Origin of the sequence: Idiomarina sp. UBA3176 (assembly GCF_002364295.1) — a bacterium.
In the GTDB taxonomy this organism is placed as follows: Bacteria; Pseudomonadota; Gammaproteobacteria; order Enterobacterales; family Alteromonadaceae; genus Idiomarina; species Idiomarina loihiensis.
In genome coordinates, this window is record NZ_DEXU01000014.1 from 114,840 (window position 1) to 172,071 (window position 57,232).

59 protein-coding genes and 1 tRNA gene (2 of these 60 only partly in view) are annotated in these 57,232 nt (G+C 47.5%); 27 read left to right on the plus strand and 33 right to left on the minus strand.

All coding sequences use genetic code 11. From position 1 onward, the window contains the following. The 5 genes from B2U97_RS05405 to B2U97_RS05425 all read left to right on the plus strand — a co-directional run. Positions 1-351, plus strand: partial view of an acyloxyacyl hydrolase gene (locus B2U97_RS05405; protein WP_286823385.1) — the 3' portion only. Its footprint begins 258 nt before the window's first position; 351 of the gene's 609 nt are visible here — the last part of the coding sequence; the start codon falls outside the window, past its left edge; its stop codon occupies positions 349-351. Positions 352-475: 124 nt separating this feature from the next. Beyond that, a complete protein-coding gene (locus B2U97_RS05410) occupies positions 476-877 on the plus strand; it encodes a MerR family transcriptional regulator (protein ID WP_286823386.1) in 402 nt (133 codons plus the stop codon). 70 nt (positions 878-947) lie between these two features. Further along, complete coding sequence (locus B2U97_RS05415) at positions 948-3,392, plus strand: heavy metal translocating P-type ATPase (protein WP_286823387.1); 2,445 nt, start codon at positions 948-950, stop codon at positions 3,390-3,392. Between the two features lie 171 nt (positions 3,393-3,563). After that, positions 3,564-4,388, plus strand: coding sequence for a formate/nitrite transporter family protein (locus B2U97_RS05420; RefSeq protein ID WP_286823388.1), 825 nt, complete (start codon positions 3,564-3,566; stop codon positions 4,386-4,388). A 337-nt stretch (positions 4,389-4,725) separates the two neighbouring features. After that, entirely contained in the window at positions 4,726-5,382 is a 657-nt protein-coding gene (locus tag B2U97_RS05425; RefSeq protein ID WP_286823389.1) for a DUF3047 domain-containing protein, read from the plus strand. Here the strand turns inward: B2U97_RS05425 and merR are convergent. Beyond that, a complete protein-coding gene (gene merR, locus B2U97_RS05430; protein WP_286823390.1) occupies positions 5,345-5,758 on the minus strand; it encodes an Hg(II)-responsive transcriptional regulator in 414 nt (137 codons plus the stop codon). The genes B2U97_RS05425 and merR overlap by 38 nt on opposite strands. Before the next feature lie 88 nt (positions 5,759-5,846). Here merR and B2U97_RS05435 point away from each other — a divergent pair, with 88 nt between their 5' ends. Next, a complete protein-coding gene (locus tag B2U97_RS05435) occupies positions 5,847-6,134 on the plus strand; it encodes a mercuric transporter MerT family protein (protein WP_286823391.1) in 288 nt (95 codons plus the stop codon). 18 nt (positions 6,135-6,152) lie between these two features. After that, positions 6,153-7,553, plus strand: coding sequence for a mercury(II) reductase (merA, locus tag B2U97_RS05440; RefSeq protein WP_286823392.1), 1,401 nt, complete (start codon positions 6,153-6,155; stop codon positions 7,551-7,553). Positions 7,554-7,566: 13 nt separating this feature from the next. Here merA and B2U97_RS05445 read toward each other — a convergent pair whose 3' ends face one another. From B2U97_RS05445 to B2U97_RS05460, 4 genes are all read right to left on the minus strand, one after another. Next, positions 7,567-8,241, minus strand: coding sequence for a haloacid dehalogenase type II (locus B2U97_RS05445; RefSeq protein ID WP_286823393.1), 675 nt, complete (start codon positions 8,239-8,241; stop codon positions 7,567-7,569). Between the two features lie 272 nt (positions 8,242-8,513). After that, entirely contained in the window at positions 8,514-8,759 is a 246-nt protein-coding gene (locus B2U97_RS05450) for a hypothetical protein (protein ID WP_286830321.1), read from the minus strand. Positions 8,760-9,077: 318 nt separating this feature from the next. Further along, on the minus strand, positions 9,078-10,091 hold the full coding sequence (locus B2U97_RS05455; protein ID WP_286823394.1) for a nucleotidyl transferase AbiEii/AbiGii toxin family protein: 1,014 nt from the start codon (positions 10,089-10,091) through the stop codon (positions 9,078-9,080). A gap of 44 nt (positions 10,092-10,135) precedes the next feature. Then, on the minus strand, positions 10,136-10,756 hold the full coding sequence (locus B2U97_RS05460; protein ID WP_286823395.1) for a DUF6088 family protein: 621 nt from the start codon (positions 10,754-10,756) through the stop codon (positions 10,136-10,138). A 346-nt stretch (positions 10,757-11,102) separates the two neighbouring features. Between B2U97_RS05460 and B2U97_RS05465 the strand changes: the two genes are divergently transcribed. The 4 genes from B2U97_RS05465 to B2U97_RS05480 all read left to right on the plus strand — a co-directional run bounded on the left by B2U97_RS05465 (position 11,103) and on the right by B2U97_RS05480 (position 17,339). Then, positions 11,103-11,645: a hypothetical protein gene (locus B2U97_RS05465; protein WP_286823396.1), complete on the plus strand. Its 543-nt coding sequence runs from the start codon at positions 11,103-11,105 to the stop codon at positions 11,643-11,645. Further along, positions 11,638-13,050: a hypothetical protein gene (locus B2U97_RS05470; protein ID WP_286823397.1), complete on the plus strand. Its 1,413-nt coding sequence runs from the start codon at positions 11,638-11,640 to the stop codon at positions 13,048-13,050. Before B2U97_RS05465 ends, B2U97_RS05470 begins: the two co-directional genes overlap by 8 nt. Positions 13,051-13,052: 2 nt before the next feature. Then, positions 13,053-16,157 carry a hypothetical protein gene (locus B2U97_RS05475; RefSeq protein WP_286823398.1) on the plus strand — a complete coding sequence of 1,035 codons (3,105 nt, stop codon included), beginning with the start codon at positions 13,053-13,055 and terminating at the stop codon, positions 16,155-16,157. 207 nt (positions 16,158-16,364) lie between these two features. Next, positions 16,365-17,339 (plus strand): hypothetical protein, encoded by a 975-nt coding sequence (locus tag B2U97_RS05480; protein WP_286823399.1) that lies wholly within the window; start codon positions 16,365-16,367, stop codon positions 17,337-17,339. Between the two features lie 151 nt (positions 17,340-17,490). Here B2U97_RS05480 and B2U97_RS05485 read toward each other — a convergent pair whose 3' ends face one another. From B2U97_RS05485 to B2U97_RS05520, 8 genes are all read right to left on the minus strand, one after another. Further along, complete coding sequence (locus B2U97_RS05485; protein ID WP_286823400.1) at positions 17,491-17,895, minus strand: hypothetical protein; 405 nt, start codon at positions 17,893-17,895, stop codon at positions 17,491-17,493. Beyond that, positions 17,847-18,773 carry a hypothetical protein gene (locus B2U97_RS05490; protein WP_286823401.1) on the minus strand — a complete coding sequence of 309 codons (927 nt, stop codon included), beginning with the start codon at positions 18,771-18,773 and terminating at the stop codon, positions 17,847-17,849. The genes B2U97_RS05485 and B2U97_RS05490 overlap by 49 nt, the downstream gene beginning before the upstream one ends. Positions 18,774-18,898: 125 nt before the next feature. Then, complete coding sequence (locus B2U97_RS05495; RefSeq protein WP_286823402.1) at positions 18,899-19,441, minus strand: hypothetical protein; 543 nt, start codon at positions 19,439-19,441, stop codon at positions 18,899-18,901. A gap of 436 nt (positions 19,442-19,877) precedes the next feature. After that, positions 19,878-20,381, minus strand: a complete 504-nt coding sequence (locus B2U97_RS05500) for a hypothetical protein (protein ID WP_286823403.1) — start codon at positions 20,379-20,381, stop codon at positions 19,878-19,880. A 69-nt stretch (positions 20,382-20,450) separates the two neighbouring features. Continuing rightward, entirely contained in the window at positions 20,451-20,978 is a 528-nt protein-coding gene (locus tag B2U97_RS05505; protein ID WP_286823404.1) for a DNA-binding protein, read from the minus strand. A 56-nt stretch (positions 20,979-21,034) separates the two neighbouring features. Next, positions 21,035-21,949, minus strand: coding sequence for a hypothetical protein (locus B2U97_RS05510; protein WP_286823405.1), 915 nt, complete (start codon positions 21,947-21,949; stop codon positions 21,035-21,037). Between the two features lie 55 nt (positions 21,950-22,004). Then, the gene (locus B2U97_RS05515) at positions 22,005-23,183 is read right to left on the minus strand and encodes a tyrosine-type recombinase/integrase (RefSeq protein WP_286823406.1); all 1,179 of its coding nucleotides are present in this window, start codon (positions 23,181-23,183) and stop codon (positions 22,005-22,007) included. Then, positions 23,176-23,415, minus strand: a complete 240-nt coding sequence (locus B2U97_RS05520) for a hypothetical protein (RefSeq protein WP_286823413.1) — start codon at positions 23,413-23,415, stop codon at positions 23,176-23,178. The genes B2U97_RS05515 and B2U97_RS05520 overlap by 8 nt, the downstream gene beginning before the upstream one ends. A 145-nt stretch (positions 23,416-23,560) precedes the next feature. On the opposite strand from B2U97_RS05520, the gene B2U97_RS05525 reads away from it, so the two are divergent. From B2U97_RS05525 to B2U97_RS05545, 5 genes are all read left to right on the plus strand, one after another. Beyond that, positions 23,561-23,764 carry a helix-turn-helix domain-containing protein gene (locus B2U97_RS05525; protein WP_286823407.1) on the plus strand — a complete coding sequence of 68 codons (204 nt, stop codon included), beginning with the start codon at positions 23,561-23,563 and terminating at the stop codon, positions 23,762-23,764. Between the two features lie 228 nt (positions 23,765-23,992). Beyond that, entirely contained in the window at positions 23,993-24,580 is a 588-nt protein-coding gene (locus B2U97_RS05530; RefSeq protein WP_286823408.1) for a ComF family protein, read from the plus strand. After that, positions 24,570-25,520 carry a DNA-processing protein DprA gene (dprA, locus tag B2U97_RS05535; RefSeq protein ID WP_286823409.1) on the plus strand — a complete coding sequence of 317 codons (951 nt, stop codon included), beginning with the start codon at positions 24,570-24,572 and terminating at the stop codon, positions 25,518-25,520. The genes B2U97_RS05530 and dprA (B2U97_RS05535) overlap by 11 nt, the downstream gene beginning before the upstream one ends. A 15-nt stretch (positions 25,521-25,535) precedes the next feature. Further along, positions 25,536-25,961, plus strand: coding sequence for a bifunctional diaminohydroxyphosphoribosylaminopyrimidine deaminase/5-amino-6-(5-phosphoribosylamino)uracil reductase RibD (locus B2U97_RS05540; RefSeq protein ID WP_286830323.1), 426 nt, complete (start codon positions 25,536-25,538; stop codon positions 25,959-25,961). 161 nt (positions 25,962-26,122) lie between these two features. Next, on the plus strand, positions 26,123-26,746 hold the full coding sequence (locus B2U97_RS05545) for a hypothetical protein (RefSeq protein WP_286823875.1): 624 nt from the start codon (positions 26,123-26,125) through the stop codon (positions 26,744-26,746). A 252-nt stretch (positions 26,747-26,998) separates the two neighbouring features. Here B2U97_RS05545 and B2U97_RS05550 read toward each other — a convergent pair. Then, a tRNA-Arg gene (locus tag B2U97_RS05550) sits at positions 26,999-27,075 on the minus strand. Between the two features lie 175 nt (positions 27,076-27,250). Then, on the minus strand, positions 27,251-28,195 hold the full coding sequence (locus B2U97_RS05555) for a helix-turn-helix transcriptional regulator (protein ID WP_034819316.1): 945 nt from the start codon (positions 28,193-28,195) through the stop codon (positions 27,251-27,253). A 126-nt stretch (positions 28,196-28,321) separates the two neighbouring features. Between B2U97_RS05555 and B2U97_RS05560 the strand changes: the two genes are divergently transcribed. Continuing rightward, positions 28,322-28,960, plus strand: a complete 639-nt coding sequence (locus tag B2U97_RS05560; protein WP_034819318.1) for a glutathione S-transferase family protein — start codon at positions 28,322-28,324, stop codon at positions 28,958-28,960. Positions 28,961-29,005: 45 nt separating this feature from the next. Here the strand turns inward: B2U97_RS05560 and B2U97_RS05565 are convergent, their stop codons facing one another. The 5 genes from B2U97_RS05565 to alr form a co-directional block, all read right to left on the minus strand. Further along, positions 29,006-30,565: a serine hydrolase gene (locus tag B2U97_RS05565; protein ID WP_286823874.1), complete on the minus strand. Its 1,560-nt coding sequence runs from the start codon at positions 30,563-30,565 to the stop codon at positions 29,006-29,008. A gap of 27 nt (positions 30,566-30,592) precedes the next feature. Next, the gene (locus tag B2U97_RS05570; RefSeq protein ID WP_286823873.1) at positions 30,593-31,951 is read right to left on the minus strand and encodes an amidohydrolase family protein; all 1,359 of its coding nucleotides are present in this window, start codon (positions 31,949-31,951) and stop codon (positions 30,593-30,595) included. A gap of 149 nt (positions 31,952-32,100) precedes the next feature. Next, positions 32,101-33,102: a cytochrome d ubiquinol oxidase subunit II gene (gene cydB, locus B2U97_RS05575; protein WP_011233306.1), complete on the minus strand. Its 1,002-nt coding sequence runs from the start codon at positions 33,100-33,102 to the stop codon at positions 32,101-32,103. A 3-nt stretch (positions 33,103-33,105) separates the two neighbouring features. Beyond that, on the minus strand, positions 33,106-34,494 hold the full coding sequence (locus B2U97_RS05580) for a cytochrome ubiquinol oxidase subunit I (protein WP_273025464.1): 1,389 nt from the start codon (positions 34,492-34,494) through the stop codon (positions 33,106-33,108). A gap of 132 nt (positions 34,495-34,626) precedes the next feature. Then, positions 34,627-35,718, minus strand: coding sequence for an alanine racemase (gene alr, locus B2U97_RS05585; protein ID WP_034819326.1), 1,092 nt, complete (start codon positions 35,716-35,718; stop codon positions 34,627-34,629). A gap of 139 nt (positions 35,719-35,857) precedes the next feature. On the opposite strand from alr, the gene B2U97_RS05590 reads away from it, so the two are divergent. Genes B2U97_RS05590 through B2U97_RS05600 form a run of 3 tightly spaced genes read left to right on the plus strand, consistent with a single transcriptional unit; the run spans position 35,858 to position 39,365 of the window. Further along, positions 35,858-37,897, plus strand: coding sequence for a S9 family peptidase (locus B2U97_RS05590; protein WP_286823869.1), 2,040 nt, complete (start codon positions 35,858-35,860; stop codon positions 37,895-37,897). Continuing rightward, positions 37,894-38,715, plus strand: coding sequence for a prephenate dehydratase (locus B2U97_RS05595; RefSeq protein ID WP_286823868.1), 822 nt, complete (start codon positions 37,894-37,896; stop codon positions 38,713-38,715). Before B2U97_RS05590 ends, B2U97_RS05595 begins: the two co-directional genes overlap by 4 nt. Next, positions 38,715-39,365 (plus strand): alpha/beta hydrolase, encoded by a 651-nt coding sequence (locus B2U97_RS05600; protein WP_286823867.1) that lies wholly within the window; start codon positions 38,715-38,717, stop codon positions 39,363-39,365. The genes B2U97_RS05595 and B2U97_RS05600 overlap by 1 nt, the downstream gene beginning before the upstream one ends. Before the next feature lie 36 nt (positions 39,366-39,401). On the opposite strand, the gene B2U97_RS05605 is transcribed toward B2U97_RS05600, so the two are convergent. Continuing rightward, positions 39,402-40,490, minus strand: a complete 1,089-nt coding sequence (locus tag B2U97_RS05605; RefSeq protein WP_286823866.1) for an ATP-grasp domain-containing protein — start codon at positions 40,488-40,490, stop codon at positions 39,402-39,404. After that, positions 40,487-40,978, minus strand: a complete 492-nt coding sequence (gene purE / locus B2U97_RS05610; RefSeq protein WP_011233299.1) for a 5-(carboxyamino)imidazole ribonucleotide mutase — start codon at positions 40,976-40,978, stop codon at positions 40,487-40,489. Before purE ends, B2U97_RS05605 begins: the two co-directional genes overlap by 4 nt. 199 nt (positions 40,979-41,177) lie before the next feature. Between purE and B2U97_RS05615 the strand changes: the two genes are divergently transcribed. From B2U97_RS05615 to B2U97_RS05625, 3 genes are all read left to right on the plus strand, one after another. Next, positions 41,178-41,723, plus strand: a complete 546-nt coding sequence (locus B2U97_RS05615; protein ID WP_034819335.1) for a hydrolase — start codon at positions 41,178-41,180, stop codon at positions 41,721-41,723. Positions 41,724-41,906: 183 nt separating this feature from the next. Beyond that, positions 41,907-42,113 (plus strand): cold-shock protein, encoded by a 207-nt coding sequence (locus B2U97_RS05620; protein ID WP_011233297.1) that lies wholly within the window; start codon positions 41,907-41,909, stop codon positions 42,111-42,113. Positions 42,114-42,281: 168 nt separating this feature from the next. Further along, positions 42,282-43,853, plus strand: coding sequence for a methyl-accepting chemotaxis protein (locus B2U97_RS05625; protein ID WP_286823865.1), 1,572 nt, complete (start codon positions 42,282-42,284; stop codon positions 43,851-43,853). Here B2U97_RS05625 and cysE read toward each other — a convergent pair. The 4 genes from cysE to B2U97_RS05645 form a co-directional block, all read right to left on the minus strand. After that, positions 43,850-44,677, minus strand: a complete 828-nt coding sequence (gene cysE / locus B2U97_RS05630; RefSeq protein ID WP_286830329.1) for a serine O-acetyltransferase — start codon at positions 44,675-44,677, stop codon at positions 43,850-43,852. The genes B2U97_RS05625 and cysE overlap by 4 nt on opposite strands. A gap of 9 nt (positions 44,678-44,686) precedes the next feature. Then, a complete protein-coding gene (locus B2U97_RS05635; RefSeq protein WP_286823864.1) occupies positions 44,687-45,145 on the minus strand; it encodes a DUF2489 domain-containing protein in 459 nt (152 codons plus the stop codon). After that, on the minus strand, positions 45,145-45,558 hold the full coding sequence (locus B2U97_RS05640) for a GTPase-activating protein (RefSeq protein WP_034819346.1): 414 nt from the start codon (positions 45,556-45,558) through the stop codon (positions 45,145-45,147). The genes B2U97_RS05635 and B2U97_RS05640 overlap by 1 nt, the downstream gene beginning before the upstream one ends. A 611-nt stretch (positions 45,559-46,169) precedes the next feature. Next, complete coding sequence (locus tag B2U97_RS05645) at positions 46,170-46,796, minus strand: c-type cytochrome (RefSeq protein WP_286823863.1); 627 nt, start codon at positions 46,794-46,796, stop codon at positions 46,170-46,172. Positions 46,797-46,991: 195 nt separating this feature from the next. On the opposite strand from B2U97_RS05645, the gene yihA reads away from it, so the two are divergent. Next, complete coding sequence (gene yihA / locus B2U97_RS05650; protein ID WP_011233291.1) at positions 46,992-47,612, plus strand: ribosome biogenesis GTP-binding protein YihA/YsxC; 621 nt, start codon at positions 46,992-46,994, stop codon at positions 47,610-47,612. Beyond that, positions 47,599-48,510, plus strand: a complete 912-nt coding sequence (locus B2U97_RS05655; RefSeq protein ID WP_286823862.1) for a DMT family transporter — start codon at positions 47,599-47,601, stop codon at positions 48,508-48,510. Before yihA ends, B2U97_RS05655 begins: the two co-directional genes overlap by 14 nt. 127 nt (positions 48,511-48,637) lie before the next feature. Here B2U97_RS05655 and polA read toward each other — a convergent pair whose 3' ends face one another. The 7 genes from polA to dprA (B2U97_RS05690) all read right to left on the minus strand — a co-directional run bounded on the left by polA (position 48,638) and on the right by dprA (B2U97_RS05690) (position 56,160). After that, positions 48,638-51,403 (minus strand): DNA polymerase I, encoded by a 2,766-nt coding sequence (polA, locus tag B2U97_RS05660; RefSeq protein ID WP_286823861.1) that lies wholly within the window; start codon positions 51,401-51,403, stop codon positions 48,638-48,640. Positions 51,404-51,802: 399 nt separating this feature from the next. Further along, positions 51,803-52,642, minus strand: a complete 840-nt coding sequence (gene aroE, locus B2U97_RS05665; RefSeq protein WP_286823859.1) for a shikimate dehydrogenase — start codon at positions 52,640-52,642, stop codon at positions 51,803-51,805. Then, a complete protein-coding gene (gene hemF, locus B2U97_RS05670; protein WP_286823857.1) occupies positions 52,639-53,553 on the minus strand; it encodes an oxygen-dependent coproporphyrinogen oxidase in 915 nt (304 codons plus the stop codon). Before hemF ends, aroE begins: the two co-directional genes overlap by 4 nt. Then, positions 53,546-54,106, minus strand: a complete 561-nt coding sequence (locus B2U97_RS05675) for an L-threonylcarbamoyladenylate synthase (RefSeq protein WP_286823855.1) — start codon at positions 54,104-54,106, stop codon at positions 53,546-53,548. The genes hemF and B2U97_RS05675 overlap by 8 nt, the downstream gene beginning before the upstream one ends. 27 nt (positions 54,107-54,133) lie before the next feature. Beyond that, positions 54,134-54,646 (minus strand): DNA topoisomerase family protein, encoded by a 513-nt coding sequence (locus B2U97_RS05680; RefSeq protein ID WP_011233285.1) that lies wholly within the window; start codon positions 54,644-54,646, stop codon positions 54,134-54,136. Then, positions 54,646-55,119, minus strand: a complete 474-nt coding sequence (locus B2U97_RS05685; RefSeq protein WP_011233284.1) for a DUF494 family protein — start codon at positions 55,117-55,119, stop codon at positions 54,646-54,648. The genes B2U97_RS05680 and B2U97_RS05685 overlap by 1 nt, the downstream gene beginning before the upstream one ends. A gap of 3 nt (positions 55,120-55,122) precedes the next feature. Next, entirely contained in the window at positions 55,123-56,160 is a 1,038-nt protein-coding gene (gene dprA / locus B2U97_RS05690) for a DNA-processing protein DprA (RefSeq protein ID WP_227016336.1), read from the minus strand. Positions 56,161-56,222: 62 nt separating this feature from the next. Here dprA (B2U97_RS05690) and def point away from each other — a divergent pair, with 62 nt between their 5' ends. Both def and fmt read left to right on the plus strand, forming a co-directional pair. Further along, positions 56,223-56,747, plus strand: a complete 525-nt coding sequence (gene def / locus B2U97_RS05695) for a peptide deformylase (RefSeq protein WP_153849346.1) — start codon at positions 56,223-56,225, stop codon at positions 56,745-56,747. Beyond that, a protein-coding gene (gene fmt / locus B2U97_RS05700; RefSeq protein WP_286823847.1) for a methionyl-tRNA formyltransferase crosses the window boundary here: on the plus strand, positions 56,747-57,232 show its 5' portion. Its footprint extends 465 nt past the window's final position; 486 of the gene's 951 nt are visible here — the first part of the coding sequence; the start codon lies at positions 56,747-56,749; its stop codon lies beyond the right edge, outside the window. Before def ends, fmt begins: the two co-directional genes overlap by 1 nt.

The window sequence follows — 57,232 nt, forward strand, 5'->3', positions numbered from 1 at the left end:
GCTTTCCAAGTCAATAATGGCGCTAATTTTCTCTACGGAGATCTTAAACGCGACATTTATTTATCGGAAAATATAATATTGACACCGAGCTTTGGATTTGGCGTCTTAAATGAATCTACTGATTTTCGGTTGGGTCAATCATTAGAGTTTCGATCGGGCATTGAAGTATCTTATATAGCTGGCAATAATTGCCGTATTGGCTTAGCTTTATTTCATATGTCAAACGGGGATTGGCAAATAACAATCCCGGCTCGGAAAATCTTGTTTTATCTTTCACTATACCTATTTAGGCCATACTGTTTCTTGGCCGTTGAGAACCCCCTAAGTCCAGGGAGGCTGCTCAACATATAAATTCTATAGCTAGTCAATATAAGCTTCTTTTAAGTTAACTAGTAAAGCGAAAAACTTGACCTTAAAGTTCACTTTAAGGTTATAGTTAGGTTCAGTTATCGACCACTTGGTTTGAGGTGCATGAATGAAAACCTTCAATATCGGCGAACTTTCCGAGAAAAGCGGTGTGGCCAGTCATGCCATCCGCTTTTACGAGCGGGAAAATCTCATGCCTGAACCTGCCCGGACCCAGGCTAACTATCGCCGTTACCCCGAGGATGCGATCACTAGGTTGCAGTTCATTGTCCACGCCAAGGAGTGGGGCTTTACCCTGGATGAGATCCGGGAGCTCCTGATGCTGCAGGATGCCAATGGTGACCGTGCCGAAGTCAGGCGTATTGCCGGCAAGCAACTGGCAAAGATCCGGCACCAGATCCGCAGCCTGTCCAATATTGAGGCTGTTCTGGCAGAAACCCAGGAGAAATGTTCTGGTGAAGGATCAGTGGACGGCTGCCCAATTGTCGAAGCTATCGCCCACAAAGGCTAGGGCTGCCTCTCGTTTGTGGGATGGATTGATTAAAAAGGCACGGGATGGGCCGTGCCAGGGAGTAATTGTTATGCAGACAATAGAGATTGGCATTGACGGAATGTCCTGCGCATCATGCGTCGGCAGGATTGAAAAGGCGCTTAAAGGGCAGCAGGGCGTTCGGTCAGCCCAGGTGAATCTTGCGACTGGAAAGGCCAGCGTGGAATTCGATCAGCCAGCCACGTCAGTCCTGCTGGTGGACTCGATTACAGATGCAGGCTATCAGCCGCGGGCAAAATCAGCCGACATTCCGGTCAGCGGCATGACCTGCGGATCCTGCGTCTCCCGTATTGAACGGTCATTGAACAAGATGCCCGGCATGATCAAGGCCAGTGTCAATCTGACCACCCAGAAAGCGTTTGTGGAGTTCCTCTCTGACACCCTGTCAGTGCCGCGAATTCATCAGGCTATCCGGGACGCGGGGTATGAACCTCAGGAGTCGGACGTCAGGGGCGAAACCGAAGAACAGGACAAGGAGGGTATCGACCTTCGCCGGAAAGTGATCTTCGCCGCGGCGCTGACCATTCCGGTGGTTCTGATTGCCATGGGTAAGATGGTTCCTGCTCTTGAGGCGTTTTACACCAGCGCCTTGTCCCACCGTGGCTGGATGACTATCGAATGGCTCCTGACCACGCCGGTGCTGTTCTATGCCGGGTCGCGGTTCTTCCGCTCCGGCTATGTTGAATTGCGTCATGCCAACCCCGGTATGAACAGCCTGGTGATGATTGGTTCCAGCGCTGCCTATTTCTACTCGGTTGCGGCACTGCTGGTTCCCGGATTCTTTCCCGCCGGCACCGCCGAAAGTTATTTCGAGGCATCTGCGGTCATCGTGACGCTCATTTTGCTGGGACGGTATTTCGAGCACATTGCCAAGGGCCGCACGTCTGAGGCGATCAAGAAACTTCTTCAGCTGCAGGCCAAAACCGCCCGTGTCATTCGGAACGGGGAAGCTGTCGAGGTACCCATCGAGGCGGTGGTGCCTGGCGACCGTATCCGGGTTCGGCCGGGCGAGCGGGTTCCTGTTGATGGCGTGGTGGAAGAAGGCGAGTCCTACGTGGATGAATCCATGATTAGCGGCGAGCCGGTGCCGGTTGTCAAACAGAAAGAGGCCGAACTGGTAGGCGGGACCATCAATAAGAATGGTTCACTGACGTTCCGGGCTACCCGCGTGGGCGCGGATACCGTTCTGTCACAGATCATCAAGATGGTGGAGTCGGCACAGGCCGATAAACCTCCGATCCAGGAACTGGCCGACAAGATTGCCGGAGTCTTCGTGCCGGTTGTGATCTTGCTTGCAATCCTGACATTCATTACGTGGTTCAGCTTCGGCCCTGCGCCGGCATTGTCCTTTGCCTTCGTCACCACGGTCAGCGTATTGCTGATTGCCTGCCCCTGCGCGATGGGGCTGGCGACGCCGACAGCCATTATGGTTGGAACCGGCAAAGGCGCGGAACTGGGTGTGCTGTTCCGCAAGGGCGCGGCCTTGGAGACACTGGCTCAAATGGGTACCATCGTTCTCGATAAAACCGGCACCCTGACACGGGGCCGGCCCGAGCTGACGGACTTCATCCTGGTGGAAGGCCGCGAGGATGAGGTCCTGGCCTGGGTCGCGGCGGTGGAGACCGAGAGCGAGCATCCCATTGGGAAAGCCATCGTCAAGGGTGCCAGGGAGCGAGGTCTCACGTTGCCTTCAGTCAGTGAATTCCAGGCCGAGCCGGGCTACGGCATCCAGGCACTGGTGGCCGGACACCGGATCAATGTGGGTGCGGACCGTTATATGCGTCGTCTCGGTATCGACCTGGCCGGTGTCGCCGACGATGCGAAGTCTCTCGCTGAAAAAGCCAAATCCCCGCTGTATGTAGCTGTCAATGGTCGCCTCGCGGCATTGGTTGCCGTGTCCGACCCGCTTAAGGATGGTTCGATGGAAGCGATTTCCGCGCTCACAGCTTCAGGGTTAAGCGTGGCCATGCTCACCGGTGATAATCGCGCCACCGCCGGAGCTATAGCGCGGCAGGCGGGTATTGAACGGGTGCTTGCCGAGGTATTGCCGGACCAGAAAGCGGCTGAAGTCAAGCGCTTACAGGAAGAGGGCGCACGGGTTGCGTTCGTGGGGGACGGCATCAATGACGCACCGGCTCTGGCTCAGGCGGATGTGGGTATAGCCATCGGCACCGGTACCGACATTGCTATCGAGGCCGGGGACGTGGTTCTGATGCGCGGCGATCTGCGTGGCATCGTGGATGCTACAGCGCTTTCCCGGCGCACCCGCACAACGATCCTGGGCAATTTTGTCTGGGCCTATGGCTACAACCTGTCACTTATTCCGGTAGCGGCAGGTGTCCTTTTCCCGTTTACCGGCTACCTGCTCAATCCCATGCTGGCAGCGGGTGCCATGAGCCTTTCCAGTGTCTTCGTGGTAACCAACTCCCTTCGGCTAGGACAGTTCAAACCAGGTAACGAGGGGAATTCCCGTTGACTTCATTGGCTTTAGTCTATTGGAGCATACTGAAGATCCGAGTATTGCCCATCACTGGAGACACTACGCACAATATTGAAGTAATTAGGCAAGGATAGCCTTCAGCCGACAAAGAATGGAACTTACTCGACGTTCATGGAAGTACACATTCACTTATCGAGGTCAAATTCTATGCAAAGTCCGTCTCAACCTCCTTCGCAATTCATTGCATCACGTAATGTCGCACAAGAAATCTGCAGAGAGACGTGTGAAAACATTCATACACTATCAGCTCTACGTATCCTGGCTCTAGCGATACTGGGAGGGGGATTTATTTCTTTGGGCGCCCTATTCTCCATCCTTCTTTCGACAGGAATAGAAACGGAAGGCATACAGCTGGTGTTGCAAGGACTCGGCTTTTCAGTCGGCTTTTTTCTGGTCATTCTCACCGGGGCAGTGCTTTTTACCGAAGCCAATGTCATTCTGCCCATGAGCGCGCTAAACTGTTCAGGAATCGACCTGATTCGCCGAGGGGGGAAGTTCTGGATACTGTCTTGGTTCGGTAACTTGTTTGGAACCCTACTTTTCGGTTTCATTCTTTATGTTGCTCAACACTACTCCGCAGACCACTACCAGCTGTTAAGTGAAGTGGTGGCCAAAAAAATGCACTACCAGCAGGTAGGCGGTGTTGAGGGCTGGCTTACTCTAGTCGTATCGGGTATGCTCGGTAATTGGATGGTAGGAATGGCTGCGTTTCTTGCTGTTATGGGACGCACTATCATTGACAAGTTTATCCCCATCGCCCTGATGGTCAGCCTATTTGTGGCTGGAAATTTCCAGCACAGCCCTGCCAACATGGCTTACTTTTCGATGATTATGCCGACCGGCGAGGGGCCTGGCTGGGTAGACGCTATTCTATGGAACATCATACCGGCAGGCATTGGAAATATTTTGGGGGGTAGTTTATTAGTCGCCTTACCATTGTGGTATGGACTCCGCGGACAACCCTGCAATTAGCAGACAATTCGACATATAGGTTTTCAATTTCTATTGATAGGCAACCAGTAAGAACATCATCAAAAATAGCCGGAAAAAGACCATTAGAACTGATGCCCAATGACAGCACTTTAAAACTATTTTCCTTTGCTGAAAAGGTTATCTAATAACTATGAAATTGGGAATACTATTTGAGACAACAACCTTATAGTCGGATTAGATGTGTGTGCTATCAACAATATCCTTCGCTACGAATTCGTTCAAAAACACCCATGCCCCGTTGGAGGAGCCATCGTTTTTCTCGCTCGTACCAGATTATATCGTATATACACATTCTCTCAATAAGGTAATTAATTCAATGTCATTTCACCAGTTTACCTGTACTTCGATAGCTTTAGTAACTATACCACTCAATGCACAGACGTTTTTTCCAACAGATATCGTTGACTGGCAATCAAAAGAGTTTAGTGGTAACTCCTCTTACTCCGTCGTGTCATCAAGTCGTCAACAAGCCCCTTATCTCGTTGGCTCCTGCAGTGCTGGCAACGCATCAGGGCTTTTCCTTGAAGACGAGATGCCTATAACTCCGACCACCAAATTACGTTGGCGTTGGCGTATTCCTGCAACACTCCCGACTAACCCAAATGAAAAAACCAAAGCAGGCGATGATTTTAGTGCGCGAGTTTACGTTATCGTGAAACGCGGCTTTTTCAATTTATCATCACGTGCCATTAATTATGTCTGGAGTAGCCAAGACGCTATTGGCGAGCATTGGCCCAATCCATTCACGAAAAATGCACACATGGTCGTTGTCTCGGATAATACCACGCCAATTGGCCAGTGGCAGGCAATAAGCCGCAATATTCAGCGGGACTTTCGTCGATATCACGGTATAGATATTACTGAAATAGACAGCTTAGCTATCATGGTAGACTGCGATAATCATGGCGCTTCGCGAGAGTTTCATTTAGCAAATATTAGTCTTGGTTGGCCTGCTGATGAAGGCGTTCAATAAGTGGGCAGTACAACTTATCTTGCTGCTGTTGACATTGCTCAACAAGATCCGCGAGAGCGCTTTCCATTAGGGCGAGCTGCTGTTGTTTTTCTCGTACAGCAGTCAACTTCCGCTCGGCTAAAGCACTGATATCCTCACAATGTCCACCATCCTCCAGGCTGAGTAGTTCGCCAATTTCGTTTAGATTAAAGCCCAGCTCCTGTGCTTTACGAATAAATCGTAAGCGTTCGACATCACCATCGCTGTAAGTGCGAAGACCACCCAGGGGTCGTTCCGGAAGCGTTATCAGGCCTCGCTTCTGGTAATAACGCACCGTTTCAACGCCTACGCCCGCAGAGCCTGCCAGCCGGCTTATGGTTAATTTTACTTTTTTCATTGAAAACGTTGACTCCGTAGTTAACTACGGACTTAACCTTAGCTTACCGAAAAGAAAAATTATAGTCACGTTTTTAAGGAGAACGCATATGCCAACTAACCCAAAAGGCAATAGCTCACTCATAACCGGTGTTGTTGCAGCCATTCTGGCCTCAGCCTGTTGCCTAATCCCGTTTATTCTACTGTCAATTGGGCTATCCGGTGCGTGGTTAAGCAGTCTTTCTGCTCTGGACCCGTTTCGTCCACTATTTATTGGTATTGCGCTCATTGCCCTTTACTTTGCATACCGAAATATGGCCAAAAAGGCGCCTTTTTGGGTGATCGCATGCCTCGTTGCTCTATTTATTATCTTTCCACACATTTTGCCTTATCTATAACGCACAAGGATATACCTTATGAGTTCAAAACAGCGGATCGCAATTATAGGCAGTGGCGGCGCATCAATGGCAGCGGCTATTAAGGCTGCTGAACGGGGGGCACGAGTGACGCTTATCGAGCGTGGCACAATAGGCGGCACCTGCGTCAACATAGGCTGCGTGCCTTCCAAGATCATGATACGAGCTGCACAAATTGCTCATCTTCGTCGAAACAGTCCTTTTGATAATGCTATAACTGCCCATTCACCGACAATCAACCGCAGGCAGCTGTTAACACAACAGCAACAAAGGGTTGACGCGCTGCGTGAATCAAAATACACCGATATTCTGCGCGACAATCCAGACATTCAAACAATAAATGGAGAAGCACACTTCTCATCCAATCGACAATTACGTGTCACTCTTGATAACGGAGAAGAACAACGAGTCGATTTTGAACAGGCTTTTATAGGTACCGGTGCACGACCATCAATCCCACCGTTGCCAGGATTAGAGAATACGCCTTACTTAACTTCGACCACAGCCCTGGCGCTGCAAAAAACACCTGATCGCCTGACAGTGATCGGTGGCGGGTATGTTGCGTTAGAGCTCGCCCAGGCGTTCGCGCGACTGGGCAGCAAAGTCACCATTGTCGCAAGAAGTAAACTCTTGTCACAAACAGACCCGGAGATTGGCGAGACCTTAAAAGATGTCTTAACAAATGAAGGAATTAGAGTATTACAAAACACTCAGATCGATAAGGTTAGCTATTACAATCACCAATTTCTCGTTGAAACCAATGCCGGCGCATTACTTTCTGAACAACTACTAGTAGCTACGGGTCGTATCGCTAATACGGAAGACTTGGATCTTGACAAAATCGGTGTAACAACCAAAGACGGAGCTATTGTCGTTGATGACCGGCTACAGACATCATTAAAAGGGATCTATGCCGGAGGGGACTGCACACACTTGCCTGAATTCGTCTATGTTGCTGCGGCTTCTGGAACGCGCGCAGCTATTAACATGACCGGAGGGGATACAAACCTGGATTTAAGCAAAATGCCTTCAGTCATGTTTACAGAGCCACAAGTTGCATCGGTTGGTTTAACAGAGCAAGACGCAAAGCTGAAAAGTCGGCAGGTCAGCGTTCGGTCTTTGGACCTTAAACATGTTCCTCGCGCCTTGGTCAATTTTGATACTCACGGATTTGTTAAAATGGTTGCCGACGCAAACTCAGGCGAATTGCTTGGCGTTCAGGCCGCTTCAGAGAATGCCGGTGAACTTATCCAAGCAGCCGTTTTTGCAATGAGAGCCCGGTTAACAGTTCAAGAAATAGGCAACGAGCTCTTTCCTTATTTGACAATGGTCGAAGCAATTAAGCTGTGCGCCCAAACCTTTGATAAAGACGTGGGTCAGCTATCGTGCTGCGCAGGCTAAACTGCTAGCTTGATTAATTTATTAGCTGATCGGCCAGTACGCGTAGGTCAGCAACACGATTGTCTACCGGCAACCCGAGAGGGTAAGTACACTTACCCGATCGCTCAACAAATGTCGTCTGCATACCTACTGCTTTAGCGCCATTGACATCCCAACCATGGGCTGCGACCATCATGCCCTGCTCTGCGGTTATCCCCATTTCCTTGAGCGCCCAATGATAGACGGCCGGATAAGGCTTATAGGTACGAATGGATTCAACACTCAACACGTTATCGAAGTAATCAATGATACCGGCATTGTTCAGTTGTTTGTTCAGCCCAGTAAGCGAAGAGTTCGACAGGGCCACTAAACGGATATCGGTACTTTTAAGCTGCCCTAACGCCTGACTTACCTCAGGGTGAGGAGGAGCCGACGACATCGCATTGCCAATAGACGCTTTCGCATTCTCCAAATCAACCTCAACTCCATGATTCTGACCCACCATGACCAAAGCGGCAGCACCAATATCACTAAACGGGTGAAACTGCCCGCTCGCGCAATCTACCAACGAATGATGCAACAATGTAGAAAACCAAATAGGCACTAAAGATTCATCGCCGTTGAGTTTATCTGCGATTGTCGATTTTACTGACGACATGTCCAGCATCGTTTCATTCACATCGAAATAAATGACTTTAGGCGCTTTCATAATGCATTTGCATTCCATATCACTGTGTAGCTACAACCTATCATAAGTGACTTGGATACTCTCAATTTATTTGATGGCACTGAAAGTCGATTTAAAAACGGCTACCGAATGTCTAGTGAACTAGTGGCGATTCAGTTTGATTCTTAGTGAGTCAATGCGACCGGTCAGGTTAATTGTCGCTTAATAGCCACTCTTCCACATATCGATTTCCTCTGCCTTACAGCCATTAAAGGCTGATGAGATTAACAGGAACGCTGCTCCGCTTTTTTAAGTCAGTAGGTCGCATATAATGAACTTACGCAAACACCACAAACCACCCGACCTTTTTCCGCACATGCTAGGCGCGCCGCCTTTTCGTCCTTGCATGCAAACACGTTCCCTGAACTATCCGCTCTATTCATCCCCTTACAAATAGATTCCCGCTGGGACGTACATCCTTCATCTGTAAATTCACCTTTAAACAGATGGCATTCATCTGTTTCGCTCATCTTCTTCAAAATATATGCGCTTTGGGCCATGTCGATTCACCTCCACTATTAAATTTAATATTTGTGCACTCATCTCTCGGCTGAACTAATGATATCCAACTTTGACTTTTTATTATGTAATTGACATTAAATGACTTAAATACACAACATAATAGTAAGGTGAGCTGTTTTGCATAGGAAGATATGCCGACGACAACTCCGTTAACCGCGAATGACAGGTTAGCTCGAAGCCTGAGTACCACTTTTATTCAGAGATGGGGGGTAAATACAGTCTGAGTCGTAGAATAAGGCAATAGGTGGTTAATAAGACACCAAATATTCAGTGAGATTTTAATTCTTAGCAATGCTCTAACATCGCTCTCTCAGGAAGGTATTGATTAGCCTCTGCTGTTCGTTCAACCGCTCAATAATGTCAGTAAAGCTATCAGGTGTACTGAAGAACATTCCACCGCTTACGGACTGGTCGTAATCTTTTTTGATGTCCTTAAGCAAACCGTCGGGCGGAATTAACACCAATTCACCGGAAAGGATATCTTCAAAAGAAACACCTCGGGTCGCCCACCGGGCGGACTTCATTGCGACAACGTTCTCCAATGCTTCGGCGCTTTGGTATGTGCCTTCCTCGAGGTTTCTCAAAATGCAGTCTACATCGTACCAATGCCTGGACAGCCGCACCGTATCAGGCGCGTTCTCTTGTGTGCAGAATTGATGAAGTGCGGTTAGCTTTTCCCAAATAATGTAATCGGGGTGGTAAGCCTCCACTGCGGCTTTCGGTAAGGCGTGTGACTTTGAAACCTCATCTATTTCTGACAGGTAAGTCGTTACCGGTTTAGAAACCGTCGGCCGGCCCCGGTTACGGCCGCCAAATTCGAGCAGTACATGCTCTAACTGATAAGAGCCATCCTGGAATGCCACATGTGGGAAGTGAACGTCGATTTTCTCGCCACCAGAGCCTTCTTCTATTTCGGCGCTCAGGCCCTTAATACCATAACCTGAAAGTCTGCCATTCAATTTCTGAACGAAGTCATTGGCCCAGGCTTCTAAACGCTTACCCTGAGCACGCCTAAACTTATCTTGTTGGCTACGGCTTTTGGTCGTTTGCGCCCAAGCAGCAGCTTCATCATCTGATTCTGCTAAGTCAGCCCAATGAATCGATAAATCAATATCCTCAGAGAATCGCTCTATGGTGCTATAACACTTACTAAGAGCCGTTCCACCTTTGAACGCCACGTCATGGCCATCTAATAAATTTTCTTCGTAAAGCAACCGCAGAATTTCGGTTACCCAAATATCCTTCTCTAAAAAATTAGCGCCCAAACCTCTTTCAGAGTTCTGGGCAGCATAGTCTAGGATTGATTTCAACTCAGCTCGCTTAGCGTCGGTTTTATAATAATTAAATATGTCCATTACACTGTCGCGTTCTCAACTTGCATGAGCTTATGACGCCACTGAGAGCTCAATGTGGAATGCTTGAGATTCTTGAAGACACGCTTTTTCTCAATTACCGTCAACGATAATCGCTTAAATACCTTACGGAATTGCTCTGGCTTAAAATGCTCTGGCTCCATCACCGAAAGGCTTCGAAAAATCAGTCCTTCAGGTTGGTTCAGCCACTTAAGCTTGCTGGACGCGACGTGTTTCACCTGAACGACCGAATTTCCCACCTTGAATTCACGTGAAGGGCCATTCGTCCAATACATGGTCCGGGCTGGAGCCTGAGTCTGCAGTCCCAGCCGGTAAGCCGCTTCAAAGCCATGCAAAACAAGCTTATATCCATGAGTCTTAGCCCAGGCCTTAGCTACTGCCTCTGGGCTCGTCAAGATTTTAGCTCCTGGCAGGCTGCTTATCGATTTAGGGCGAACATAAAATCCTTTTGACACACGCACAATTTCGCCTGACTTCGCCAGTCGGCTAAAAGCTTTTTGAACGGTACTTTCCGTACCCAGCTCATAAAACCCCTCTATGGAAAAAGGTACCCCTTTTCTCATATGAGCAATCCGAGCTTCAACTTGTGCGGCGATAGACATAATAAAACCTGACACTTTAAATTAATGTACTTTCATTATAGAACAACAAATTCAAGCTGTACAGAATGAATTATGTCAGGTTTATTCTATACAGATAGCTACAAAAATGATTTATACCAATAGATAACGTTATAACATGCAGTGTCGTCGTTTGCATTCGGGGATGCCCCAACCACACCCTCACTCCGGTTTTCAAAAATTCATGAAAATAGAGAAAAAAACCTGCCAATTCTTTTAATGCACTGATAATTCATGGGTTTGCCGCGGAAGAGTGAGTGAACGAGATATCATAGTTGTAACGCCTAGTGCGATGAGCACCAGGCAGAATGCAGATGAGGTACACACTATGGACGGTCAATACAGCAGACTAATACAAATTTCATTAACGGATCTTTTCATCCATCCACGGGCAATTGTCGCATGTCAATTTGAGCGCGACTTGATTCTTCAGTGCGACGTCACAGCAGTGAAACCTGATCCCCAGTCATCGGTGCAGAATGAGCACCCGGTGGTGGTGAGCGCAGGTATGGATTATTTGGTTGTATCGGGTTGGGCAGAGCTCTTCGATGCCCATCGCGAAAATCGAAAACGGATTTTTGTTGTCTGTGTTTCTTTTATCGACGATGGCGAAGTAGAGTATCTGGCTCTTCGATATGTTTATAAGCGTTTTACGAATCAACTTGATGACAGTACCTATGGAGCCCAATTAGCCGCATTTCTTCAAATGTGCTTCAACTCGGTCCTCGATAGGATTTCAACCGTCAAGCAAAAAACACCCATCGGCACCGCAAAGGAAATCTCGTCGATTAATACAAAGCGAATTCATCGTCAAATCGAAAATCGTATGGAAAAACTGCGTCTGATTATAGAGGGGCAGTCACATGAATAAGGGAAAAGAAACACCAAGCAATGGTCTTAAAAAGAGCTACAGGGCGAAGCATGCATTGCGGAACAAAAAACGCCTGCAGGCTTCTCCTCACCGCTTAACAGACGCAACATACGAAAAAATTTGTGACTTTTGTCTCTCTGATCTTAGCAATTCGACCAAAGCACTAATCATGATAATGATCATTACCGGACGTCAACTTGAGCATATCCTGAGCGAATCGGTTTCATATGAAGTGCTTGCCTCTGGCGTCGGCAAATTGGGATCGACATGGCGATTCACGTCGCCTTCATCGTCAATATTTACCACTCTTGGAAAACTTGAAGTGTCCGGTGACCCATTCATTACGATCCCACCAGTTTTAGCAAAGTTGCTCTCATATATACGAGCAGCTAGGCTCGAGCTTTCAGACTGGGAAAGTTTAATAAAAGACTTGTTATCAGGTTTCAGAGGGCCTACCGGACAGCTGGTCACCATGAATTCTCTTCAACGCGTAATAGATTTCGAGTACCGAGCAATTGGGATGCCGCGACTGTACCGAGACTTCATCGCAAACCGCAAAAAGCGCGAAAACATGCAAAGCTATTATGTGGCATTTCGAGAGTCAGATCTGCGTCAGCACTACCTGAATTTCATGGGTATATTCCTGCCCGAAGTCGAATTAGCAGCGTGCGCAGCGGAACACTTTTCTGATGACTTGGTATTTGGCTCCCATCGAGCTCTTGATAAGCCCGGCGTTCAAGCGTTGTTTCAAGTGATTATCGGGGCCTTGCAGCGAGCGATTGACGGTGGTGACTCCATCAGAGTTCATAACTATTACCAGACATATGTTGTCACGTATTTGCAACTGGCGACTATGCACCGACCAATGAAAAACGTATTCCGCACCATCAAGCACTTTCACAATGATTTTTCACAAGTTGAAATTGAGGACAAATCGGAGAACTCCACCCGATTAGTCCCCCTTTGCGAATCTGGACGTCAAGTCCTTGCGCAGTACATCAACTATCTGAAAGCTTGTCGAAACCGACTTAGGTTTATTAATCACGCAAAGTACCAAGCAGTGTGCGACATGCTATCCGGCACTTCGAATCTATTTCGAATTCAGACCGACTCCGGGTTTTTAGATGATTTTTCGCAATCAGAGTGGGGCCTAGATGATCCTGTTTTTCACAAAATTAATTGGCATCGATGCACTACGGCGACTTGGATTTTCCAAGCTGGGGCTGATAGTGATGCTCTCGAGGCATACATGGGGCATCGGCAAGAACTCGATAGCCCCACTAGTCTCTACTCAACTGCTACTTATGAGCAATTGCTTGAAATCTCGACGCACGTTGACAAGTTCTTCAAAAGATTTGAAGTTCCTCAAGTGCGGCTGCCAAACATTTATCACCGGAGCTACTAGACATGGAAAAGTTAAAAAGACTTATTGAACATTACGGAAATAATACTCACCTGGAAGTAACTGAAAATGCAGAGCATTACGCGATAGCTGTTGAAGAGTTGTGGCGAAAAGAGTACTCCCAAAGCGGCGCTGGAGCAGTTAATAAGGCGCAGCTTCTCTCCACTGTTTTGTCGAGCATGAGAGAGTTAGACCATCTCAATGAGACTTGCCGAAAAGCATTGCTTGATGCGCTCCGACAGCGCTTGTTTAAGAATAAAGAATACAAGCCTAAACGTTCTAAACCAATTGTAGATAGCAAGGTCGTTGCAGCGAAATCTCTAATTGATAACGCGCTGGCAAAAGCTGACACTCTACTTCTTAACGAAAAGGGCTTAACTGCAAATAAGCACCTGTTTCTGGCTCTTATTTATGCTGCTATGGAGTCTGGCCTCTGTTTCGCTGAGGGGCTAGAGGCTCTTTATCAACGACTCATTGCTTCAGACGAGGTACTGGTGAAGATCGGTGACTTCTGGATTATCGAGCTTCACTACATACGTTCAAATCATGAGACTAATACTCGCGAAAACGGTAGGGCGTGGACAATCCGACCTTTCCACCCTGGCCCTCTAACACTGCTTGCCATTGAAGGTTTTATGAAATGCAAGCCGATGGTGTGTATCGAAAGTTCAGCGATGACGCTATTTAAAGCAGGCTTGGCTGAATTAACTGGCAATCAAGAGTTAACGAAAATTAAGAATTCCCGGCTGTTAAGAGCATGCGGAATGCTAATACGAGAGCAACCCGGTAGTTCGATGGGCAGCTTCTTAATGCATTATGCAACGGGCGATGTGAGCAGTGCCTCGACCTCTCGCGAAAGTCTACTGTGCTTGAACACCCAAAAGTTTCAAAAAAAACCTCTTCGGATTAAAAAAGACTCGACTGCGATTGTTTACGCGCCAGCGAAGCGGAAGACTCTAAAAAAGAAAGAAATCCCTGCTCACGATAGCGAATTTAATCGAGGGTTAAGAGAGCTGTTTAAGTCTGTACACCGCCGAAATGGTTCCAAAGCGGCGTATGCAAACGAGGTGGTTGACGCACTTGATGAGTTTTCTAAAAACAGACGGAATGATTTTTCAGAGCGAGCACAGCTGCTCTTCGATTGGCTACGACATAATTTCCAAACTCATAACCTGTCCAAATTTTCATCCGGAGCCCGATACCTGAGCTCAGTCGCAACAATTTGGCTAGATGTGTGTGAACGCATTGCAGTCTGTGCGTTGGAACAAGATGAAATCAACGATTTATACGATGTTCTGATTGAACGAGGCAAATTATCGGATAAACAATATCCCGAGCTCGTAGAGAGCTTCATGCGCTTTTTGCATGAACAAAAAGACATCGATCTTCCTATCCAACTCGTCCCTGAAGACGAAATCAAAAAGCCACACGTCCGCTCCAACCTGGCGGCGCCAAGGCACTTAGATCAGCTTCTCGTTGATATTAACGACGTGTATTCAGAATCGACATTTCATATCAGAGAGTCAATTCTCGTGATGCTGATTTTAATGATGCGCCACGGGCTCAGACCTGCCGAGGTTTGCAATATTCAGATGAAAGACATCTCTCTGCTTGGTAAGGGCCACGTGTTCATACGAGAAAACCGCCATTTCAAAGAGAAATCTTCGTCAGCGCGTCGACAATTAGAGTTAGATACCCTCCTACAGGATCGCGAGATTAATCTTGTGAGAAAGTTTATCAAAAGACGAATGACCGAAGAAAAAATGCAAGTTCAGGCTGATGGCAGAGTCACCGTGGAGAACAAGACAGGACTGCTATTCACCAAAGTCGTTGGGTACAATGTCTTTTTTGACATGCGCGAACTAAGTGGTCATGTCACAAGGCTCCTGACGAGCTATTCAGGTGTTCGGACGGTAATGTACCAGCTACGTCATGCAGCTCAAACGTCACTGGCTCTAGTCGCACTAGGTAGCGACCGAATTATTAAAAAATTCACTCCATATTCCCCAGAAAAGGCTCGGCAAATAAAAGCCTACTTACAACCGAGTGACTCCTTCAACACGCTCTACAAGGTATCTTCCGTGGCCGGCCACCTCGACTCATCAATCACTCTATCGACCTATTGCCACATGACCGATTTGCTCTTGTACGAAGCAATCGTCCGTAAGTCTAAATTGAATGATCTGAGCCTTGTAAAAGCACTCTCTCGCGTCCAGCATGCCAAGCTGCAAAAGCTGTCAACTGCATCTAGCTGTGACCTACTCAACACTCAAGAGCTGGCGGAACTAGCCGATCGTGTTTTGGAGAGCGAACGGGGCTCATGGGCAAAAGTTTTACCGACCAAAAACCTCAAAGAGAGAAATCCCGTCATGAGTCGCATATTTAACGTTGCGCCTGAATTTACCGCTGACAGCGTCAGTTTCATTCTTAAATCATTTGATAATGGTTTGGGGATTAATGAAATCTCTAAAATGTACAATGTTGAAAGCCGGATGGTTTCATGTGTGATTAATACTGCCGAAAGACTGAAACATCTATTTCTTACAAAAAGACGTCGTTTTCGCTTATATGAGGCAGATAGTAAAAAGCTCTCAGTTGCTGACCCTGTGGGTTTTGGAGAAATCTCTGAAGCAATTCGAATCCTTCAAAAGTTAATGCCAAGGTCAATGGAAAAACTTCCTAAAGAACTCCGAAAAATTATTTATAGATATCTCCGTTCTGCTATGTATGAGCCTTCATATATACCCATTCATAGTCCCCAAGAAGTCCAAGCGATTCTGGAGCATACCAAAACCGCAGTCCCAAGCTCGCGCTGGCTGCTGTCCATTGAGGCAGATCACGCCATTGAAGATAGGGTGTTAAACGACTACTGGGGCGGTGTTTCTGAGGATGTCGGCGAATTTCGTATTAACCGTAAGCAGGGGGGAATGAGGCAAAACCCCGAGGGATTAGGCTACCTGTTCTTTCTCCGCAACGATCTAACCGACGCGATGTTACAAAATATGCAGAAAAAGAAATACGGTCAGCACTCATCAAGAGCATTAATTAAAGCGTTTCATGAGCTAGCCGTTTACTCAGGAGCGCTGAGACAATATTCAACCCAAGTGTGAAAATATATGAGTGATCGTAGGTAAATGCTTTTTAGTAAAAGCCTCGATCATCATTTCCTGTAGTTGCTAAGAAACTAGATATCTAGAACTGCGTAACTCGTTAAAAATAAAACTCAAACTACTTGAATTTTTAATTTTCTTTAACCAAATTGTGCCAGCGTTCGCATACGTCACGGATGTCGTCAAATTATCAACAAGGAATTAATTATGAAAAACGATGCTGACTGGAAAAAACACTTACTTGCTTCGGATGCTACTCTTGAATTCTTGGTTTCAAGAACACTCGTAGAAGCTGGATTTTCAACAAACTCAAGCATGTTCTCTTCTGGAATGAAAGGTGATGACCGGCCCATCTCCATAAATGCCGTTGGATTCACGCCTTTCGGAGATCCTGATTCGATTACGTCTGATGTGTCGCTACATATTGATTGTCAGATGCGAGAGAGCACCGCCAGCTGGCTCTTTTTCCCTGATACTAACCAACCTGACTTATCTGAATACACACTTGGCACAACCATTCGAGCAATTGATGAGTTTTCCATGAATTCATTGGCGTCCGACCATACTTATGAGTTTGAAGAGCGGCTACCTTGTGCTGGTCATGGTATAGAATTTGGATGCAATAGGGGCTCCGATTCGATAAGACTCATAGATAAGTTTTTACGACGATCGCAGTTTTCACTACCGCATTTATTCACGCATAGTATCAATGAAGTCGCCTATGCTGCAGCTATTACGTCAGTCCCATTTTTTATCTGCCCCTTAATTGTAACTAATGCTCCACTATATGTTGCGAACTCAGAAATTTCTCTCGACTCATTACAGAGATCAAAGCAGCTTGAGGACATTGCTGAACAAGTTCCCTATCTCGTGACATACAGAAGTATTGAGCGCGTATTTGAAGAGCACTGCAGCCGGGAGTTTGGTGAAAATCTTCGGTTTGATATGGAGTATTTACAGCAACTGCAATCCCGCAAGGTTGCGTTCGGCCAAGCTCAACTCGCACCTAGCGACATCATTAACGGGCTTATCGAGGGTGAGAGATATCTACTAGATAAATACTTTTCGCAGTTCATTGTCTGTAATTTCGAGCACCTACCATCGCTGTTGAATTACATCAAAAATCTTGTTTCAAACACGGTTGACGATAACCACCCATCAGAAATCATGGCCTTGCATTGAGACCTGGGCGCCTATAATTGACGAGCTGGCGAGGCGAATATTCACATTTCAAAACTCTAATATTCGCCCTCAGATCATTTCTGTACACTGAACCGCCACGAGTTCACAAAACAGGTGGCATAAAAATTGAAATCTCATTGAAAATTCGATGTTATTTCAGGGGAAAGGTCACACGCTCAACCAAGAGTTGTGCTTTTTTGATATCTTCGGGCGAAAATTGAGCTTTGGCCACAAAGTTGGATATGTTGTTTTTGACCCCAACTTTACCGATGACCTTAAGTTTATACTCAAAGCGATTTTCATCTGCATCTAACCTCAAAATCATGACATTTTTTGGATTCAACGAATTTTCATTTTGAACCAGTATTTGCAAAGCAGAAACTACCCGTTCAGCACTAGATCGTGACATCCGCCGCCCCAGAATGACCGCCGTAATCCCTCCGACAATCGCGATTCTGTTCTCTTTAGTATTCTTGAAACGCTGATAGCCATCCAAACCTTCAAGTATTAATCTAGCTTCCTGCTCGTATCGCCAGCTAGAAGATTTATACAACATGAACTTTCGTAGTCTTTTGGCGCTTGCTTTGCACTAAATTCAGCCGGGTAGTCGTAGTGATCCTCTGCTTCAGAAAAGAATAATTTATGACTAAACCAGTGAATAAGATTTATTTGGGGCCTGCTTTTCCGATAGGAAACGTTTTGCAACTTTAGTTCACCTCGTTTACTAGCCCCTATTTCATTAAATTCAAAACTATTACCATTAATCTCTTTACTAACTTTTTGAACCGTCACAAATGTATCAATAGGGAGCTGAACTTGAATTTCACTGTCTTTAGATTCATGAACTATGACTAAACCTTTATCGGCCTCTGCATAATGTCCCCACATAGTCGGATTAAAAGGCGATTTAGAAAAGGATAGTGTCGAATAGGTTCTATTAATGTCGACAAGTAATAGCTCAACTAGGTAATCGTCTAATTTCGGTACCAAAACGCCGAGGAGAGGGTCGTCATTCAGTTTTAAGTTCTCCATGGCACTTCGGACTAGTTCTTTGAAGCTTTGAAATTGGAGTGGCCTCTTAGAAGATAGCTTCGATACTTCCCGGGCAACAAGATTGAATATCTTACCTGACTCAAAAATTTCATGACTATTAGGTCTTATAATTTCCTCAGAGCATCGACAAAACACCCAATAAGAAAAGCGTAAGTATGCCTCTTTATCACCTTGTAAAATGAGCTTTGGATAGCCTTCGTTTCCGTCATTTAGTTCAGATGGAGTGGAAAATAAATATTCTCCTCGCTTCAAATTCCCTAGCGTTAGCTCATTAATTGACTGATACCGATAGAAAAGTGCGCTTGTAGGCTGCTCAACCTTCACGTTGTCTTTGTTGACTGCGACTTCATTAATTGAACCTCCACTGCTATCGGTAGACATACTATCTCCTTTTAACACTGCAATTGGCAGCATCATGATAAGTCATGCTACTTTTGCTTTGGGTGCAAGTGCTTTAGTTTACCTTACTGCTATACTCACTCTAGATGCGTAATCCGTATTTGAAATTAAAAACATGGCTCCCGCATCTCCTCTGGGTAAGGCAGCATACCGTTAATAGTAATTAATAAATCTAGATATTTCTCCACGCACTTTTCAAATTCTAGCGGGTTACCGATGGGACGATCTTTGAAAGCATGTATGGCATTCCTTCTCACCTGAACCAAATCGATGTATGGAAACCAATCATTGTCTAGTAACTCTTTTTTGCGATAGAACTGTTTGAGTTTTTCTAATGCTAATGAATCCGGACTGACGACCTCGCCTTTAAACTTAAAGTTTTCACCATCTTTTACATAGTCTAGGTAATACGCAGCTAGAAAGAGTTTCAATGTGCCTTCGATTAAAGCCCCTAAATTTGCCCAAGCCATGATCAACTGCCCGTGTTCAACTTCTTGAAAGCTCCAAAGCTTCAGAGTCTTAGAGAGCTCAACCTGCCAATCAAGACGAGACTTGGACATAAGATCTGCAGCTTCTTTGGGTGCCCAACCGTGACTGCTCCCCCAAAAAGAGGCCAGCTGTTTGTTCCCAGAAATAATTCTATCTATCATGCATTCATTCAAGTCCGCATCCCCTATTGCCGCATACCTATTAATACTTTATAGAGTTGTCTGGTCAAACTAGGGCATCGGAGCTCCAAATTCTGACGCATTGACTATGACAATTTCTTTACATAAGCGCAAATTGTCCTAGGCTGAATATGCCACTATTGGCAAGTCTAATTAAGGAAAATAATATGGCTGTGCGACACACACCACCAGACTCTGGAGAGAGCGTTGTTCATAAAGGTCAAAAAGGTGGTACAACAGGGTGCGGTGAAAATACGAACGACCATCCTTCACACTGGAGCAACACTACTGCACCGGTTACTTGCAAACGCAATGGATGTAAGAATTAACTAATAAGGGGCTAATAGCAGTACTGGCCCCGTTTAACTGAACTAATGCCGAATCACTGAATTTCAGCTGTGCAGAATCTTCCCTCCGACTATTGAACACCCCCTCCAATCCTAGGTTGCAGCATTTTGAAATGCTCAATAATATCCGACGAAATCGAGTGCGACTCTGCATACCGTTTAATGAACTCGTTCATCATAAACCGGTAACGAACAAATTCGTTACTGCATTCGAACTCGCGAAACGCACCATTTACTCGGTCATCATGACGTAAATTCAACCGGATTTCAGTTGCACTCAGAGCATAATAAAAAGCCAAATACTCTGATTTTAAAGGCCATTCCTCAAGGTTTTCGGGCAGCAGTGAATACGCGAGGCGATACTGAGAAAAAACACACCCGACATCGGAAAAGAACTGCAATAGCCCCTGAACATCGCCACGTGGCCACCCCAGGTTGTATCCTCGAAACGTTTGCGGTTGGTAATGGAAGAGTTCGCCGTTGGTTTTATCGAGTTCAACTTGTATCTGATTTTCAGCAGCTTCCAAAAGGCTCGAAGGTGCAAGCATGAAAAAACTCATATATTCCGGTTTCATAGTGGGTCCTTTTTAATTTCGTGGTGTGGAATTGATCGGACAGATGAAGCATTGACTGGTATTAGAACTTCAGCTAGTTATTGCTTCCAGCTTGCCTCGCATTTCCGCGTTTTCGATTAACAATTTTGCGTTTTGCTGTGCAAGACCATCGAGCTCGATCTGTAACTCATCAAGTTCAGCTTCCAACTTCTGGACACACTCATCTGCAGAGCGTTCACTTTCCTTATAATGCTCTAGTGCCTGTTCATGAGTCGTTTCAAGGCTTTTAAGGCGTCGCTCGAAGAGCTTCTGAGCATCAATGTAGCCAGCAATCGCCATATGCTCCATTGCGTGAGTGACTTTACCGATTAAGGTCTGGACGTTTTCGGCATAAACATTAGGAAGCGAATCAAACGTTAAGTTCTCTCGGTTGCAGTCATAAAGTGGGTCATCTCGATTATCACAGTAAGCCTGCCAAATACTCTTAATGCGAGCTAGCCCGCCACGGTCGCCCAGCTGAACGCGAATAGCGCCCGGATTCGGGCGCTTTCCTCGTTTTTCCAGCTCTAAGCCGGCGTCGATAATTTCCTGCTCCGTGACTTCTGGGTGACGAGCCATCGCAGTCTCCTTTTTCGAAATTAATTTAATTAATGAAATTAAAGTTTCGTGAGTACTTAGACAAAAGCCGGTGTATCAATCTCGGCCTCAGCAAGAAATGCCATCGATTGCTGACTGACCTTACTACTCTTAACTGAGCGAGCTAGAACGTCGTAGAGCAAGGCTTCGTTTTGACCGCATGTGTGCTCGCGAAAAATGCCAGACGTCCAGATATAACGCAGTTGATTAGCCAACAATGGTGAGTGGCTTTCAAGGTTATGTAACGCATCAGCACATACCTCGAGTGTCAGCAACTCAGGCTCGACCAGAGTACCCAGGGCGGTTTTCGTAGCACCAGCACTCAGCGTTCGTGTTTTACCGACACCGTGCAACAGCGCAGCGACAACCGCGACATCACGCTCAATATCCGTAAGCGCATGAACACCTGACACATTCCACGCAACCTCAACAGCATGCTCAATCAGGCCTCCGACATATGCGTGATGAGACCTGATGGTTGCCGGGCATTGCAGGAATGAGATCCCGATTTTTGGCTGGAGCAACACATCATCGATAAAGCGCCGCATTAACGTTGATTGGATGCGAGCATATAGCACCAGAAAGGCTTGAAACACCGCGGGTCGAGGGCATTGAGAGATTGGGAGAGCCGACAAGCTATTACCCAGACGCTTGCTGGCTGCAGCGCAAGTTAAATTCTTACATACCCGAACAGTTCCAACGCGAGTTGGTAGCGCTGCAACTTCAACATGGATCATGGTGTGCTCAAGAATAACCTCATCTGCAATTTGGTCATGTCGTGCAATAACTGTAAGGTCGCCAGAGCTATCAGAAAGCGTCAGTTCAAACACTTCATTGTCTCGCTCAGGCGAAACCGCCTTTAAAGCCGAAAGATAATAACGTCCGATAAAACGTCGATAAATGGCAGCATCAATCAAAAGCGGCTGTACAGTTTCACGAGTTGTTGTATTCATAGTCATTCTCCAAGAAATATTAAATCGTTAACGGGATAAGAGCGAAGCGCTGCGCTTACTCACCACCTGCCTTAAAGTCGTTGAAATTAGATTTGAGCAGCCGCTCGAAAGCTGAGCCGTCCTGGCGGGTCACGTTAGGTACATAGCGGGAGTACACCCGAAACAACATTTCTGTTGTTGTGTGGCCCATTTGACGGGCAATCCATTCAGGGCTCTCCCCTGCTGCCAGCCAGAGCGTGGCCGCCGTGTGGCGGGTTTGATAAGGACGGCGTTTACGTAACCCCAAATGCCGTAACAGCGGGTACCAGACGCGTTTAGTGACGTTGTTATGCGACAGCGGCGAGCCATTGCGTGTACAAAAGACAAACTTCATATCTCCTGTTGCCTGCTGCTGTCGCTTAAGCGCATCGAACACCAGCTGACTCATTTCAATCGCCCGGAACGAGCCATCAGTTTTGGTGCTCTGTATTTCACCGTTAACGATCGTGCTTCTGACCATGATTTGCCGACGTTCAAAGTCCACTGCATCCCACTGCAAGCCATCGATTTCCGCAGTTCGCATACCAGTGAAAAAGCGCACCGTGTAGTAGTCCCGAAAATCGGGGCGTACCTTTTCGATGATGAGGCGCACCTCATCGATGGAGAATGGTTCAACATCCGTACGTGGAACTTTAAGCGATTTAATTCCTTGGTAAGGTGAGCTAAAGTTATAGCGGTTGGCTGCTTCATTCAAAATCATGCGCAAAGGCGTCATGATGTGGTTTACCCGCGACGGTGATAATGGTCTTTTGTTTCGGGTTGTAACTTTGGCGAGTGAGGCCCGAAACTCAAGAACTTCCGCTTTGGTGATGCGGCCAACCTCTTTATCTCCAAACGCTGGAACCAGATAACCATTCAGTGTCCTTCTGACCGTATCTGCGTGAGATGTCCGCCACTGAATACGCATTTCAGCAAACCAGGTTTCCGCGAAATCACTGAAAAGCGGCGTGTCTAAATGCTGACTTTGTATCTGCATCGCTTTGAATTGCTCCACCCGAGGGCTATGCGGAAAGTGCTTGGCATAATCAAAGGTGCCGAGAGTAATCTCCGCTTCAATCCGATCAAGGAGCTTCTGCACCCGCTTGCGGTTCTCCTTGGTATCCGCAAGAGAAGTTTGCTCGCGACAGCGTTTGCCCTTGTATCGGAAATCGATGAACAATTTCCCGGTCTCGGGACGAGCGTTAATACTACCCATGAGCTACGGCTCCTTTTGCCATTGGAATAGCAAGCGAACTCGACGATTCCTGACCTATGTCACGCTGAATAGCTTCCCACAGAAACAAGATCTTTCTGCCTCCAAAAGGGCGGATGTAGTGAATGCCCTCATGCAGCACCGAATCTTTCAGCTGCTCTCGAATAGTGCGAGGATCATATTTAATCCTCTCTGCCAGTTCGGCAGTCGTTAAAAGCGTCATGTCATTTAACATGGCAAACTCCTCAGTTGGTTGATACACTGAATGGCATAACGTATTTCTAAACTTCAAATTGCCATCCTGAATGACATATTAACACGCAAAATATCATTTGCAATGTTTTTTTGTCATTTAAGATGACATTTCTTGAGAGGCAGTCATGATTAAGTGTCATTTAGCGCGGATGATGGGCGAGCGAAAGCTCAAGATAATGGACGTTGCACGCGATACTGGATTGAATCGCAATACCGTGACATTGTTGTATAAAGAAACCGCTCAGCGAATTGATTTCGCTGCTTTGGAAGCGCTATGTAGGTACTTCGATTGTGAAGTTGGTGAGCTTTTAGAGCTTGTCGAACGCTAAGTTGGCTGATTGTTTTACCGTGACGATAAGCCTATTGTATTCAAAACCTGTTACAGGCAGGTCCAATTTCTAGATTTGAATAGCCAAAGTAATGAATCCTATGAATAATTTAGTTTGTGTTAATGACTATAAATAGCCGCTTAAAGCAACTAGTAATTTTGGCTATTTCCGTTAGCATGACTTTATAAGCTGATGAAGTGTATTCAATAGCGCTTGAGGGAAGAATCAATGGATATGAGGTCGCTACCAACCCAATATACAAAAGTTTATGAAACCATAGACTACGATAACATTATGTATTTATATGATTATCATCCTTGGAACTCTGGTCAAAACCCAAAAATAGATAAAATCACGAATACCCTTTTAAACCTCAAGAATACTGAGTATAAACGGAGACAACCAGCTGTTAGGTTTTTCTTTAAAGTTTTAACTAATCGACAGATCACAAAGTTACTTGACACGTCTCCAAAAATATTTTGTGTCGTACCATCCCACTCGGAAAATAATGTTTCTGCAGGTCTTATCGAACTAATGGGTAATATCAAAGAAACGTATTGTTTTGAGAACGACGAAAATTATTTAAGACGAACAAGAACCGTTCCTAAAGCCGCTAATGGTGGACCTAGAAACCAACAACTTCATATAGATTCAATAGAGGTTACTTGCCCTGAAAAGATAGAAAATAAGACGGTTTACTTGTTTGACGATATAACTACCACTGGTAGCAGTCTACTTGCATGCAAGAGATTACTATTATCAGCTGGTGCGCAAAGAGTCGTAATGGTTGCATTGGGTCGAACTAATGATGATTAACGAAAAGAAGGCTTACTACTTTTATCAAGTGCTGACTCTTGCATTGATGAAAAAAAATGTAACTTCAGCTCGAATCAAAAAGGTATTACTAACGCCAGCAGCTGGGTCGCAATCTTTTGACCTGAAACATGCAAACTTACTACTGTCTCAACAACTTCCCAGTGCCGACTTGCTTAGTAACAAAAACTGGGATGATGCTAGATGGTTTCATGAGAAAAACAAATCCTACGGCGTTTCAATGCGCTGCATAAATGATCCGCGTTATCCAAATTATTTAAGAATAATTAAGGACGCTCCCCCAATGCTGTTTGTTCGTGGTAATAAAGATATATTTGACACCCTTCCTGGGGTTGCAATTGTTGGTGCTCGCGAGGCGACTGATGCCGGTAAAGAGATAGCTAGGCGCGTAGCTAAGTATTTAGCAGAAAACGATTGGGCAGTAGTAAGCGGATTAGCCCTTGGTATAGATGCAGCAGCCCATCGAGGTTGCCTAGAGGTTCAGGGTAAAACTATAGCTATATTAGCCGGTGGACTAGATAAACCAAGCCCCGCTACTAACGCTGACTTAGGGTTTCAGATTCTTGAGTCTGGTGGCGCCTGGATTTCAGAACATCCAGTGGGAGTGCCACCCAAAAAGCATCATTTTGTACCCAGAAATCGTATTCAAGTAGGTTTATCTGCTGGCTCAATCATTATAGAGGCAAAAATCAAAAGTGGTTCGTTAACACAGGCCAAATTTTGTGTTGACCAAAACCGCCCACTATTTGCTGTTGTCCCTCATCAGATTCATAATCCTCTTTCGTTAAATTCAGAGGGGACTATGCATATGGTCAACGACTTAAATGCGACAGCAATCTCCACAAAGGCGGATTACCAAAAAATTATAGAAAAACTCAGCCTAACAAAAAAGCACTTGGAAGATTACCAACTGAAAATATAAAACTTAAGGTTCCAAATGTCTGAAAAATTCATGCTGGAAGCTTTGAATATTTCCAAACAGGCACTCCCGCATTGTGAACCGAACCCTCCTGTCGGATGTGTGCTGGTTAAAGATGACGAAGTAATATCCAAAGGCTTTACGCAAGCTATTGGTGGAAGTCATGCAGAAGTAGAGGCTTTAAATGCTCATTCAGGGGACCTAAGCGGCGTTACTGCATACGTTACTTTAGAGCCTTGTTCTTTTGTCGGCCGGACTGCTGCTTGCGCGAGCACACTTCTCGCTTCGGGCATCAAGCATGTGGTTATCGCAATGCTCGACCCAGACATCAGAAACAATGGTAAAGGCGCAGAGATACTAACGGCGGGAGGCGTAAAAGTTGAGGTCGGCCTGTGTGCTGAACTGGTAGCACAGTTCCTTTCCCCCTATTTAGCAAAATCATAAATAGTTTCGCTAAAAACCAGAAAGCTATGGTTTAACAGGGATTAGGTTATAACCACACGGATTTTCAGTCTTTCCAGACCCCTAAACTCGATTAAAGGTTGAGCACTTCTGTTTACTGTAGTATTCCTATTCACGCTTAATACAAAGAATGGAGTCTTAGAATGAAAAAAGCATTGCTCTTCTTATCTGCAATTATACTAACAGCCTGCTCTCAGCCTGAAGAACCAAGTTTTGATTATAAAGTTTTAAAAGACGAATCAAAGCGAGATATTAAAAGGACAGTAGAAGTAATGCTTCCGGAAAGAGTGTCTAAAGAGACCCTAAGAGAAATCGCTGAAGAGATCTACAGTAAAGACAGCGACTATGACCGTGTATTCATTGCATATCGACTTAGAGAAAACCCGCAGGGTGTTTACTGGGCAAGAACCGACTACGATCCAATATTGAATGTAAATATTATGGGCAAAACTACTGCGGAAAAAGACGCTCTTGAATCAGTAGATCCCGGAATAGTAGGTGAGATAATAGGGAAGTGGGATGCCAAAAACGGTTTGGAGACAACGATGTATTTGTATAGCGAAAACGGAAAGCATTATATTGCTCAAGTCTTCGGGCCAGGTGAAATTGGCAAGCATGAAGTAACATTAAGCGATATAAAACACGGAACGAAAATTGAGGATGTTGAAGAAAACAAGTTTGGCGAATATTTCGTTATGAACGACTCAGGCTGGTTAGAGTTCTGGAGCGAGAACGGAAATTACTACACAGCTCCACCTGCTAAATAAAAATAAAGCATGTAGTGAGCCCATTACTTTTTCTCTGGAGGAGTTCGTTTTATTATTAGATTAGGCAAAGGTCAAAATTTACATCCGCTAATTTATCAGCCGCAACCACGGCCACAATCTGGACACAGAATGGACACAGCCCTGATCCAGCCTCAAATCAGTCACAACAGCTAGCGGTCACGCAGAAAAAACAGCAAAGAGAAGAATTTAGAGTAGGTAGGTAAGGCTGAACATCGCTGCAGGCCAGGGGAATGGCGCGCCCGACAGGAGTCGAACCTGTGACCTCCGCCTCCGGAGGGCGGCGCTCTATCCAGCTGAGCTACGGGCGCATTTCCAAATTTTGACTTCTAACCACTGTGCCTATTTACCGAATGACCTTTGCCTCCGGAGGGCGGCGCTCTATCCAGCTGAGCTACGGGCGCGTAGTTAGGAGTCTTCAGAGCAGGCGTGGATTTTAGGGAATATCCGCTGCAATGTCCAGTGCTGCAAACCGCGCATGTACCACTAACAATAACCTATAAGCTGCTCGGCTCGGCGCCGCAAGGCTTGTTTTAAGCTGTCGGGGCTTATAATGGTGAAGTCGAAAGGTAAGCGAACCAGCCACCAGGCAAACCATTCTGTGCTGTCTACCACGGTTTCAATAAATATCGCGTTGTCTTCCTGGGTTAAAATACTGGCGCTTGTGCCTAGCTCGCGGGTCGCTGTGTCCAGGTCCGTATGTAATAAAACTCGCACTTTCAGGTTGCCTGGCATGGCGCACAGGCTTTGTTTGAACTGCTCGGCAGCGTTGTAGTTTAAAGGCCTTTCAAAGGTTGCTTTAAGTAATGTCACTTCGGCTAAACGGTCTAATCGAAAGGTACGGAGCGCTCGGCGCAAATGGCAGAATCCGCCTATATACCAGTGTCCTAGCCTATAGAACATACCGTAAGGATCGAGCTCGCGCTGCTGCCCGGGCTCAGCTTTGCCAACATACACAACTTGTACCCGCCGCTGGCTCTCTATGGCTTCCATTAACGGCATTAATAACGACTGTTCCTGCGGCAGCCCAGAGTCGGGCAATAACAGGTTTGTATGCTGTGTAATGGAGCGGGCCCTTGCCTGAATATGCTCTGGCATAACGCGCTCAAGTTTCGCCTGAACGCTGGTCAACGCAGGCGAGGCATCGGTCAGCTGAAGACTCTTCGCTGCCAACAAGCCTAACGAGAGCGCCAGAGTTTCTTCATGAGTAAACATCATAGGCGGCAGCTTAAAACCGGCAACCAGCATATAGCCTCCATGAGGGCCATGCTCTGTGGTAACCGGAATACCCAACTCCTCAAGCGCACTGATATAGCGCCTGACTGTGCGTTTATCCACGCCTAGCATTTCTGCAATTTCAGCACCGCTCAAACGTTTGTGGGACTGCAATAACTCCAGTAAAGCGAGTACTCGTGTTGTCGGGCCGTTCATAATTTTCCTGATAAAAGGCGATGAAAATAAATTTAGATAAATATTTTTATATAGGACTAATTATGACCTATATAACCAATATAGTTCTTATCAGAAGTAAAACCCATAATAAAAAGGAGCTGAGCTATGAAAGAAAATATGTCTAAAAACAACAAAGAAATCGTTTTCTATACTAACCCTGAGTCCCGGGCACGCATTGTTCGTCGTATGCTGGAAGAGGTTGGCCAGCCGTATACGGTCAAAGTACTTAACTACAATGGCGAGATGAAAACGCCCGAGTATCTGAAAGTTAATCCGTTAGGAAAGGTGCCGGCAATACAACACGGCGATTTGGTTGTTACGGAAACCGCCGCCATTTGTGCCTACCTTGCCGATCAGTTTCCGGAAAAGAACTTAGCGCCACCGCTGGACAGCCCGGAGCGAGGAACTTACTACCGTTGGTTATTCTTTGCGGCCGGTCCGGTGGAAATGGCCAACAGCGCCAAAGCCTGTGGCTGGAACCTTGAAGATAACCTGCAAATGGTTGGCTCTGGTAGTCACGACGATGTTCTGAAAGCTCTTGAATTAGCCGTTTCTAAAGGACCTTATATTTGTGGCGAGCAGTTTACCGCGGCAGATGTATACGTTGGTAGTCATATTAGCTGGGGCATGCAGTTCAAAACGCTGGAGGAGCGCGACTCATTCAAACGTTATGTTGAACGAATTGAGAAGCGCCCCGCTTTCCAGCGAGCAACGAAACTCGATGACGAATTAAGTAAAGGCTAGAGCGTCTGAAAATAAGCAGCCAGAAGGCTCTGGCTGCTGACTCTTTTAATCACCGGTTTCCTGCTTCTGTTTTTTCAAATTCAGGTTATGGAAATCGAAGCTGAAATCGGTATAAGGCGCTACGGCTTCCAGCGTTGCACTGTGCACTTCATTATTGCGGTTCACGCTAAAGTCGATAAACGCATCAGCCTCCAGTAAAGGCTCGTCCCAGCGCACGATAAAAGTGTCGTCGTTATAATGCTCTAAGGTGCCTTGCAGCATAGGAGTGTGAGTAAAATTGATGCGCAGTTTGTCCTGCTCGTAGCTAATTTTTACGTCACCATACCAGGCGTCATTATAAGTACCGGCGTAGCTTTCCAGCGGCAGCGCGGCTCTTACTTTTTCAGGCTCTTCTACCTCGAACTCGGCTTTTCTTTTCATAAAGGCCTGATATTTTTGCTGCTCTTCCTCCACCCAGTCGCGGTCGGGCAAATCTAACAAGTCTTCTAGGGCTTCTTCGGTAATTGCGGTTAAACCACCAAAAGCCTGCTGGTTACTCAGAACTACCATGCCAAAGTTCTTTTCAGGTATCAGTGTGGTCAGCGACAACATGCCCAGAATGCCCCCGCTGTGATACACCCGCTTCACGCCCTGGTAGTCTTTTACGAACCAACCCATGCCGTAGCCACCAAAATACGTTCCTTGTTCAGCAGCTTCAGGTGATGTACCCAACGGTGTGGTTAACTGCCACATGGCCTGTTGCGAGTCTTCTGAAAAGAGGCGTTCACCCGATGGGCTCACGCCGCCCTGCAGCTGAGTGATCAACCAGTTACTTAAATCATCAACACTTGCTGCGGTCGCACCTGCTGCACCAAAATCTTCAAGAAAATCTAGCGGGAAACGATGCAGCTCACCGTTCATTTCAATAGTGCCTACCGCAACGTTGTCATTACTTTCAGGTATATGCGAAAAACCAATAACACTCTCGTCCATATTCAAAGGCTGAAAAAAGGTTTTCTCAACGTATTCTCTGTATGGCATGCCCGTAACCCGGTGGATAACTTCACCGGCCGTTACGAACATCAAGTTGTTGTAGGCGAAACGCTCGCGCAAACCGTGGTCAATAGGTACGTGCGCCAGCCCGGCAAGAATATCGCTGGTGGACTTATCGGTGTTAGGCCAGATCATTAGGTCGCCCGCTCCCAGACCAAGGCCCGAGCGGTGACTCAGGATATCGCGAATTGTTAGAGATTGAGTAATAGCCGGGTCGGCCAAACGAAACTCAGGAATGTAGTCTATAACTTTGTCGTCCCAGTTGAGTTTCCCCTGCTCTACCAGCGTTGCCATAGCCGCTGCGGTAAAAGCTTTGGTGTTTGAAGCAATACCAAACAGTGTATTGGCATTTACCGGCTCACCGCTGTCTATATCACGCACGCCGAAACCCTCGGCTAAAATCACTTCGCCGTCTTTAACCGCAACAACGGCCAGGCCCGGAATGTTAAACGCCTCCAGCGTTTCCTCGGCGGTATTGCGAATGCTGTCTGCGCTTTGCGCCCAAACAGGTGCACTGGCCAGCAAAGTAACGCCAAGCGAAACTGAACTTAATATTTTAAATAACGGTTTCATTTATCGGTTCCTTATTATCAATAGCCCTTAGTCAGCGTAAGCCGCCCGAATTTCCTCAACTTTTTTATCAATAGCTTCACGACTAAGCCACTGTCCGCGCACCATAACCCCTTGGTTCTCACGCAGGGTATCGGCGTTCTCCAGAGGATTATCCTTTAACAAAATAAAGTCAGCCCGGTGCCCGGCAGCAATGCGTCCAAAGGTATCCTCATCAGCAAAGTAATCACCTGCCGCTACCGTGGCGGAACGCAGAATATCAGCCATAGGTATACCCGCTTCTGACATCAGCTGTATTTCGTGGTGTATGGAGTAACCCGGAACACTGAATAACTGGGGTGCGTCGGTTCCAAAAATGATTTCCGCGCCGCCTTCGTGCAGGGCGTGCAACAGCTTTTGCCTATTTTCCTGCTGCACTTGCGCCTGTTCCTTATTAAAGTAACTGCTGGGGTTATCGTAATAGTTTAGCCAGCCTTCACGAACCGCCTTTGGTACCAACTGAATTTCCGGGTAGTCTTTCAGTTTGTCGGGATCAGCCGCACCTATCAGGGTTTTCCATAAGGCCTGGGTGGGCACAACCGCAACGTCTTTTTCCAGCGTCATAGAAACCAGCAAATCGAGTTCATCCTGCGTTATTTCTCTGTTCATAGCATCAACGTAAGCGAGATAACCGTCCAGGTGATCAATGGTTCTCTGGCCTGCCTCCATGGCGCGTTTTAATCCGACATCTGCCGGCACATGTCCGGCAAAGTCCATGCCCGCCTGGCGAGCCGTACTTGCCATGGCCTCATACTCTTCAAGGGTTAACCCGGGGTGCACTTTCAGTAAGTCCCACCCTTCATCGCGTTGTGCAATGACCCGCTTCGTCACCTGCTCAACCGACTCAATGGTATTGCCACTGAAGCTGGGGCCAGCTAAATACAACGTTGGACCCTGGCGCTTGCCCGACTCAATATCGGACTTAAGCTGCAACTGGTGCGGATAACCCAGCATGCCACGCACCGTTGTTACACCATTGGCAACGTACAAAAACAACATGTCGTCGGCGTAGCGTTTGGGGAAGTCACCAAAGTCTGTTGCCGGCGGCACATGACCGTGCATTTCTGCCATGCCTGGCAAAACGTATTGCCCTTCGGCATCAATGACCTGCGTATTGTCGTCAAAAGCAGGGGCTTCAGCGTTCGCAAACACACCGCTGATGTATCCGTCATTAACCACTAACGTCTGCTGCTCACTAACATTGGGCTCGCCCTTAAGCCAGTCAACAAGGGTCACGTTTTTAATGACATAATCAGCACTACGAGTTTCATTGTTCTGGGGCTCTGCATTGTTACACGCAGATAAAAATAAGGCCGCAACAGTTGCGGCCAGAAGGTGAGTCAATTTCATTTTGGTTGCCTCCGGCGTCAAGTCTGCCTTTAGCCTAGCGCAAGCTTACAATAAAGCCCAGCGGATAAGGCCGCCAACTAAAGTGACGGCCAGAACACCCAGACACCATAAGCCAACAAACCACAACCACTTCTTAAGTACAGCTTTCATCAGTCGTGGTATCCGCTGTCAGGGTCAACCTTGCCTCGGAACACCCAGTAGGTATAGCCGGTGTAAGCGAAAATTATCGGCAACAGGAACACGGCACCCACGAGTAAGAACTTCAGGCTGTTGTCCGGTGCGGCGGCTTCCCACAGGGTAATGCTGCGGGGCACCAAATAGGGGAATATGCTGACTGCAAAGCCGGTGTAAGCCAACAGGAACATACCCAAACCCCAAAGGTAGGGCCGTCCTTCCTGTTTTCTATGCAGCGAACGCAGCAAACCAATGGTCATCACCGCCAGCAGTATTGGCAAAGCCCACAGGCCAACAGAGGCCGGGTAAGTGAACCAACGCTCGGCAATAAACATATCGACATAAGGTAAGTAAAGGCTCACAAACGCAATGCAGGCCACCAGCAATATCGTGGTGTACCAGCCGGCACGGTAGCTTTGACGCTGCAGATCGCCGCTGGTTTTCATCACCAGCCAGGTCGCGCCCAGCATCATGTAGCCAATAACTACCGCCACACCACAGAAAATAGTAAATGGCGTCAGCCAGTCGAACCAACCTCCGGAATAAGCGCGGTCTGTTACCTGAATGCCCTGCAGCATAGCGCCCAGCATAATGCCCTGACTCATTGCCGCTATCAGCGAGCCGGTAATAAAGGATAAATCCCAGATACCTTTGGCGCGTTTGGTTTTAAAACGGTACTCAAAGGCCACGCCGCGGAAAATAAGCCCCAGCAACATGGCAATAACAGGCATATACAGCGCCGGCATCAGCACCGAGTAAGCCAGCGGGAACACCGCCAGCAGACCACCACCGCCCAACACCAGCCAGGTTTCGTTACCGTCCCAGACCGGCGCCACGGTGTTCATCATCACGTCACGGTCTTCTTCTTTTTTGAACCAGGGAAACAGCAGCGCTATCCCCAGGTCAAAGCCATCAAGTGCGACGTAAGCAAATACGGCGACCGAAATTAATATTGCCCAAATCAGTGCGTAATCCATAGCTTACACCTCCTCATCGTAGATGCGCTCAGCGGCCATAGTGGGCTTGTGTTTAGCGTAATCGGGAATGGCGACCTGTTCAGGGTTCCCCGCCATTTTGCGCAGAATGTAGAAGGTACCCGCACCAAAAACGAGGAAGTACACCACAATAAAGGCTATCAGGCTGCCCGCCACACCGGCTTTGTCGATGGGCGATGCCGCATCGGCGGTGCGCAGCAGGCCATAGACCACCCAGGGCTGACGCCCCACTTCGGTGACAATCCAGCCGGCAATGACCGCGACAAAGCCCATAGGTCCCATAAATAAACTGAAACGTAGCAAGGTTCTATTGTCGTACAGTTTGCCGCGCAGGCGCTGGAAGCCTGACCAGAGTCCGGCAAGTACCATCAGCATGCCCACGCCGACCATTATCCGGAAGGCCCAGAATACGGTAGCCACCGGCGGCCAGTCTTCCCGTGAATATTGATCAAGACCGGTCACTTCTGCGTCTATGTCGTGTTTCAGAATGATGCTGGCAAGACCGGGAACTTTCAGAGCATAATCCACTTCCGCAGTTTCCTGGTTCGGCACCCCGAATAAATACAGCGGTGCCCGGGCTTCAGTATGGAAGTGCCCTTCCATTGCCGCGACTTTCGCCGGCTGATGCTCCTGCGTATTTAGTCCGTGGAAGTCTCCGACAAGAACCTGCAGCGGAGCGACAATTAACGCCATCCACATGGCCATGGAGAACATTTTACGAGCTGCGGCGTTGGTTTTGTCTTTCAGCAAATGCCAGGCACCCACTGCGCCGACCACAAAAGCCACGGTTAAATAGGCTGCCAGCAGCATGTGCGCCAGCCGATAAGGGAAAGACGGGTTAAACACCACCTCAAACCAGTCGGTGACCACGAACTGCCCTACGTCATTCATCGCGTAACCGGCGGGCGTCTGCATCCAGCTGTTTACCGATAAAATCCAGAAGGCAGAAATAGCAGTGCCCACTGCCACCATCAGGGTAGCGAAGAAGTGCAGTTTCTCGCCCACCTTATTCATGCCAAACAGCATGACGCCAAGGAAACCTGCTTCAAGGAAGAACGCAGTGAGAACTTCGTAACCCATTAGCGGGCCAATAACCGGACCGGCTTTATCGGAAAATACCGACCAGTTAGTGCCGAACTGGTAGCTCATAACAATACCGGAGACCACGCCCATACCAAAGGCCACAGCGAAGATCTTCACCCAGTAACGGAACAGCTGCTGGTAAACCGGGTTGCGGGTTTTGAGGTACAGGCCTTCGAGAACCGCCAGGTAACTAGCAACCCCGATAGTAAAGGCAGGAAAAATAATGTGAAACGCGATGGTAAACGCGAACTGGAAGCGCGCTAAAAACAGTGCGTCAAAACTTTCAAACATAGCAAGCACCCTTAATTAAGGTTTGTCTCAAGTATACGCTTTTGTTGACAAAGATCAGGGGTGCCGATGTAAAACTTGTAGGATAAATACTAATAAATGCCATACTTTTTGTATGGCTAATGAACGAAAAACCTATACAAGTACTCTGGGAACCCGGCCGCTAACGCCGGTCAGCAAGTGCCAGGAAATAGTATCAGCACAGGCGGCGACTTCTCGCACGTCAATATTAGGGCCCCAAAGCTCGACATCATCGCCTAACTGCAGATTTTCAATACCGGTAACATCAATCGTCAGCATGTCCATAGAGACTCGTCCGGCCAAACCCACACGCTTTCCACGAACCATTGCCGGTGTGCCATTTTCCGCCTGCCTTGGGTAACCGTCAGCGTAACCCATAGCAACTGTCGCTATAACACTGGGTTTATCGGCACTCCAGCCGCTGCCGTAACCTACCGACTCGCCTTTTTCCAGCTGGTGCAATGCAATAACCGGAGCAACTAAGCGCATTGCAGGCTTCAGTTCTGCCTGCACTTCAGTCACCGTAGACGGATTCACACCATAAAGCAGTAAACCCGCTCTGGCCCAGTCATTATCCTGAAGTGACCACTGAGTATCCGGGTTTAAAAGTCCGGCTGAGTTGTGGAAGCTCCGTGCCTGATAGTCTTTAAGGGTTTCCGACAACTGGCAGAACTGCTGTTTTTGACGGGCGTTTAAACGATGCTCGGCATCGGCGTTGGCTAAGTGCGACATTAAGGTCACACCGGCGACATTCTTGCTCGCACGCAGGCGCTTTAATGCTTGCGGAGCCTGCTCTTCAGACCAGCCAAGCCGGTGCATACCGGTGTCCACTTTTAACCAGACCCACAAAGGGCTAGTCAACTGCGCTTGCTCAATACTCTCAAGTTGCTGTTCGCAATGCACCACCGGGCTCAGCTGATGTTCACAACACAGGTTCAGTTCAGTAGCTGAGAAGCAGCCCTCCAGTATTACCAAGGGCCCTTTATAACCGCTTTCCCGCACCGCCAAGGCCTCTTCCATAAAACCCGCAGCCATACCATCAACCAACTCTGTCAACGCCTGAACGGCGGGAGCTACACCGTGTCCGTAACCGTCAGCTTTCACTACACCCAGAAGTTTTCCACCCGCCATTTTACGACGTACCCACTTAGCGTTGTGCTGTATAGCGGAGGAAGAAATCTCAGCGCGAGTTTGCCGGTAATGCATGGGGTTTCCTTTTTAATTTTCGTCCAGCCTTTGGAAAAGGCCTTCAGTTTACCGTATTTTCCAACAACTTGAACGGAACTCTTTGCATCGCTCCGCAAGCTTGAGTAACGTAAAGCCATAACCCAAAAGGAGAATAACAATGTGGTTAAAGCACTCAGTCATTGCCGGTAGCTTAGCGCTACTTTTCACTTCCGTTCCAGCCTTATCACAAGAAACATTCCAGGCGGACGATATTTTCCAGCTTGAATACGCTAATCAGGTCAGTATTTCACCCGACGGCAAATACATTGCGTATATCCGCAACAGTTTTGACGACATGAAAGACAATACCCGGCGCTCATTATGGCTAATTGATACCGAAACCGGTCAACATTTACCGATTTTTGACGATCAGTTTAACTACGGCAGCCTCGCCTGGTCGAATGACGGTACTCGCCTTGCCTTTGCCTCTAACCGTTCTGAAAAAAACCAAATTCATGTGCACTGGATTAAAGAGCAACGCACCGCCAAAGTCACTCACGTAAGCGAAAGCCCCGGCAGTATTAGCTGGTCTAACGACGACACCCAACTGGCTTTTACTATGTCGGTTAAAGCCGAGCCTACGCCTTTTGCTAAAAGTGTGAAAAAGCCAACAAAACCTAAAGGCGCTAAGTGGTCTGACTCTCCCATTATTGTTCAGGAAGCCTATTATCAACGCGACGGCACCGGCGTTTTAGAGCCTGCGCACACACAAATTTTTGTCGTACCTGCAGACGGCGGTAGCGCGCGCCAGTTAACCGACGGCCCTTACCGACATGGCGGCCCACTTACCTGGGCAGCCGACGATAAGCATTTGATTTTTTCTGGCAACCGCTCTGAAGACTGGGCCTATCAGGTGAATGAAAGTGACCTTTACAGCGTAAGCCTGAGTTCAAAAGAAGTGACTCAGGTAACTAACAAACCCGGCCGCGAGTCATCACCACAGTTCTCACCAGACGGCGAACATTTAGCTTACTTACACAGCTCTAACGAGCCGGTGCCTTACCATAAGTCACAATTATGGATAATGGACTGGAGTGAGAGGTCGGAAACAGAGTTACAGGCTGACTTCGATCGTTCTTTCAGCTCGCCACAATGGACAGGCAATGAGTCGCTTGCGGTTTCATACGCCGATCAGGGCAAAACCGTAGTTGCTGATGTCACCTTGAGCAATGAGCTGACGAATCGGGTGGATGATGTTTCCGGTGTTTACGTCAGCCGTCCTTATACCATGGGCTCTTTTACGGCCTCAAAAACCGGTGCTATTGCCTACACAAAAGGGTCTGAATATCGCCCCGCCGATGTCGGTTATCAGCCACAAGATGGCGAAGCGGTTCAGTTTACTCAGCTTAATGAAGACCTGCTAGGTCACCGTGAGCTGGGTGAAGTTCACGAGATTCGCTATGAGTCGCGCTATGACGGCAAGGAGATTCATGGCTGGTACATTACTCCGCCAAACTACGATGAAAACAAAGAGTACCCGTTACTGTTAGAAATACACGGCGGTCCTCACCTGTCTTACGGTCCGCATTTTGCCGCAGAACACCAGCGCTATGCAGCCGAAGGCTATGTGGTGCTTTATGTAAACCATCGCGGCAGTACTTCATACGGTAAAGACTTTGCCATGCTGCTGGACGGCAACTACTCGTCACCTTATGACTTTGCTGACCACATGAGCGGCATTGATTTACTCATTGATAAAGGCATTGCCGACTCAGACAACCTGTTTATTGCCGGCGGCTCGGCAGGCGGTATCGCCACAGCCTATGCAGTCGGACTGACCAATCGCTTTAACGCCGCGGCAGCCACTAACCCCGTTATTAACTGGGTGAGTAAAGTACTGACAGCTGATAGCTCTATTGGTCAAATTACAAACCAGTTCCCGGGTATGCCATGGGAAGAACTGGAGCATTACTGGCAACGCTCCCCGCTGTCTATGGTGGGTGACGTTGAAACACCGGTATTGTTGTTCACTGGTGAAGAAGACCGCCGTACGCCAATATCGGAAACCGAGCAGTTCTATCAGGCGTTGAAGCTGCAAAAAGTCGACACCGCTATGGTACGTGTTCCAGGCGCTTTTCACGGTGTTACGGCTCGCCCTTCTAATATGATAGCCAAAATTGAACACGCGCTGGCGTGGTTTGAGCAGTATAAGAAATGAGAATAGCGACACTGGGCCCTGCCGGCACCTTTTCCGAGGTTGCGGCAGGGCTTTATCAACCCGAAAGGCAACACCAAATTCAGTTACTGGACAGTCTGGTGAGTTGTCTGGACGCAATTGGTAATGACTGCGACGCTGCAGTTGTGCCTATTGAAAATTTAACCGAGGGCTTTGTCTCTCCTGTTGTGGACTACCTGGTTCAGCGCCCACTACATATTCAGGCGGAAATTCGCATTCCGGTTGGTTTTCAGTGCCTGGCCAACAGTGCTGAACCGCAGCAAATATGGGCACAGTTCGTAGCCGCCGGTCAATGCAATCAGTATCTGAATGGATTGGGGCTTCCGGTTATACACACTGCGAGTAATGCGTTGTCGCTCGATGCGTTGCTGGCCACCGAAAAGCCATCTGCGGCGGTGGTTCCCAAGCACGTAAGCTGCCCCGCTTCATTACAGATTCTGAACAGCAACATCGCTGACAACCCACGTAACGAAACGCGCTTCGTGGTATTATCCGCAACATCTGAAACGCCGGAATTTGATAAAAGTACGCATTGGAAAAGCAGTTTGCTGCTCATTGACGACAACGATCACCCGGGCTTATTGGTCGACAGCTTACAGGTTTTTGCAAAACAGCAAATTAACTTAACCTCCATTGTTTCAAGACCGGCGGGAAGTCAGTTTGGTGACTATCATTTCTTTATTGATTTTGACGGGCACCTCAGCGAGCCAGGTATAGCAGCCGCTTTGCAGGAACTGGCGAAAATGAACAACATTCACTGGCTGGGTTCGTACCCGGCCGCAGCTATAGGGAATCAGTAATGTCTCTGGAAGTTATTAAACATGAGCCTGCGGGTAACGCCGATGCGGTTATTATTTGGCTTCACGGCTTAGGTGCGTCGGGTAACGACTTTGTACCCATGACAGAACACATAAAAATTAATAACGCGCAGATTCGCTTTTTATTTCCGCACGCTCCGCAAATGCCGGTCACCATAAACCAGGGCATGGTCATGCCAGCCTGGTATGACATTACCGACATGAGCATTGACCGCCAAATTGACAGCCAGCAGTTGCGCGAGTCAGTAGCGAAAGTGCACGCTATGATCGACGAACAAGTTGCTCAGGGCATCGACAGTAAGCGCATTATTATTGCCGGGTTTTCACAAGGTGGCGCAGTGGGTTATGAAGCAGCTTTGACTTACCCTAAACCACTGGCCGGTTTAATGGCGCATTCCACTTATTTTGCCACCGCGGGTGACATTGAGGTAAATGAAGCCAACGCGCAACTGCCTATTTTGGTTCAGCACGGCACACAGGACCCGGTTGTGCCGGAAGTTCTGGGACAAAAAGCCTGCGCGGCATTAAAAGAGAAAGGTTTTACAGTGACATATCAGACCTACCCAATGCCACATTCACTGTGTATGGAGCAGGTTCAGGATATGCAGAAATGGCTGAATGAGCGGTTCTAGCCGCTCATTCACAGAATTGTGACCGCTCTAAAAAGTTTAGCCAGCCAGCAGTTGCAGCTTTTCCGCCCAGCTGCTGGCCAGATTCTCGCCCCGTTCAAACGAGTCAATCATAATGTTCACGTGACCCACTTTACGCCCGGGACGTGCCTCTTTACCGTACCAGTGACAGTCGGCAGCGGCGGCTTCCCACAAGGCTTCAGGGATTCCGGCAACACCAATTACATTAACCATTAGCGTTGGCGCAATCAGCAAGTCCGGTAATGGCAAGCCGGTAATAGCACGTATATGCAAATTAAACTGATCGCAGTTAGCACCGCTCATGGTCCAGTGACCGGAGTTATGAACCCGCGGCGCCACTTCGTTCACCAGCAAGTGTTGGTTGTCTCCTTCACCGACTACAAAGAACTCAATGGCTAATACACCGACGTAGTCCAGCGCATTCGTCAGTTTCTGGTGGTGTTCTTTGGCTAAGGCTTCCAGTTCTTTAGAAAAGTGCTCAGCACCCGCCAGGCTATACGACAAAATGCCTTGGGTATGCACGTTCAACGTCAGTGGGAAGCAGCGCTGCTCACCTTTATGTGAACGCGCACCGACAACCGACACTTCATCGGTAAAATCGATCATATCTTCAACAATACCCGGACGCTGTCCGGCGTCTTCTGCAACGGTCGCAATGTCGTCACCCGGGCGCCAGCGCCACTGGCCCTTGCCATCGTAACCGCCTTTTGCCGATTTAATGACAACTGCATGGTCGCAGGCGTTTAAAATAGCGCTTAACTCAGCTGCGTTTTCGTATGCCTTCCAGGCCGATGTTGGTATATCCAGCTCATCGCACAGGGCTTTTTGAGAACGACGGTCAACCAGTTGATTAAAGCGTTCAGGTTGCAACAGAAACTTGTCGGCAGCTTTAGCCACCAACTCTTCACCTAAGTGCTCGTGTTCCCAGGTAGTGACATCAGCCCATTCATTCGCTTCCGCTAACGTAATCGATAACGGCTGCTGGCTACCCAATGCCATGACCTGATCTTGTCTGTCGCTGTATAAAACGCATTCATGACCCTGCTGAATAACCGCTTTACCCAGCATTTGCCCTAACTGGCCGTTACCAAGGATCAGAATTTTCATTTTGGTAGTTCCAGGTCTGAGTTAGCCATCACTTTTTCTTTTTGCGCTGTGCGGAATTCGTGTACTCGTTTGCGCACATCGCTGTCAAAGCTGCCAATAACCTGTGCCGCTAGTAAGCCTGCGTTTGCCGCTCCGGCATCGCCAATAGCCAGAGTACCAACAGCCACACCCTTAGGCATTTGCACAATGGACAACAAGCTGTCTAAACCTTTTAACTGCTTGCTCGGAACTGGCACACCAAACACCGGTATGGCCGTATAAGCCGCCAGCATACCCGGTAAATGAGCAGCACCACCGGCTCCCGCAATAACCACAGGTACACCATCTTGTTCCGCTTGTTCCATGGTGGATTTAAGTAAGTCCGGCGTGCGGTGTGCAGATACCACTTTAGCCTGCCATTTAATGCCCAGAGACTCGAGCATTTCTGCCGCTTTTTGCATTACCGGCCAATCGGACTGGGAACCCATTAGAATCAATACCGGAGCCATGGTGTCACCTTTTGTTTACTGTTTGGATGTGCATCTGCATTTGGAAAGGCGGGGATTGTAGCCATTGACCGCCTTAACTGCAAATTTCACGCATAATTATTAACCAAATTTATTAACTCAGTTTAGACTTTTTGCTGATGGTAGTGTTAATCAGCTAGAGTTAGTATCTGTTATCACTTAGTACCAACAGGAATACATCATGCTACTTTCTGCGAAAGACTCTTTACTACTGATTGTTGATGCTCAGGAGAAGTTGCTGCCAGCCATCCACCAACGCGATGTGGTTACTTCTCGTATGCGCTGGCTAGGCGAAATTGCCATGCAACTGGATTTGCCTATTCTTATTACCGAACAGTATCCGAAAGGTTTAGGTTACACCGTTGATAGCCTGCAAGATATTATTGAAGCGGCGCGAGTGGTTGAAAAGACCCACTTTAGTGCGCTGCGCGACGACACCTTTCGCGACGTACTTTCTGAATACAATAAAAAGCATGTGGTTATTATGGGCATGGAAACCCACGTCTGTGTCTTGCAAACAGCAATAGAGCTTCAGGCTTCGGGTTATCAGGTCTTCTTACCCGCTGACACAGTAGGCTCGCGCCGCCCTACAGACAAGGACAGTGCCATTGAGCGCATGCGAAACGCCGGCGTTGAAATTATTACTTCAGAGATGGCGGCATTTGAATGGTTAGAGAAGTCCGGCACCGATACTTTTCGCCATATCAGCCGTAACTGGTTAAAATAACGCAAGGTATTGTTGACTCGGGTTATATTAAGCGTATACTCGAAACCGCTGAGAAAATTTCGGCTATTGATTTGAGATTTTTTACGAAGTCCTTTTTGCTGTACCTCGTTTTGTAAGTCCAAGTAATACCTAAGTTTTTTGAGCAATACATTGATTTCAACATGCACTACGAGGAATATCAGCATGTCTACTACTACTGGTAAAGTAAAATTCTTTAACGAAGCTAAAGGCTTCGGTTTCATCGAACAAGAAAACGGCGCAGACGTTTTCGTACATTTCAGCGCTATTCAGTCTGACGGTTTTAAAACTCTGGCAGAAGGCCAGCAGGTTTCTTTCACCGTAGCTCAAGGCCCTAAAGGTCCACAAGCTGAAAACGTAGTTCCTATGTAAGGAACCTTCGTTGCCCTTACGGGTATCGAACGTTTACACAAAGAATTTCAAAAACGTCGCTTTTAGCGGCGTTTTTTTATGGCTAAATGCCTACTTCGCTAAACTTTTTCTAGAAAATCACGATAACCTTACTAATATTGATGTTAATCAAACAACTTTAAGGCGCTTATGAAAAATAATGGTCCGGTAACAGGAAAGGAAAGCCGCTTTCCAGACCACTATCGGTTGATATCTTCAACCGATCTAAAAGGGGTCATCAGACACTGTAACGAAGACTTCGTTAATATTAGTGGCTATACTCGCGACGAACTAATTGGTTCACCGCACAACCTTTTGCGTCACCCCGATATGCCGGCCAGCGTTTTCGAGCATATGTGGAAAACCATTAAACGCGGCAAACCCTGGATGGGCTTAGTTAAAAACCGCTGTAAAAATGGCGACCACTATTGGGTCAGTGCTTATGTTACGCCAATAATGGAGAACGATAAGCCGGTGGGTTTCGAATCGGTGCGGGTTGCCACCTCAGATGAACTCAAAAGACGCGCACAAGGCGTTTATGACAGGCTTAACGCCGGTAAACATGCCGTTCCACTTGGCAAACGTATATGGCTAGGCTGTAAAGATTTAATACCCGTGATAGTTCCCGGTGTGATAGCCAGTGCCATTATAGCCTTACTAGGTGACCCCGTAGCGGCACTTATCACTTTAGCAGGTACGGCGGTATCAACGCTTGCTTATGGCGCCTATGTTGGCCGTATGCTGCAAGGGCTATTAACTTTGCGCACAGATGCTTTCGACTCTGAGCTGGTCGGTATGACTTACTTCAACAAGCAGGGCCGGGAAGCCAGGCTTGCGATGCAGCTTATTAGCGAAGGCGCGCGTAACCGAACCGCCTTAAGCCGAATGAAAGATGCGGTTGGCGGTCTTCTTAAAGTGACCGAAGATACATACAATCAGGCGCAGCTGAGCAGTCAGCATGTCGATAAACAAACCGCAGCGACACAGCAGACGGCAACCGCGATGAACCAAATGGCCACCGCCATTCAGGAAGTAGCCGACACAATAGAACGTAATGCGGAGCAAGCCGAATCAGCCAAAACCAACATTAACGAAAGTGTCGGGCTGGCAAGAGAAGCCAGTGAAGTTATTATCAGGTTGCATGACGCAGTAAAAGAAATAGCCAAAACGGTCGCGGAACTTGATCAATCTACCGGGGCTATCGGCGAAGCCGCCGATTTAATCTCTTCTATTGCAGACCAGACCAATTTATTAGCATTGAATGCCGCCATTGAAGCCGCTCGTGCCGGTGAACATGGCCGTGGCTTTTCCGTGGTCGCTGACGAGGTTCGCTCGCTGGCCTCAAGAACTACTCAGTCCACCGAAAGTATTCACAAAGTTATTCAGCAACTGCGCGATCGTGCCCGTAATGCTGTAGAAGTATCAAAACAGGGCGAGCAGGCAGCATCTGAAGGGGTGGAAAAAGTTCGTCTTGCGGACAGCGCGCTGGGTGAAATATCAGTGGCTATTCAGGAGATTTCTGACATGTCAGCGCAAATGGCGTCTGCTGTCGAAGAGCAAAGCGGAGTTGCAGACCATATCAGTGAACAGATTACTCAAATTGCTGATACCGCTCGCGAGACTCAGAAAACGGCTGAACAAACTCAGCACTCAAGCAACGAACTTCAAAATACCAGCAAAGAGCTGTATTCATTGATTGAGCGCTTTAACTTAAAAAGTTAATGGTTCTGCTCATCTGATACAGAAGTATCATCTTTGTGAGCGCGTCGTTTAGCGGCGCGTTCGCTTTCTTCTAAAAACTCGACGTCATCCATATCAACTTCGGGGATCTCACTGCAGACATCGCCACCTAGCTTATTAACCGCCTGGCATAGGTCAGACACTTTGTTATCCAGCACCTGCACATGATCCAACATCCGGCCTATTGCGGTTGCCACCGGGTCGGGGTTATCTGCCGAGATAGCATAAGCATCAAAACCGTATTCCTTAGCCATTTTTTTGCGTCGTTCAGTCGTTTCTTTATCAACACCAGACTGAGCCACACGCGCCGGAATGCCTACTACCGTTGTTAATTCTGGTACGTCGCGAACAACAACAGCGTTAGAACCAATGCGGGCAGACTTTCCAACCGTAATGGGACCCAGTACTTTAGCGCCGGCACCAATAACCACACCGTCTTTCAATGTCGGGTGTCGCTTACCTTTATGCCAGCTTGTACCACCAAGAGTGACACCATGGTAAAGAGTGACATCGTCACCAATTTCCGCAGTTTCACCAATAACCACACCCATACCGTGGTCGATAAAGAAGCGGCGGCCAATTTTAGCCCCGGGATGGATCTCAATACCGGTAAGCCAGCGTGAAATATTAGAGACAAAACGGGCAAGCCAATACAGTTTCCAGCCCCAGAGCTTATGGCTTACGCGATGAAACCAGGTAGCATGAAGCCCGGGGTAGTGAAATAACACTTCCATGGTATTGCGCGCAGCCGGGTCTCTTGCAAAAACGCTGGCTATATCTTCTTTTACACCTTTAAAAAACGCCATGCCGCCTCCTCAGGCCGTCGGAAATTGCTTTAATAGTTTATCAACGTCAGCAAGAATAATATCGCGCATGGACTTCTCATAGCCTTCCCGCTCGTCGTCCATTTCCTTCACTTTCTTCTTAGGAAACTTCTTACGCGATTCATGCGTTGGCATATGCTTAATTTTCTCGTACATATCGTGCATTGCTGGGTAGTCATTAGAGTAATCGTAATCGACCGCTTCAGGTCGATGATCAAGCAGTACCACAATTCTCAAGCATCCTTCAGACAGCGGGCATTGCTCCTGCTGCATGGCTTTGGCTATGGTAATAATGCTTTCATCAATACGGTCAACGCGTTTTTGCACCGCGGCTTCGCGAACTTGAGTCTGAGTGCGTAAACGCAGCACCAAAGTGGCTGCGTACCAACCCAGAGCGACAATAATCGCTATGCCTACAATGGCGATAATCCAATAGAGTTCGCTGGACATTAGCTCTCCTCGTCGTCCCATTCTTCATCGAGTTCATAACCCAGTTTGGCAATCAGCTGCTCGTAACGCTCAGATTTTTCGTCCAGGTAGCTTTGCTCTTCTGCTGTCAGAGACTCATCGTTTTCAAAGCGTTCAGCCAGTAGCTGCAGTTTGGTATCTTCCTGCAACTGCTTCAGCTCCTGTTCAGGTGTCATCACCAAAGCTATTTTACGACGACTTCCGTGCCGGGGATCTTTCTCATCCCCTTTTGTTTTGCTTTGCTGCAGAACTTTAGCCGATGAATGTCGCTGACCAGGCGCTTGTCCCTTTCCTTTTTTCTTGCCCTTGGATGCCGCATCTGTTGCGCGTGCATCTCTCGGAGTTTTAGGCTGTGCCAATGGTCCGGCCTTACGTGTCTTTTTCTGGCGAGTCATGGTCGCTCCTGAATAACAACTAATGTGGTCTATTGTAACGCAATAACGTGGATTACGTCAGTGGGGAGCAACGAATTACAAGTCTGAGATGATTTTTAGGCAAGAAAAAAGGCGATGCTTTCACATCGCCTGATTCTCCCATAAAATTGGCAGCGCACTGCAACTATGAGAATGGTTGTCACTGTTTCCGAGTTTTTATTGCGGTTTTCCGTAACCTGTCTGCTTTTTATTATTGTTATTATTTAAGTGGAGCAACCGCGAGCCTGTTGGCTTTACTCCCTGGATTATCGAGAAATAAGATAACATCTGACTTTTCGATAACCTCTCGACCTCTTGTTATTTTTTTGTGTCGAGTCAGCTGTATTTTTACAGTCTTTTTATTATTTTCTCAAGGGCTTTTAACATCTTTTTTTGTTTTTTTCTGTCTGGAAGCTCCCCGAGCGTTGTTAAGACTACTTGAACCAAATATTAATTCAATGATTTTATTGATCTAAAAAACCACTTTTTTATTACTTTTTGTTAACAAGGCACAAAAAAGCACATTGCTCATAACATTTTTCATAGCTATAAAAAAAGCGGCCGAAGCCGCTTTCCTATTCGCAAATACGAATTTAATACAAGCCACTCAAGAACTTAGACAGCAGCTCAATTTCTTCATCTGTCATTTTCTCTGTAACGCCCTGCATCATTCCATTCGGGTCGTTTGCACGCTCACCACTACGGAACATTTCTAGCTGAGACTTGGTGTATGCGGCATGCTGACCTGAAATGTCAGGAAAAGCAGCTAACCCCATACCGTTTCCACGAGGGCCGTGACAACCCGCACATGAAGGCATATTGGTTTCAGGGTTTCCACGGCGGAACAAGTCTTCACCTTTGGCAATAAGATCTTTAGGTGTTTCGCCTTTCGGTGAGTCCTTCGATGCATAAAACGCGGCAAGATCGGCCATGTCTTGCTCCGACAATGAAGCAACCTGCCCCATCATAATCGGGTTATTACGACCTTCTTCGCCGCCTGTTTCAGAGGCCAATTTAAAATCTTTCAGCTGTTTCAACAAATATTTTTCGTGCTGACCGGCCAAATGCGGATACATATCGGTCGGAGATTCACCATTGGGCCCATGGCAAGCCGCACAAACTTGCGATTTCTCTTTTCCGGCTTCAGCGTTGCCGCTTTGTGCTACTGCGATACCGGCGGTACCGAAGAAAAGTCCCAAAAAGATTGCGAATTTTTTCATGTTTGCTTCTCTTCTGTTCTGGATGGCGCCACGCGCCCCAATAAATCACCTTAAGCAGGTTGCTATTTTACACAAAACTTGTGTGGATTAAATGATTAAAACCGAATCAATTGCTAAATGATCATTGGAGATACTGTCCGGATACTTCATAATGCGCGTAGATGTTCCGTTTTTTCAATAAAAGTGACCTTAATAGTGGCAGATCAGCAATTAGATTACGCATCGGCAAAATTTGTGACCAGTGCACCAGATATCAGCAAACTGCCGCCGGACTCAGGCATTGAAGTTGCTTTCGCCGGCCGTTCTAACGCAGGGAAATCCAGTGCGTTAAACACTCTGACGCGTCAAAAAGCGTTGGCCCGCACCAGTAAAACGCCTGGACGGACTCAGTTAATTAACGTTTTTGAACTTACCACAGGTCAGCGACTGATAGATTTACCCGGCTACGGATTCGCTAAGGTTCCATTAGCTGTCAAAGAAAAGTGGCAACGCTCTTTAAGCGAGTACCTTCAGCAAAGGGACAGTTTAAAAGGCATCGTGGTATTAATGGATATTCGTCACCCTTTCCGCGAAACCGATCAGGAATTAATTTACTGGGCTGTAGACTGCGACCTGCCGGTACTGGCTTTATTAACTAAGGCTGACAAGCTCAAACAAGGCGCACGCAAATCAACCGTTTTGAAAGCCAAGCAAGCGGCAATTGCATTCAACGGCGACGTCCAGGTTGAAGCCTTTTCCTCATTGAAGCGCATAGGTGTCGAGCAAGTCGAAGAGAAACTCAACCAGTGGTATAGCAAAGAGTATGACGACGAATAACACGCCACCACTTAGTGCCTGGTTATTATTAGGGTTACTCGCATTAATTTGGGGTAGCTCTTTTTTACTGATAAAAAAAGGCTTACTGGCCTTTGGTCCAATGGAAGTTGGCGCGCTACGCATTAGCTCAGCAGGGCTTGTACTTGCCCCTTTCATTGCCCGCCGACTGAATAAAATTACCCGCAAACATTGGTTAAAGCTTGCCAGTGTCGGGCTGGTTGGCAGTCTTATTCCGGCTTTTATGTTTGCCATTGCCCAAACACAGCTGGCAAGCGGCGTTACCGGAGTTCTAAATGCGTTAACCCCTATCGCAACACTGGTTATCGGTGCGCTGTTCTTTCATCAGAAAGCGCGCATAGCACAGGTTATTGGCGTAGCCATTGGCTTGTTTGGTACTTTGCTTCTGGTTACGGCTTCGGCTAATGGCAGCTGGGACTTTAATCTGTACGCCTTGTTAGTCCTGGCCGCAACAGTTTGTTATGGCCTCAACCTGAACCTCATTAAACACAAGATCAGTGACTTATCGCCGTTAACCATTACCGGCATATCGTTGCTTATGGCTGCCGTTCCGGCAACAATCTACTTGTTTGCAGGAACGGAGTTTATTACTCAGGTTCAGCAGCCAGGCGCAATGTTGTCGCTGCTTTCTGTTCTGGCTCTGGGTATTGCAGGAACGGCAGGCGCCTTGGTTATTTTTAACCATGTCGTGCAGCTCACCAATACCGTTTTTACCAGTTCGGTCACCTACCTCATTCCCATTGTCGCTCTTATATTGGGGATACTTGATGGCGAAGACTTTTGGTTGCAGCAAGGGTTTGGAATGCTTGCCATTTTAGTTGGGGTTTGGTTCGCTAACCGCAGAGGCCGCTCCGGTCTGGCCGGCATACCGCAAAAATAGACAGAAAAAAGCCCGACTAAAAAGCCGGGCGAAAAGTAATCCAGGGAGAACAATTTTTTGAGGGAGGATTAATGCCCTCACTTGTTGTGACTAGACCCTTTATAAAAAGTTCAGACAATTCTTAAAATTAATGAGCTTCGTCCCAGTTATTGCCTTTACCAGCTTCCGCTATTAAAGGCACATCAAGGCTTGCAGCCTTTTCCATTACTTCAGTTAATTGTTCAATATAATCCGTTAATTTTGACTCTTTTATTTCAAACACCAGTTCATCGTGAACTTGCATTAGCATACGCACATCATCCTGACAGTTATTACTGTCAATCCAGTTGGCAACTTTCAGCATAGCTTTCTTAATGATATCCGCTGCAGTGCCCTGCATTGGCGCATTGATAGCTGCACGTTCCGCCCCTTTTCTACGGGCTCCGTTACTGGCTTTTATATCCGGCAAGGGTAAACGACGTCCAAACAGGGTTTTAACATAGCCCTGCTCTTTTGCCTGCTTGCGAGTATCTTCCATGTAACGCAAAACTCCAGGGAAGCGTTCAAAATACTTGTCCATATAGTGCTGAGCTTCATGACGGGCAATACCCAGTTGCCGCGCCAGCCCAAAGGCTGACATACCGTAAATTAGCCCGAAGTTCACCGCTTTTGCCTGACGCCGCTGGTCATTAGTGACTTCGTCAGCCTTACAGCCAAATACTTCGGCCGCTGTCGCACGGTGAATATCCAGACCTTCGGCAAAGGCTTTAAGCAAAGACTCATCTTGCGACAAGTGGGCCATAATACGCAGTTCAATCTGGCTGTAGTCAATAGCGACAATCTTGTAGCCTTGCTCGGGAATAAAAGCCTGACGCACTCTGCGCCCTTCAGCGGTACGGATAGGGATATTCTGCAGGTTAGGGTCTGTTGAGGACAAGCGCCCGGTTGCAGTAACCGCCTGCTGATACGAGGTGTGTACTCGTCCCGTATCGGGGTTAATCATCTTAGGTAACTTGTCGGTATAGGTTGATTTGAGCTTCGACAAGCCACGGTGCTGCAGGATCACATCCGGCAAGGGGTAGTCATGAGCCAGCTCGTGCAAAACTTCCTCAGCCGTTGACGGCGCGCCTTTTGGTGTTTTCTTCACAATTGGCAACTCAAGCTTTTCAAAGAATATGCGTTGCAGTTGTTTCGGCGAGCCCAGGTTGAACTCCTCGCCTGCAATCTCAAACGCCTTTTTCTCCAGCGCATCAAGCTTTTCCGCAATTTCCTGGCTTTGCTTACCCAGCAAGTTTGCGTCAATACGCACGCCGTACTGTTCCATATCGCACAAGACAGGCACTAACGGCACTTCAATGTCGGTAAGAACACTTTGCAGCTCGCTGCCTGTTTCTTTTACTTTATTCCAGAGCACATCATGCAATCGGTAGGTAATGTCGGCATCTTCAGCCGCGTAGGGCCCGGCCTGCTCTAAAGCAATCTGATTAAACGTTAGTTGCTTCGCACCCTTACCTGCAATGTCTTCAAAACTAATGGTTTTATGGTTCAGGTAATGAAGGCTTAAGGTATCCATATCGTGTCGCGATCCAACGCTGTTAAACACGTAGGAGGCAAGCATGGTGTCATTTAAAATTCCCGCCAGGCGAATTTTATAGCGACGCAGAATATGCGAGTCGTATTTCAGGTTTTGCCCCACTTTTTGCGGCTTTTCAGCTTCCAGTAAAGGCTTTAACTGCTCCAGTAACCAGTCCCGGCCCACCTGCTCCGGCGCTTCCATATAATCATGCCCGACAGGTATATACACAGCCTCGCCCAGCGCCATTGCTAAAGACACTCCAACCAGTTCAGCCTCCATATAATTAAGGCTGGTTGTTTCGGTATCAAAGGCAAAGTAATCGCATTTTTTCAGTTGCGTTATGTAATCGCTGACGTCTTTTTCAGTCATCAATACACGGTACGCGTCTCTGTTGATATCGCTGGTCGGTTTTTCGCCATCGGTTTCGCCCAGAGCCTGATCCGTTGCCGCTCCAGTTTCCATTAGCTCACCAAGCCACCGGCGGAATTCACAACGACTGTAGAGCTCCTGCAGTTTTTCGCTGTCTGCCGTCTGTATTTTCAACTCTTCCGGTTGTAAATCCATTGCCACATCGAGCTTTATCGTTGCCAGCTCACGCGACATCAGCAGCTGTTCTTTATATTCATTAAGCTTAGCCGGCATAGACTTCGCGCCACGGAAAGAAAGCTCAGTTACTGCATCCACATTTTCGTAAATAGCGTCAATGCTGGGAATACTTTGCAGCAGAGCCTGTGCCGTCTTTTCGCCCACTTTGGGCAGCCCGGGAATGTTGTCCGAGCTGTCACCCATAAGCGCTAAATAATCGATAATCTGATTCGGTTTAACCCCGAACTTTTTCTCAACCCCTTCAGGGTCCATTAAAGTATCGGTCATGGTGTTAATGAGCATGACATGTTCATTGACCAGCTGAGCCATGTCTTTATCGCCGGTACTAATCAGCGTAAAGCGACCTTTGTCGCCGGCCTGCCGCGCCAGCGTGCCAATAACATCATCGGCTTCAACATCGTCAATGCAAAGCAGCGGTAAACCCATAGCCTGGACAATGTCATGCAAAGGTTTGATCTGACTTCGCAAATCGTCTGGCATAGGTGGACGGTTTGCTTTGTAGTCCTGGTAAATGTCGCTACGAAAGGTTTTGCCTTTGGCATCAAAAACTACCGCCATATGGCTGGGTTTATAGCGCTTTAACAGGCTTCGAAGCATATTAACGACGCCATAAATAGCTCCGGTCGGTTCACCTTTTGAGTTGGTTAAATGCGGCGGCGCATGAAAAGCGCGAAACAAATAAGAAGAACCATCGACAAGGATAAAAGGATTTTCTGGAACAGATGTGGCCATAGTTAAGAACCTAAATTAAGCGTTACCTATAGGATGCCACAGAACGGCAATTCAGGCCACTGAACAGAGTGTGCATAACCTGTTAATAACTCTGTTAACAACGGTTCATGCCACAGCCGGAAGTTTAAATTTCCCCGTGTCCAAAATTTACTTAAGTTATTGATAGTATGGGATTTAAAACGGCAGGTTTCCCGAAATACCTAGTACTTTTTATTATTATGTTTCACTGTGGAAACTATTCTGCTCTTGTCCTTAAATGGAAGGAAATGCCTCAAAAGCAGGTCAGACAGATTACCATAAAATCAGCAATGATCTACTGACAAATTCAGTTTTTTTATAACCTTTTGTTCCTCATTTTTCTTTACTTATAAAAAGCAAAGAAAACCCCTTTTCAATCAATCAACTAGGAGTTCGCATTTCAGCCATAACAAATGCAGTATCGGGGCGTTCGCCTCCCATCCAAAGTTGGTAAGAGGACGCTGCCTGCTCAATCAACATGCCAAATCCATCGCTGACATTTTTACAGCCGGCCTGCGTCAGTTGCTCCATAAATACCGTTGGTTGGTCGGCATACATTAAGTCATAGCCAGAGGCATTTTCGGATAGCAGCGGAGGGAGCGTTAAACGCTGTCCATTCAAACTGCTGCTGGTGGCGTTAATTAACAGATCTATGGGTTCGTCAATTTCAGACGCAGAGGAACGTACCTGAATTCGGTTCGCTGCAACCAGCCCCAGTGTCTCTAGCTGAGATTTAAGTATTTCAGCTTTCTTTGCCGTTCGATTAACCAAATACAGACATCGCGGGTTTTGCTCCAGCAGAAGAGGTATTATTCCCCGCGCGGAGCCTCCGGCACCAAAAACAACAAGTGAGTGCTCACTTACTTCAAGGCCTTTATTTTTAAGGTCAATAATTAAACCTTCGCCATCAGTATTATCACCTAGTAGCTGACCATTGCCATAAGGAATTAAGGTGTTCACCGCCCCCGCTAACCGCGCACGATCGGACAGTTTAGTAACCAAGGATGCAGCCTGCTGTTTGAATGGCAAGGTGACATTGGCACCCTGCCCGCCATGGCGGAAAAATTCAGCAACCCGTAGGGGAAAATGCCCAGGCGTGGATAAATAGCGTTGATAGTTAATTGAGTCTTGCCGAGTCTGCGCAAACAACGCATGAATACGCGGAGACAGGCTATGCGCTATGGGATTCCCGAATACGCCCAGGCTGGTCACGGATTTCATACTGACAGCCAGTCTCTGGGTTTTAAATAATACTCGGTAAGCTGCTCTTCCGCAGAGCCCGGCTGAGCTTGCCAGTCGTATTCCCAACGCGCCAGCGGCGGCATCGACATTAAAATAGACTCCGTTCTGCCACCGGTTTGCAGACCAAACAAAGTTCCCCTATCCCAGACCAGATTAAATTCCACATAACGCCCGCGGCGATATAACTGGAAGTCTCTTTGTTGCTGAGTATAAGCCAGGTTTTTGCGGCGTTCGACAATAGGCAAATAAGCTTTGGTGAAAGCATCACCGACCGCTTTTATCACCGAAAAGCTCTCGTCAAATGAACGGTCGTTAAGGTCATCAAAAAATATACCACCTACACCGCGCGCTTCGTCGCGATGCTTAAGGAAAAAGTAATCGTCGCACCAGGCTTTATACTCCGGATAGAGCTTTTCATCGACGCTATCGAGCGCGTTTTTCGCCTGTTGATGCCATTCAATAATGTCTTGATCAAAAGGATAAAACGGCGTTAAATCGAAGCCACCGCCAAACCACCAAACCGGTTCTTCACCTTCTTTTTGCGCAATAAAAAAACGCACATTCATATGGACCGTCGGTACCATAGGATTTTCCGGGTGCATTACCAGAGAAACACCACAGGCATTGAAGTCGCGACCTTCCAGCTCTGGTCGGTGTGCCGTTGCCGAGGCAGGCATTTTCTCACCGTACACGTGCGAAAAGCCCACACCACCCTGTTCAAAAACCGCACCGTTTTTTATGATCCTCGAGCGACCACCTCCGCCTCCCGGCCGGTCCCAGCTGTCTTCCTGAAAGATCTGCTCACCGTCCGCCTGCGCCAACTGCTGACAAATAGCATCCTGCAACGACATCAGGTAGCTTTTTACCTGCTTCAAGTAATCATTATGCATCGTCTCTGAGAACCTGATTATTTAATGGGTTTATGATTCGAGTCGGGTTCGCAGCTCCACCGGTGCTTTCATCCATTATCCAGTCCACACTGTCACCAAATTGCTGACGAACTTCTGCCGCAGTTCGGGCGGGTTCCTGCCCGGTTAAATTGGCGCTGGTAGAGACTAACGCGTGGCCCAGTTCGCGGCACAACGCTCTGGCAGGTTCATGTGCAGTCACTCGCACAGCAATGGTATTGCGGCCGCCCGTCAATAAGGTTGATACGCCCTTTCTTACCGGCAGAATCAATGTAACCGGCCCCGGCCAATGTGACAAAACGCTGAATCGTTTGTCCTGCGCAATAGCGGAGTCTTCAACATAGGGAAGTAACTGACTGTAATCGGCGGCAATTAATATAAGACCTTTCTCGGCAGGTCGCTGTTTCAGGCTTAATAGCCTCTGAACAGCAACCTCATTGCGGGGGTCGCATCCCAGTCCAAATACCGCCTCTGTCGGATAGGCAATAATGCCCGTTTTTATAGCGCTGTGCGCTGCTTCCCATGTATCTGCCATAATCACTCCTCAACTCAATGAGTCGGATTATAACGCGTCCGACTTATAGTCGCATTGCTTTTGCGGGCAGACTTTGCGAATTCCGGCGGCGGTTTTCTTTTTCACCAGCAGTGGGTACCGGCATTTGGGACAGGTTTCATCGACCGGAGGCTGATTCACGGTAAATTCACATTTCGGGTATTGGTCGCAAGCGTAGAATACGGTACCGCGCCGCGATGTTTTTTGGTGTAACTGGCCTTTGCCGCATTCCGGGCAGCGAATCGTCTCTTCTTCCTCAACGTTAGGTTCAGTAACGAACTCGCATTCAGGAAAACCGCTACAGCCAACAAATAAGCCATAACGACCACTCTTTAACTGCAGTTCCTGGCCACACTCAGGACAAGGAACACCGAGATCTTCGGGCTCAATTTCAGATTGCTCCCGAAGGCCTCGTTTATAATCGCAGTCCGGGTAACCGGTACAGCCTAAAAAGCTGTTATGCCCAACATGTTTAATAACCAGTGGTCGCTCACAACGGGGGCAGCGCTCATCTGATGACATTAATGCAGGGGTCCTTCAGCTTCCTCAAACAGCAAACCTTCCATTTGGTCGTACGCAGCTTCCTGGCCCGGAACATTAAACAGCACCATGAGTACAACCCATTTCAGGTCATCCAGAGTAAAGTTCGGCGTTTCCAGTTCCATCACACGGTCAATGACTACTTCTCGTGTAGCAAAATCAAGCACACCCAGGTTTTCCAGGTACATCAGAAAACCCCGGCTCTGGCTGTCCAAACGAGTCATCTCTGCCGCGGTATAAATACGGGTAGACTGCTGCGGAGCAACATCCAGATAAGACTTGGTTTCCATTTGCTGCAAATCGGCCAGGCGTTCTAACCACGCCAAAGCCTTCTGGATTTCCTGGTGACGGAAACCAGCCCGGGTAAGTTCATTGGTTAACTCATCGTGATCAACTACAACTTCCATTTCCGAATGAATGTAGTTTTCAAACAAGTACATGAGGATATCAAACATACTTTAGCGCCTCCCCACTTTGATATAACCGCCTGGTACGGCTGCCACTAGCCCTTCTAATTCGAGTAACACTACTTTCTCCATGACTTCAGCAACCTCGAGTCCGGACAATTGTACCATGTCATCAATTGTTCGTGGCTCTGAACTCAGACTAGCGAACAATCGATTGTTTGCCAAGCTTTCATCGCGACATTCGGTATCACCTTCTATGGCAACCTCAGTATCGTCAACCGAGAACCAGTCAAGAATGTCCTGCGGCGTATTAATTAACTTAGCGCCCTGTTGAATTAACCAGTGGCAGCCCTGATGCTCAGGCAACAACACCGATCCCGGAACAGCTCCAACTTCACGCCCTTCGTTCAAAGCGTGTATTGCCGTTGAAAGCGAACCGCTTTTGCGCGCCGCTTCAACCACCACCACGGCCTGACTGATACCACTAATAATACGGTTACGGCGGGGAAAATGATCGATTCGCGCGGTTTGCCCGGGCGGAAATTCGGAAATCAGCAACCCCTGATGTGCAATAAAGTCCTGTAAGGCTTTGTTTCTTCTGGGGTAGTACTGGTCGATACCAGTACCTAAAACCGCTATGGTTTTTCCTTTATCGGCTGCGGTTTTATGTGCTTGAGCGTCAATGCCCATCGCCAGACCGCTAACCACCACAACACCCGCCGCAACTAAGCGCTCGCTAAACCAGTCAGCAATTTGTAAACCACTGTGAGTGGCTTTGCGGCTGCCAACAATAGCCACACTAACTCCTTGCAAAAGCTCTTTACGACCCCGGTAATAAAGTAACCAGGGCGGATTAGCTATGGCTTTTAACGCAGTTGGATAATCTTCACTAAAGTAAGAAATAACGCCCTGATAGTCACTACGACACCAATTTTCAGCTGCATTTAACCAACGCGCCTCGACCGGTTTTAGCGATTGCCCCCATCGTTCAAAAATGGCATCCCAGCTGGTACATTCCCGAGCAGCTTTCTGTACCTTGTTTGATGCGCGTGTCATCCCCATTAATACACATAGTTCCTGTGTGTTCACAGACTGTCCTTGACCTACCAATTTAAGGTAAACTAAGGGTAGATGAAGAATTGGAGGTTCTAATGGCAAAAATGACGGTTCTGCAATATCCGGACGAACGTTTGCGCAAAGTCGCACAGAAGATTGAAAAGGTAGATGACAATATCCGCTCGGTTATCGACGATATGTTTGAAACCATGTACGAAGAACAAGGCGTAGGCCTTGCGGCAACTCAGGTTGACGTGCACAGACGGCTGTTTGTTTCTGATTGCAGCGAAGATCAAAACGAACCGCTGGTGTTCATTAACCCGGAAATTACCGAAGCAGAAGGCCACTTTAAGAACGATGAAGGCTGTCTGTCGTTTCCCGGCGTTTACGCCAAAGTTGAACGCGCTGAGAAAATTACCGTTACGGCACTGGATAAAAACGGTGAGCGTTTCAGTCGTTCTGCTGAAGGGCTACTGGCCATTTGTATTCAGCATGAGATTGACCACTTAGACGGTAAACTCTTTGTTGATTATTTATCGCCGCTGAAACGCGAGCGTATTCGCAAAAAGCTTGAGAAAGAGCAACGTTTAGCCGAGAAGCAAGCGGCGGAAGCACAATAATGCGAATTGTCTTTGCCGGTACTCCGGACTTTGCAGCGCAACACTTACAGCAACTGCTTGATGGATCTCATCAGGTAGTGGGTGTTTATACCCAGCCCGACAGGCCTGCAGGACGAGGCAAAAAGCCACAACCCAGTGCAGTTAAGAAGCTTGCGTTCGAACATCAGCTTCCTGTTTATCAGCCCGAGTCCCTAAAATCAGAAGAGGATCAGACTGCACTAGCCGAGCTAAAACCTGACGTCATGGTTGTGGTGGCTTACGGCTTACTGCTTCCGCAGGCAGTATTAGATATTCCTACGAAAGGCTGCCTGAACGTGCACGGTTCTTTGTTACCCCGCTGGCGAGGTGCCGCTCCAATTCAACGCGCGATATGGGCTGGCGACTTAGAATCCGGTGTCTGCATTATGCAAATGGAAGCCGGCCTGGATACCGGTCCGGTGCTGCACGAAGAGCGCTGCGCCATCAGTCCGGACGAAACCTCGGCT

Coding starts and splice junctions, on each gene's coding strand:
- B2U97_RS05600 (WP_286823867.1), top strand. CDS start 38,715: ATGTCTCTGGAAGTTATTAAACATGAGCCTGCGGGTAACGCCGATGCG.
- B2U97_RS05545 (WP_286823875.1), top strand. CDS start 26,123: ATGAAAAAAGCATTGCTCTTCTTATCTGCAATTATACTAACAGCCTGC.
- B2U97_RS05540 (WP_286830323.1), top strand. CDS start 25,536: ATGTCTGAAAAATTCATGCTGGAAGCTTTGAATATTTCCAAACAGGCA.
- hemF (WP_286823857.1), bottom strand. CDS start 53,553: ATGCATAATGATTACTTGAAGCAGGTAAAAAGCTACCTGATGTCGTTG.
- B2U97_RS05510 (WP_286823405.1), bottom strand. CDS start 21,949: ATGAATACAACAACTCGTGAAACTGTACAGCCGCTTTTGATTGATGCT.
- B2U97_RS05595 (WP_286823868.1), top strand. CDS start 37,894: ATGAGAATAGCGACACTGGGCCCTGCCGGCACCTTTTCCGAGGTTGCG.
- B2U97_RS05500 (WP_286823403.1), bottom strand. CDS start 20,381: ATGAAACCGGAATATATGAGTTTTTTCATGCTTGCACCTTCGAGCCTT.
- B2U97_RS05470 (WP_286823397.1), top strand. CDS start 11,638: ATGAATAAGGGAAAAGAAACACCAAGCAATGGTCTTAAAAAGAGCTAC.
- B2U97_RS05425 (WP_286823389.1), top strand. CDS start 4,726: ATGTCATTTCACCAGTTTACCTGTACTTCGATAGCTTTAGTAACTATA.
- B2U97_RS05490 (WP_286823401.1), bottom strand. CDS start 18,773: ATGTCTACCGATAGCAGTGGAGGTTCAATTAATGAAGTCGCAGTCAAC.
- B2U97_RS05555 (WP_034819316.1), bottom strand. CDS start 28,195: ATGAACGGCCCGACAACACGAGTACTCGCTTTACTGGAGTTATTGCAG.
- B2U97_RS05635 (WP_286823864.1), bottom strand. CDS start 45,145: ATGTCCAGCGAACTCTATTGGATTATCGCCATTGTAGGCATAGCGATT.
- B2U97_RS05505 (WP_286823404.1), bottom strand. CDS start 20,978: ATGGCTCGTCACCCAGAAGTCACGGAGCAGGAAATTATCGACGCCGGC.
- B2U97_RS05605 (WP_286823866.1), bottom strand. CDS start 40,490: ATGAAAATTCTGATCCTTGGTAACGGCCAGTTAGGGCAAATGCTGGGT.
- B2U97_RS05570 (WP_286823873.1), bottom strand. CDS start 31,951: ATGAAATTGACTCACCTTCTGGCCGCAACTGTTGCGGCCTTATTTTTA.
- B2U97_RS05450 (WP_286830321.1), bottom strand. CDS start 8,759: ATGGCCCAAAGCGCATATATTTTGAAGAAGATGAGCGAAACAGATGAA.
- aroE (WP_286823859.1), bottom strand. CDS start 52,642: ATGAAATCCGTGACCAGCCTGGGCGTATTCGGGAATCCCATAGCGCAT.
- B2U97_RS05485 (WP_286823400.1), bottom strand. CDS start 17,895: ATGTTGTATAAATCTTCTAGCTGGCGATACGAGCAGGAAGCTAGATTA.
- B2U97_RS05475 (WP_286823398.1), top strand. CDS start 13,053: ATGGAAAAGTTAAAAAGACTTATTGAACATTACGGAAATAATACTCAC.
- B2U97_RS05560 (WP_034819318.1), top strand. CDS start 28,322: ATGAAAGAAAATATGTCTAAAAACAACAAAGAAATCGTTTTCTATACT.
- B2U97_RS05460 (WP_286823395.1), bottom strand. CDS start 10,756: ATGTCTATCGCCGCACAAGTTGAAGCTCGGATTGCTCATATGAGAAAA.
- B2U97_RS05530 (WP_286823408.1), top strand. CDS start 23,993: ATGGATATGAGGTCGCTACCAACCCAATATACAAAAGTTTATGAAACC.
- B2U97_RS05565 (WP_286823874.1), bottom strand. CDS start 30,565: ATGAAACCGTTATTTAAAATATTAAGTTCAGTTTCGCTTGGCGTTACT.
- B2U97_RS05655 (WP_286823862.1), top strand. CDS start 47,599: ATGACGACGAATAACACGCCACCACTTAGTGCCTGGTTATTATTAGGG.
- B2U97_RS05480 (WP_286823399.1), top strand. CDS start 16,365: ATGAAAAACGATGCTGACTGGAAAAAACACTTACTTGCTTCGGATGCT.
- B2U97_RS05680 (WP_011233285.1), bottom strand. CDS start 54,646: ATGTCATCAGATGAGCGCTGCCCCCGTTGTGAGCGACCACTGGTTATT.
- B2U97_RS05625 (WP_286823865.1), top strand. CDS start 42,282: ATGAAAAATAATGGTCCGGTAACAGGAAAGGAAAGCCGCTTTCCAGAC.
- B2U97_RS05675 (WP_286823855.1), bottom strand. CDS start 54,106: ATGGCAGATACATGGGAAGCAGCGCACAGCGCTATAAAAACGGGCATT.
- polA (WP_286823861.1), bottom strand. CDS start 51,403: ATGGCCACATCTGTTCCAGAAAATCCTTTTATCCTTGTCGATGGTTCT.
- B2U97_RS05620 (WP_011233297.1), top strand. CDS start 41,907: ATGTCTACTACTACTGGTAAAGTAAAATTCTTTAACGAAGCTAAAGGC.
- B2U97_RS05435 (WP_286823391.1), top strand. CDS start 5,847: ATGCCAACTAACCCAAAAGGCAATAGCTCACTCATAACCGGTGTTGTT.
- B2U97_RS05495 (WP_286823402.1), bottom strand. CDS start 19,441: ATGATAGATAGAATTATTTCTGGGAACAAACAGCTGGCCTCTTTTTGG.
- purE (WP_011233299.1), bottom strand. CDS start 40,978: ATGGCTCCGGTATTGATTCTAATGGGTTCCCAGTCCGATTGGCCGGTA.
- B2U97_RS05410 (WP_286823386.1), top strand. CDS start 476: ATGAAAACCTTCAATATCGGCGAACTTTCCGAGAAAAGCGGTGTGGCC.
- def (WP_153849346.1), top strand. CDS start 56,223: ATGGCAAAAATGACGGTTCTGCAATATCCGGACGAACGTTTGCGCAAA.
- B2U97_RS05445 (WP_286823393.1), bottom strand. CDS start 8,241: ATGAAAGCGCCTAAAGTCATTTATTTCGATGTGAATGAAACGATGCTG.
- B2U97_RS05645 (WP_286823863.1), bottom strand. CDS start 46,796: ATGAAAAAATTCGCAATCTTTTTGGGACTTTTCTTCGGTACCGCCGGT.
- dprA (WP_286823409.1), top strand. CDS start 24,570: ATGATGATTAACGAAAAGAAGGCTTACTACTTTTATCAAGTGCTGACT.
- B2U97_RS05420 (WP_286823388.1), top strand. CDS start 3,564: ATGCAAAGTCCGTCTCAACCTCCTTCGCAATTCATTGCATCACGTAAT.
- B2U97_RS05525 (WP_286823407.1), top strand. CDS start 23,561: ATGATTAAGTGTCATTTAGCGCGGATGATGGGCGAGCGAAAGCTCAAG.
- B2U97_RS05685 (WP_011233284.1), bottom strand. CDS start 55,119: ATGTTTGATATCCTCATGTACTTGTTTGAAAACTACATTCATTCGGAA.
- B2U97_RS05615 (WP_034819335.1), top strand. CDS start 41,178: ATGCTACTTTCTGCGAAAGACTCTTTACTACTGATTGTTGATGCTCAG.
- B2U97_RS05640 (WP_034819346.1), bottom strand. CDS start 45,558: ATGACTCGCCAGAAAAAGACACGTAAGGCCGGACCATTGGCACAGCCT.
- cysE (WP_286830329.1), bottom strand. CDS start 44,677: ATGGCGTTTTTTAAAGGTGTAAAAGAAGATATAGCCAGCGTTTTTGCA.
- B2U97_RS05590 (WP_286823869.1), top strand. CDS start 35,858: ATGTGGTTAAAGCACTCAGTCATTGCCGGTAGCTTAGCGCTACTTTTC.
- B2U97_RS05515 (WP_286823406.1), bottom strand. CDS start 23,183: ATGGGTAGTATTAACGCTCGTCCCGAGACCGGGAAATTGTTCATCGAT.
- alr (WP_034819326.1), bottom strand. CDS start 35,718: ATGCATTACCGGCAAACTCGCGCTGAGATTTCTTCCTCCGCTATACAG.
- merA (WP_286823392.1), top strand. CDS start 6,153: ATGAGTTCAAAACAGCGGATCGCAATTATAGGCAGTGGCGGCGCATCA.
- cydB (WP_011233306.1), bottom strand. CDS start 33,102: ATGGATTACGCACTGATTTGGGCAATATTAATTTCGGTCGCCGTATTT.
- B2U97_RS05580 (WP_273025464.1), bottom strand. CDS start 34,494: ATGTTTGAAAGTTTTGACGCACTGTTTTTAGCGCGCTTCCAGTTCGCG.
- merR (WP_286823390.1), bottom strand. CDS start 5,758: ATGAAAAAAGTAAAATTAACCATAAGCCGGCTGGCAGGCTCTGCGGGC.
- B2U97_RS05520 (WP_286823413.1), bottom strand. CDS start 23,415: ATGTTAAATGACATGACGCTTTTAACGACTGCCGAACTGGCAGAGAGG.
- B2U97_RS05465 (WP_286823396.1), top strand. CDS start 11,103: ATGGACGGTCAATACAGCAGACTAATACAAATTTCATTAACGGATCTT.
- B2U97_RS05415 (WP_286823387.1), top strand. CDS start 948: ATGCAGACAATAGAGATTGGCATTGACGGAATGTCCTGCGCATCATGC.